59 protein-coding genes and 2 pseudogenes are annotated in these 57,671 nt (G+C 40.8%); 19 read left to right on the top strand and 42 right to left on the bottom strand.

What is annotated here, in order from left to right; all coding sequences use genetic code 11:
* The first annotated feature begins 173 nt into the window (after positions 1-173).
* A complete protein-coding gene (locus V7L95_RS11230) occupies positions 174-1,247 on the top strand; it encodes an aromatic acid exporter family protein (protein ID WP_007496742.1) in 1,074 nt (357 codons plus the stop codon).
* Positions 1,248-1,472: 225 nt separating this feature from the next.
* On the opposite strand, the gene V7L95_RS11225 is transcribed toward V7L95_RS11230, so the two are convergent.
* The 10 genes and pseudogenes from V7L95_RS11225 to fabL all read right to left on the bottom strand — a co-directional run bounded on the left by V7L95_RS11225 (position 1,473) and on the right by fabL (position 11,021).
* Positions 1,473-2,369 carry an ABC transporter permease gene (locus tag V7L95_RS11225; RefSeq protein WP_008341942.1) on the bottom strand — a complete coding sequence of 299 codons (897 nt, stop codon included), beginning with the start codon at positions 2,367-2,369 and terminating at the stop codon, positions 1,473-1,475.
* Between the two features lie 18 nt (positions 2,370-2,387).
* Entirely contained in the window at positions 2,388-3,389 is a 1,002-nt protein-coding gene (locus V7L95_RS11220; RefSeq protein ID WP_017358852.1) for an ABC transporter permease, read from the bottom strand.
* A 61-nt stretch (positions 3,390-3,450) separates the two neighbouring features.
* Positions 3,451-5,037 (bottom strand): ABC transporter substrate-binding protein, encoded by a 1,587-nt coding sequence (locus V7L95_RS11215; protein WP_216943086.1) that lies wholly within the window; start codon positions 5,035-5,037, stop codon positions 3,451-3,453.
* On the bottom strand, positions 5,012-5,989 hold the full coding sequence (locus V7L95_RS11210; RefSeq protein WP_082114293.1) for an ABC transporter ATP-binding protein: 978 nt from the start codon (positions 5,987-5,989) through the stop codon (positions 5,012-5,014). The genes V7L95_RS11215 and V7L95_RS11210 overlap by 26 nt, the downstream gene beginning before the upstream one ends.
* The gene (locus tag V7L95_RS11205) at positions 5,958-6,980 is read right to left on the bottom strand and encodes an ABC transporter ATP-binding protein (RefSeq protein ID WP_046527459.1); all 1,023 of its coding nucleotides are present in this window, start codon (positions 6,978-6,980) and stop codon (positions 5,958-5,960) included. The genes V7L95_RS11210 and V7L95_RS11205 overlap by 32 nt, the downstream gene beginning before the upstream one ends.
* 112 nt (positions 6,981-7,092) lie before the next feature.
* Positions 7,093-8,835, bottom strand: coding sequence for an ABC transporter ATP-binding protein (locus V7L95_RS11200; protein WP_041090773.1), 1,743 nt, complete (start codon positions 8,833-8,835; stop codon positions 7,093-7,095).
* A gap of 95 nt (positions 8,836-8,930) precedes the next feature.
* A complete protein-coding gene (locus tag V7L95_RS11195; RefSeq protein ID WP_008341956.1) occupies positions 8,931-9,461 on the bottom strand; it encodes a DUF402 domain-containing protein in 531 nt (176 codons plus the stop codon).
* A 147-nt stretch (positions 9,462-9,608) separates the two neighbouring features.
* Complete coding sequence (locus V7L95_RS11190) at positions 9,609-9,869, bottom strand: YgaB family protein (protein WP_213406527.1); 261 nt, start codon at positions 9,867-9,869, stop codon at positions 9,609-9,611.
* 174 nt (positions 9,870-10,043) lie between these two features.
* Positions 10,044-10,193: pseudogene (locus V7L95_RS11185) on the bottom strand (gamma-type small acid-soluble spore protein); the annotation flags it as partial.
* 75 nt (positions 10,194-10,268) lie between these two features.
* A complete protein-coding gene (gene fabL / locus V7L95_RS11180; protein WP_007496726.1) occupies positions 10,269-11,021 on the bottom strand; it encodes an enoyl-[acyl-carrier-protein] reductase FabL in 753 nt (250 codons plus the stop codon).
* An 81-nt stretch (positions 11,022-11,102) separates the two neighbouring features.
* Between fabL and V7L95_RS11175 the strand changes: the two genes are divergently transcribed.
* Positions 11,103-11,327 carry a hypothetical protein gene (locus V7L95_RS11175; RefSeq protein ID WP_008341962.1) on the top strand — a complete coding sequence of 75 codons (225 nt, stop codon included), beginning with the start codon at positions 11,103-11,105 and terminating at the stop codon, positions 11,325-11,327.
* Here the strand turns inward: V7L95_RS11175 and mutY are convergent.
* Complete coding sequence (gene mutY, locus V7L95_RS11170) at positions 11,314-12,414, bottom strand: A/G-specific adenine glycosylase (protein WP_017358847.1); 1,101 nt, start codon at positions 12,412-12,414, stop codon at positions 11,314-11,316. The genes V7L95_RS11175 and mutY overlap by 14 nt on opposite strands.
* 191 nt (positions 12,415-12,605) lie before the next feature.
* Here mutY and V7L95_RS11165 point away from each other — a divergent pair, with 191 nt between their 5' ends.
* Entirely contained in the window at positions 12,606-13,586 is a 981-nt protein-coding gene (locus tag V7L95_RS11165) for a metal-dependent hydrolase (protein WP_008341965.1), read from the top strand.
* Between the two features lie 18 nt (positions 13,587-13,604).
* Here the strand turns inward: V7L95_RS11165 and rsoA are convergent, their stop codons facing one another.
* Together rsoA and V7L95_RS11155 are read right to left on the bottom strand one after the other, a co-directional pair.
* Entirely contained in the window at positions 13,605-13,826 is a 222-nt protein-coding gene (rsoA, locus tag V7L95_RS11160; protein WP_175415450.1) for a sigma-O factor regulator RsoA, read from the bottom strand.
* Complete coding sequence (locus V7L95_RS11155; protein ID WP_213406526.1) at positions 13,774-14,376, bottom strand: sigma-70 family RNA polymerase sigma factor; 603 nt, start codon at positions 14,374-14,376, stop codon at positions 13,774-13,776. The genes rsoA and V7L95_RS11155 overlap by 53 nt, the downstream gene beginning before the upstream one ends.
* 166 nt (positions 14,377-14,542) lie before the next feature.
* Between V7L95_RS11155 and V7L95_RS11150 the strand changes: the two genes are divergently transcribed.
* From V7L95_RS11150 to V7L95_RS11140, 3 genes are all read left to right on the top strand, one after another.
* The gene (locus V7L95_RS11150) at positions 14,543-14,707 is read left to right on the top strand and encodes a YvrJ family protein (RefSeq protein WP_073415715.1); all 165 of its coding nucleotides are present in this window, start codon (positions 14,543-14,545) and stop codon (positions 14,705-14,707) included.
* A 94-nt stretch (positions 14,708-14,801) separates the two neighbouring features.
* Positions 14,802-15,965: an oxalate decarboxylase family bicupin gene (locus V7L95_RS11145; protein ID WP_048002115.1), complete on the top strand. Its 1,164-nt coding sequence runs from the start codon at positions 14,802-14,804 to the stop codon at positions 15,963-15,965.
* A 68-nt stretch (positions 15,966-16,033) separates the two neighbouring features.
* Positions 16,034-16,456, top strand: a complete 423-nt coding sequence (locus tag V7L95_RS11140) for a regulatory YrvL family protein (RefSeq protein WP_048002697.1) — start codon at positions 16,034-16,036, stop codon at positions 16,454-16,456.
* Between the two features lie 4 nt (positions 16,457-16,460).
* Here the strand turns inward: V7L95_RS11140 and V7L95_RS11135 are convergent, their stop codons facing one another.
* The gene (locus V7L95_RS11135) at positions 16,461-16,928 is read right to left on the bottom strand and encodes a DinB family protein (protein WP_048002698.1); all 468 of its coding nucleotides are present in this window, start codon (positions 16,926-16,928) and stop codon (positions 16,461-16,463) included.
* A gap of 206 nt (positions 16,929-17,134) precedes the next feature.
* Here V7L95_RS11135 and V7L95_RS11130 point away from each other — a divergent pair, with 206 nt between their 5' ends.
* Positions 17,135-18,268, top strand: coding sequence for an NAD(P)/FAD-dependent oxidoreductase (locus tag V7L95_RS11130; RefSeq protein ID WP_213406525.1), 1,134 nt, complete (start codon positions 17,135-17,137; stop codon positions 18,266-18,268).
* 22 nt (positions 18,269-18,290) lie between these two features.
* On the opposite strand, the gene V7L95_RS11125 is transcribed toward V7L95_RS11130, so the two are convergent.
* The 3 genes from V7L95_RS11125 to V7L95_RS11115 all read right to left on the bottom strand — a co-directional run bounded on the left by V7L95_RS11125 (position 18,291) and on the right by V7L95_RS11115 (position 22,530).
* On the bottom strand, positions 18,291-20,885 hold the full coding sequence (locus V7L95_RS11125) for a YfhO family protein (RefSeq protein ID WP_340966367.1): 2,595 nt from the start codon (positions 20,883-20,885) through the stop codon (positions 18,291-18,293).
* 87 nt (positions 20,886-20,972) lie between these two features.
* Positions 20,973-21,956, bottom strand: a complete 984-nt coding sequence (locus V7L95_RS11120) for a glycosyltransferase family 2 protein (protein WP_113747763.1) — start codon at positions 21,954-21,956, stop codon at positions 20,973-20,975.
* A gap of 301 nt (positions 21,957-22,257) precedes the next feature.
* Positions 22,258-22,530: a YfhJ family protein gene (locus V7L95_RS11115; RefSeq protein WP_017358840.1), complete on the bottom strand. Its 273-nt coding sequence runs from the start codon at positions 22,528-22,530 to the stop codon at positions 22,258-22,260.
* Between the two features lie 116 nt (positions 22,531-22,646).
* On the opposite strand from V7L95_RS11115, the gene V7L95_RS11110 reads away from it, so the two are divergent.
* Both V7L95_RS11110 and V7L95_RS11105 read left to right on the top strand, forming a co-directional pair.
* On the top strand, positions 22,647-22,796 hold the full coding sequence (locus V7L95_RS11110; RefSeq protein WP_003217849.1) for a small, acid-soluble spore protein K: 150 nt from the start codon (positions 22,647-22,649) through the stop codon (positions 22,794-22,796).
* A 25-nt stretch (positions 22,797-22,821) separates the two neighbouring features.
* Positions 22,822-22,995 carry a YpzG family protein gene (locus V7L95_RS11105; RefSeq protein WP_003217811.1) on the top strand — a complete coding sequence of 58 codons (174 nt, stop codon included), beginning with the start codon at positions 22,822-22,824 and terminating at the stop codon, positions 22,993-22,995.
* 63 nt (positions 22,996-23,058) lie between these two features.
* Here V7L95_RS11105 and V7L95_RS11100 read toward each other — a convergent pair whose 3' ends face one another.
* Together V7L95_RS11100 and recX are read right to left on the bottom strand one after the other, a co-directional pair.
* Complete coding sequence (locus V7L95_RS11100; RefSeq protein ID WP_017358839.1) at positions 23,059-23,373, bottom strand: YfhH family protein; 315 nt, start codon at positions 23,371-23,373, stop codon at positions 23,059-23,061.
* 3 nt (positions 23,374-23,376) lie between these two features.
* Entirely contained in the window at positions 23,377-24,168 is a 792-nt protein-coding gene (recX, locus tag V7L95_RS11095; RefSeq protein ID WP_035391276.1) for a recombination regulator RecX, read from the bottom strand.
* A 95-nt stretch (positions 24,169-24,263) separates the two neighbouring features.
* Between recX and V7L95_RS11090 the strand changes: the two genes are divergently transcribed.
* From V7L95_RS11090 to V7L95_RS11080, 3 genes are all read left to right on the top strand, one after another.
* Complete coding sequence (locus tag V7L95_RS11090) at positions 24,264-25,160, top strand: TIGR01777 family oxidoreductase (RefSeq protein ID WP_024720284.1); 897 nt, start codon at positions 24,264-24,266, stop codon at positions 25,158-25,160.
* A gap of 52 nt (positions 25,161-25,212) precedes the next feature.
* The gene (locus V7L95_RS11085) at positions 25,213-25,323 is read left to right on the top strand and encodes a YfhE family protein (protein WP_017358836.1); all 111 of its coding nucleotides are present in this window, start codon (positions 25,213-25,215) and stop codon (positions 25,321-25,323) included.
* A 61-nt stretch (positions 25,324-25,384) separates the two neighbouring features.
* Positions 25,385-25,540: a YfhD family protein gene (locus V7L95_RS11080; RefSeq protein ID WP_008341997.1), complete on the top strand. Its 156-nt coding sequence runs from the start codon at positions 25,385-25,387 to the stop codon at positions 25,538-25,540.
* Between the two features lie 33 nt (positions 25,541-25,573).
* Here the strand turns inward: V7L95_RS11080 and V7L95_RS11075 are convergent, their stop codons facing one another.
* Positions 25,574-26,161, bottom strand: coding sequence for a nitroreductase (locus V7L95_RS11075; protein ID WP_024720283.1), 588 nt, complete (start codon positions 26,159-26,161; stop codon positions 25,574-25,576).
* Between the two features lie 270 nt (positions 26,162-26,431).
* On the opposite strand from V7L95_RS11075, the gene V7L95_RS11070 reads away from it, so the two are divergent.
* Complete coding sequence (locus V7L95_RS11070) at positions 26,432-27,688, top strand: transcriptional regulator (RefSeq protein ID WP_008341668.1); 1,257 nt, start codon at positions 26,432-26,434, stop codon at positions 27,686-27,688.
* 35 nt (positions 27,689-27,723) lie between these two features.
* Here V7L95_RS11070 and V7L95_RS11065 read toward each other — a convergent pair whose 3' ends face one another.
* The 3 genes from V7L95_RS11065 to mprF form a co-directional block, all read right to left on the bottom strand.
* The gene (locus V7L95_RS11065; protein WP_025206964.1) at positions 27,724-28,191 is read right to left on the bottom strand and encodes a DUF393 domain-containing protein; all 468 of its coding nucleotides are present in this window, start codon (positions 28,189-28,191) and stop codon (positions 27,724-27,726) included.
* 339 nt (positions 28,192-28,530) lie between these two features.
* Positions 28,531-29,079, bottom strand: a complete 549-nt coding sequence (locus tag V7L95_RS11060) for a thioredoxin family protein (protein ID WP_008341670.1) — start codon at positions 29,077-29,079, stop codon at positions 28,531-28,533.
* A gap of 93 nt (positions 29,080-29,172) precedes the next feature.
* A complete protein-coding gene (mprF, locus tag V7L95_RS11055; protein WP_282900550.1) occupies positions 29,173-31,743 on the bottom strand; it encodes a bifunctional lysylphosphatidylglycerol flippase/synthetase MprF in 2,571 nt (856 codons plus the stop codon).
* A gap of 168 nt (positions 31,744-31,911) precedes the next feature.
* On the opposite strand from mprF, the gene V7L95_RS11050 reads away from it, so the two are divergent.
* Positions 31,912-32,391, top strand: a complete 480-nt coding sequence (locus V7L95_RS11050; RefSeq protein ID WP_008341672.1) for a MarR family transcriptional regulator — start codon at positions 31,912-31,914, stop codon at positions 32,389-32,391.
* Between the two features lie 38 nt (positions 32,392-32,429).
* Here V7L95_RS11050 and V7L95_RS11045 read toward each other — a convergent pair whose 3' ends face one another.
* The 6 genes from V7L95_RS11045 to V7L95_RS11020 form a co-directional block, all read right to left on the bottom strand.
* Positions 32,430-32,693, bottom strand: a complete 264-nt coding sequence (locus tag V7L95_RS11045; protein WP_060780894.1) for a hypothetical protein — start codon at positions 32,691-32,693, stop codon at positions 32,430-32,432.
* Positions 32,694-32,705: 12 nt separating this feature from the next.
* Positions 32,706-33,233: a YfiT family bacillithiol transferase gene (locus V7L95_RS11040; protein ID WP_079919259.1), complete on the bottom strand. Its 528-nt coding sequence runs from the start codon at positions 33,231-33,233 to the stop codon at positions 32,706-32,708.
* 13 nt (positions 33,234-33,246) lie between these two features.
* Positions 33,247-34,254 (bottom strand): zinc-binding alcohol dehydrogenase family protein, encoded by a 1,008-nt coding sequence (locus V7L95_RS11035; protein WP_079919258.1) that lies wholly within the window; start codon positions 34,252-34,254, stop codon positions 33,247-33,249.
* Positions 34,255-34,343: 89 nt separating this feature from the next.
* A complete protein-coding gene (locus V7L95_RS11030) occupies positions 34,344-34,841 on the bottom strand; it encodes a hypothetical protein (RefSeq protein WP_079919257.1) in 498 nt (165 codons plus the stop codon).
* 99 nt (positions 34,842-34,940) lie between these two features.
* The gene (locus tag V7L95_RS11025) at positions 34,941-35,699 is read right to left on the bottom strand and encodes an anti-sigma factor (RefSeq protein WP_008341680.1); all 759 of its coding nucleotides are present in this window, start codon (positions 35,697-35,699) and stop codon (positions 34,941-34,943) included.
* Positions 35,696-36,262: a sigma-70 family RNA polymerase sigma factor gene (locus V7L95_RS11020; protein ID WP_008341682.1), complete on the bottom strand. Its 567-nt coding sequence runs from the start codon at positions 36,260-36,262 to the stop codon at positions 35,696-35,698. The genes V7L95_RS11025 and V7L95_RS11020 overlap by 4 nt, the downstream gene beginning before the upstream one ends.
* A 354-nt stretch (positions 36,263-36,616) precedes the next feature.
* Here V7L95_RS11020 and V7L95_RS11015 point away from each other — a divergent pair, with 354 nt between their 5' ends.
* Positions 36,617-36,943, top strand: a complete 327-nt coding sequence (locus V7L95_RS11015; protein ID WP_035391293.1) for a YnfA family protein — start codon at positions 36,617-36,619, stop codon at positions 36,941-36,943.
* A gap of 251 nt (positions 36,944-37,194) precedes the next feature.
* Here V7L95_RS11015 and V7L95_RS11010 read toward each other — a convergent pair whose 3' ends face one another.
* From V7L95_RS11010 to V7L95_RS10980, 7 genes are all read right to left on the bottom strand, one after another.
* Positions 37,195-38,910, bottom strand: coding sequence for an ABC transporter ATP-binding protein (locus tag V7L95_RS11010; RefSeq protein WP_340966341.1), 1,716 nt, complete (start codon positions 38,908-38,910; stop codon positions 37,195-37,197).
* A 12-nt stretch (positions 38,911-38,922) separates the two neighbouring features.
* Positions 38,923-39,849 (bottom strand): ABC transporter substrate-binding protein, encoded by a 927-nt coding sequence (locus V7L95_RS11005; RefSeq protein WP_024720274.1) that lies wholly within the window; start codon positions 39,847-39,849, stop codon positions 38,923-38,925.
* 111 nt (positions 39,850-39,960) lie between these two features.
* Complete coding sequence (locus tag V7L95_RS11000; RefSeq protein ID WP_340966338.1) at positions 39,961-41,565, bottom strand: AraC family transcriptional regulator; 1,605 nt, start codon at positions 41,563-41,565, stop codon at positions 39,961-39,963.
* Positions 41,566-41,640: 75 nt separating this feature from the next.
* Entirely contained in the window at positions 41,641-42,681 is a 1,041-nt protein-coding gene (locus V7L95_RS10995) for an NAD(P)/FAD-dependent oxidoreductase (protein ID WP_340966335.1), read from the bottom strand.
* A 152-nt stretch (positions 42,682-42,833) separates the two neighbouring features.
* A complete protein-coding gene (locus V7L95_RS10990; RefSeq protein WP_017358823.1) occupies positions 42,834-43,463 on the bottom strand; it encodes a rhamnogalacturonan acetylesterase in 630 nt (209 codons plus the stop codon).
* A gap of 150 nt (positions 43,464-43,613) precedes the next feature.
* Positions 43,614-44,078 (bottom strand): DUF6884 domain-containing protein, encoded by a 465-nt coding sequence (locus V7L95_RS10985; RefSeq protein ID WP_025206957.1) that lies wholly within the window; start codon positions 44,076-44,078, stop codon positions 43,614-43,616.
* Positions 44,075-44,623 carry a VanZ family protein gene (locus V7L95_RS10980; protein WP_017366856.1) on the bottom strand — a complete coding sequence of 183 codons (549 nt, stop codon included), beginning with the start codon at positions 44,621-44,623 and terminating at the stop codon, positions 44,075-44,077. Before V7L95_RS10980 ends, V7L95_RS10985 begins: the two co-directional genes overlap by 4 nt.
* Before the next feature lie 194 nt (positions 44,624-44,817).
* On the opposite strand from V7L95_RS10980, the gene V7L95_RS10975 reads away from it, so the two are divergent.
* The 3 genes from V7L95_RS10975 to V7L95_RS10965 all read left to right on the top strand — a co-directional run bounded on the left by V7L95_RS10975 (position 44,818) and on the right by V7L95_RS10965 (position 46,115).
* Complete coding sequence (locus V7L95_RS10975; protein WP_076822904.1) at positions 44,818-45,375, top strand: TetR family transcriptional regulator; 558 nt, start codon at positions 44,818-44,820, stop codon at positions 45,373-45,375.
* 80 nt (positions 45,376-45,455) lie between these two features.
* Complete coding sequence (locus V7L95_RS10970; protein ID WP_076822860.1) at positions 45,456-45,800, top strand: SMR family transporter; 345 nt, start codon at positions 45,456-45,458, stop codon at positions 45,798-45,800.
* Positions 45,801-46,115: a multidrug efflux SMR transporter gene (locus V7L95_RS10965; RefSeq protein WP_017358818.1), complete on the top strand. Its 315-nt coding sequence runs from the start codon at positions 45,801-45,803 to the stop codon at positions 46,113-46,115.
* A 40-nt stretch (positions 46,116-46,155) separates the two neighbouring features.
* Here V7L95_RS10965 and V7L95_RS10960 read toward each other — a convergent pair whose 3' ends face one another.
* The 4 genes from V7L95_RS10960 to V7L95_RS10945 all read right to left on the bottom strand — a co-directional run bounded on the left by V7L95_RS10960 (position 46,156) and on the right by V7L95_RS10945 (position 54,379).
* On the bottom strand, positions 46,156-46,968 hold the full coding sequence (locus V7L95_RS10960) for a leucine-rich repeat domain-containing protein (RefSeq protein WP_340966326.1): 813 nt from the start codon (positions 46,966-46,968) through the stop codon (positions 46,156-46,158).
* A 315-nt stretch (positions 46,969-47,283) separates the two neighbouring features.
* Positions 47,284-47,610 (bottom strand): hypothetical protein, encoded by a 327-nt coding sequence (locus V7L95_RS10955; RefSeq protein ID WP_046342973.1) that lies wholly within the window; start codon positions 47,608-47,610, stop codon positions 47,284-47,286.
* Positions 47,603-48,205: a class D sortase gene (locus tag V7L95_RS10950; RefSeq protein ID WP_076822902.1), complete on the bottom strand. Its 603-nt coding sequence runs from the start codon at positions 48,203-48,205 to the stop codon at positions 47,603-47,605. The genes V7L95_RS10955 and V7L95_RS10950 overlap by 8 nt, the downstream gene beginning before the upstream one ends.
* A 21-nt stretch (positions 48,206-48,226) precedes the next feature.
* Positions 48,227-54,379: a SpaA isopeptide-forming pilin-related protein gene (locus tag V7L95_RS10945; RefSeq protein ID WP_340966321.1), complete on the bottom strand. Its 6,153-nt coding sequence runs from the start codon at positions 54,377-54,379 to the stop codon at positions 48,227-48,229.
* A 699-nt stretch (positions 54,380-55,078) separates the two neighbouring features.
* Between V7L95_RS10945 and V7L95_RS10940 the strand changes: the two genes are divergently transcribed.
* A complete protein-coding gene (locus tag V7L95_RS10940) occupies positions 55,079-56,587 on the top strand; it encodes a helix-turn-helix domain-containing protein (protein WP_340966317.1) in 1,509 nt (502 codons plus the stop codon).
* Between the two features lie 52 nt (positions 56,588-56,639).
* Here the strand turns inward: V7L95_RS10940 and V7L95_RS10935 are convergent, their stop codons facing one another.
* Positions 56,640-56,921, bottom strand: a complete 282-nt coding sequence (locus V7L95_RS10935; RefSeq protein ID WP_017366847.1) for a hypothetical protein — start codon at positions 56,919-56,921, stop codon at positions 56,640-56,642.
* A gap of 369 nt (positions 56,922-57,290) precedes the next feature.
* A pseudogene (locus V7L95_RS10930) lies at positions 57,291-57,671 on the bottom strand (hypothetical protein); the annotation flags it as partial.

Here is a 57,671-nt window from a genome sequence, read left to right as displayed (position 1 = left end):
ATCTGTTACATTTTTTCTCAATACCTTCTTTTGATGTTTTCATGAACTTTCAAAAATCACTTGAATATTTCGGAAGACCGCTGTATATTACTTAGTTGTTTCATCAAAATATTTATGATATATGACAAGTGGTCATCTATTATCGAAAAGAAAGGAATGCAGGGACAAAACCAATGAAACTTGGAGCCCGTATTTTAAAAACTGGTATTGCCATTGTACTCGCGCTTTACCTGGCAACATGGCTTGGGTTGCCGACACCCGTCTTCGCGGGAATTGCAGCTGTATTTGCTATCCAGCCATCTATTTATCGATCATTTTTAACGATTGTTGACCAAGTGCAAGCCAATATTATTGGAGCAGCACTTGCCATTACGTTCGGTCTGCTTTTTGGCACAGGACCAGTCATCATCGGCTTAACTGCCGTCATGGTCATTGCGATTAATTTAAAGCTGAAGATTGAACACACGATTCCGATTGCACTCGTAACCGTCATCGCGATTTTAGAAAGTGCAGGGGATCATTTCCTTTCCTTTGCCTTAATTCGAACAGCAACTGTGGTGTTAGGCGTACTTTCTTCATTTTTAGTGAATTTGATTTTCCTGCCGCCAAAGTATGAAACAAAGCTTGTTCATCACATTATGGAAAATACGGAGGAGATTTTAAAATGGATCCGTCTGAGCTCCAGACAGTCTACTGATCATTCCACTTTAAAGGATGACATCGATCAAATAAAAGAACGTATGATCAAATTAGATCACATTTACTTGTTATACAAAGAAGAACGAAGCTATTTAAAGAAAACAACTTATGTCAAATCTAGAAAGCTTGTTTTATTCAGACAGGCAATCATGACGTCTAATCGAGCGCTGTACTTGCTGAAAAAGCTTCATAAGTTAGAAAATGAAATTCATTTGATGCCAGAGCATTTCAGAGAGAGCTTAACAGATGAGATTGATTATTTGCTTTATTGGCATGAACGTACCTTAATGAAATTTGTTGGAAAAATGAAACCGCAGGACGATGAATTTCAAAATGAATGCTCTCTTCGTCTTGAAGCATTAACGAAATCATTTATTCAGCACCAGCAAAATCAAGAAAACGACTTGCTGGATTACAATATGCTGAATGTGATGTCGAGTATTATTGAATACCGTGATGAATTGGAGCATCTAGATACTTTGATTACAAGCTTCCAAACGTATCACCCAAAAGATAGTGAGATTGAGACAGAAGAAAAAGAAGCTTAAATACAAAAGCCCGATTCTAAGAATCGGGCTTACATTTTTAACAAAGGGCTAAAATGATCTTTATTTAGCCCTTTGTCTTCTTTTCAGCGTAGTTGAAAACCCTTGAAACCAAGGAAAGAGGAGTACTGGAGCGGAGCGAATGCCATATTCGTGAGCACCAGCACGCAGGATTGACAAAGAATGAGGGGTTTGTCTACTCGCTGTGACCGATTCTTAGAATCGGTCTTATTTTATTTTCTTCATTTTAGGATCAAGGGTGTCCCTTAATCCATCTCCCATCAAGTTAAAGCCAAGAACCGTCAGCATGATCGCAATCCCCGGGAAAAATAAAGTCCACGGCGCTTGTACGAGATAAGGTCTCGCATCGGCAAGCATTTTCCCCCACTCTGGACTTGGCGCTTGTGCACCTAATCCTAAAAATCCTAAAGCCGCCGCTTCAATAATGGCAGTACCAATCGCAAGCGTCGCTTGAACGATGACCGGCACCATACTATTTGGCAGAATGTGACGAAGAACGATGCGGCGGTGTGACATCCCGACTGCCTTTGCTGCTAAAACATATTCTTCTTGCTTAATGCTCAGCACCTTTGAACGAACCAGCCGCCCAAAAGTCGGGACGTTAATAATCGCTATGGCAATAAGGGCATTTTGTAAGGAAGGGCCTAAGATGGAAACGATCGCAATCGCTAATAGAATGCTAGGAAAAGCGAGTAAAATATCAAATAGTCTTGAGATGACAGCATCCAGCAATCTGCCGCCGTAACCTGCCATCAATCCAAGCAATGTCCCTAAAATAACCGACCCGAGAACGGAGAAGAAACCCACCCATAATGAAATCCGAGCTCCATGCACGACTCTAGAAAATATGTCTCTCCCGAAATCATCCGTACCAAACCAATGTGCAGCCGAAGGGGCACTAAATCGTTCGCCTAGTGACTGCTCGTTGATTCCATAAGGAGCAATGAGCGGTGCAAAGATTGCTAGGATCAGAAATAAAAAGACAATCACAGTGCCAATGACCGCCAGCTTGTGCTGAAAGAACAGTTTCATCGATTCAAGAATCAGTGATTGAGAGCGTTCTTCCTTTTGTTCAGGTGCTTGAAGCTCTTTTTGCGCTTCCATGTCGTCACTCTCCCTTCTCTAGTATTTAATCCTCGGATCAATGACTGCATACAAGATATCCACAATGAAATTGATCAGCACAAATATGAGCGCAACAACAAGAATGCCAGTTTGAATGACAGGATAATCACGATAGCTAATGGCATCGTAAATATACCGCCCAATTCCCGGCCAAGCAAAGATCGTTTCTGTTAAAATGGCTCCGCCTAGCAAGAGACCTGTTTGAAGACCAATAATCGTTAAAATCGGAATGAGCGCATTTTTCAGCCCATGCTGGTAAATGATGAAAAATGAACGTACCCCTTTTGCTTTTGCTGTTCGTATAAAATCTGAATGAAGAACTTCCAGCATACTTGCCCTCGTAATCCTTGCAATAATCGCAGCAGGAATCGTTGCGAGAGCGGTACTTGGTAAAATTAAATGCTTGATGCTGTCAAAAAATTGATCAAATCGTCCTTGCAAAATCGTGTCCAGCGTATGGATATAGGTGATCGACTCTACCGGATTTCTGACGTTTTCTCGTCCTGTAGTCGGCAAAATACCTAATTCAATCGAGAATAGCCACTGTCCCATTAAGCCTAACCAGAAAATCGGCATGGACACCCCAATGAGCGCAATAAACATGGCCACATAATCAAAGAAAGAATGTTTAAACCACGCACTAATGATTCCGGCATTCACACCGACAATAATCGCCAGCAACATAGCGAAGAAAGTCAATTCTAATGTAGCAAATAAGTAAGGCTTCATTTCCTGGGCAATAGCCGCTCCTGTTCGTATGGAAGTCCCTAGATCGCCTTTTAAAAGCCCCAGCATGTAGTGACCATATTGTACGTACCACGGCTGGTCTAAACCAAGCTGAATCGTCAATTGCTCTACTGCTTCTTTCGTTGCCCGCTGTCCTAAGATGACCTGCGCCGGATTTCCAGGGATAAACCGAATAATAGAAAATACAACTAAGGTCATTCCGATCAGTACTGGAATGAGCATTCCTGCTCGCTTCATACAATAAGCAAACAAACAGCTTTCACCGCCTTTTCATTGTTTGGATAAGGGAGATCGAACGATCTCCCTTATTTGCTTATTCGAAATATACGTCAGTCAATGCTTCGGAACCAGTCGGATGCGGCTGGTAGCCTTTTAAATCTTTAGATGCGGCGAGCATTGGAATTGAATGGACTAATGGAATCCAAGGTGCTTCATCATGAATGATTTCTTGAGCTTCTTGATATAATTCATTTCGCTTCTTTTGATCCGTATCGGTCTGAGCTTCAATGAGGATGTCATGCATTTTATCGTTTTGGAAGAATGTATAGTTGTTACCGCCAATACTGTCTTTATCTAATAATGTGTAGATGAAATTATCAGGATCGCCATTGTCCCCTGTCCATCCTAATAAGAACACATCTGCTTCGCCTTTACTTGCTTTATCTAAATAAGTCGCCCAATCATATGTGACGATTTCGGCTTTGACACCAACTTTTTCAAAGTTTGACTGAATGACTTCAGCTACCTTCATCCCGTCTGGCATATATGGGCGCGGCACAGGCATTGCCCAAAGCTTGATGCGAAAACCGTCAGGGAAGCCTGCCTCTTTCAATAGTTCTTTTGCTTTTTCCAGATCATATGGATATGGCTCAATCTCGTCATTGTAGCCTTCTAATGACGGAGGAAGTGGATTTTTTGCTGGTTCAGCAAGCCCTCCATAAAACGACTCGATGATTGATTCTTTATCAACTGCATAATTGAGTGCCTGACGAACCAACTTGTTATCAAGCGGCTTTCTAGTCACTGTCAGCCCGATATAACCTACGTTCATGGATGGTCTTTCAATCAACTGGAGCGCTTTGTCTGTTTTAATGCCATCTAAATCGGACGGATTGACGCCGTCCATTAAGTCGATTTCGCCTGTTTTAAGCGCATTTAAACGAGCAGAGTTTTCAGGAATAGAGCGGAAGATGATTTGTTTCAGTTTTGGTTTATCTTTTTGCCAGTAATCTTCGTTCTTTTCTAAGACAATACGGTCGTTCTGCTTCCATTCTTTAAACTTAAATGGTCCTGTGCCAACTGGGTTTTCTCTAAATGAATCACCGCTTTTTTCAACTGCTGCAGGACTAGCGATACCAAATGGTGACATGGCGATGTTTTTCAGAAATGTTGCTTGCGGGCGTTTGAGTTGAAATTCAATTTCATGCTCTCCTTTGACGATGATGTCTTTAATGACATGCCCTTTATCTTTTTTATAGCCGCCAAACATGCCGTAGTAAGGAAATTTTTCGGCATCTCCATTCATCCAGCGGTCAAAGTTGAATTTCACTGCTTCTGCATTAAAGTCTGTGCCATCGTGAAATTTCACACCTTCTCTTAAGTAGAACGTGTACGATTTTCCGTCCTTTGCAACATCCCATTCTGTTGCGAGGCCCGGATGGATGGTCGTGTCTTTTTCACCGTAATTCAAAAGCTTTTCAAACATATTCTCTGTGACCTTGAAGGTTTCGCCTTCTGTTGTTGTAATCGGATCAAGTGACGTAGAGTCCCCTCCTCTGCCGAATACGAGAGTGTCTTTTGTGGCTTTTTCTTCTGATGTTGATGAAGATGAACAGCCCCCTAGAAATAACGCAAGTGCCAGCACAAAAATGAAACTACTGAATAACCATGTCTTCTTCATTGTGTTCCTCCTTTTGATATAAATAGCACGCGGCTGCATGGCCTGTTTTCTCCTCATACAAAGGCGGAACAGCTTGCAAGCATTGCGCCCACCTTTTTGGACATCTTTTATAGAAAGGACAGCCATCTTCTGACACCAGGGTGGATTCTTCCGCTGACACATCCTGCGTTTCCAGCACGTGATCCATATGTGGAATGGATGTCAGAAGAAGCGATGTATAAGGATGAAGCGGCTTGTGAAATACGTCCTCCGCAGGACCCATTTCTACAATACGGCCAGCGTACATCACTGCAATTCGGTCGCTCATATACTTGACAACGCCTAGATCGTGAGAAATAAACAAGTACGTCAGAGAAAGCGTCTTTTGCAATTCGAGCATTAAATTCAATATTTGCGCTTGAACCGATACATCTAAAGCGGAAACTGGCTCATCGGCAATCACAAGACTTGGATGAGTAATCAGCGCCCTAGCAATTCCAATACGCTGCCTCTGACCGCCGCTAAATTGGTGCGCATAACGGTCTCCATAGGATGGGTCAAACCCAACAATGTGCAGCATCTCTTTTACACGCTTTTGTCTTTCTGCTTTTGTTCCATGTTTATGAACAATGAGCGGTTCTTCTAAAATGTCTTTGATTTTCATTCGTGGATTTAAGGAAGCGTATGGATCTTGGAAAATCATTTGAATGTCTTTTCTGAAGGAACGCATGTCTCGTTCTTTCAGAAGCGTCACTTCTTTTCCTTTCATTTGAATTGAGCCAGAAGTCGGTTCGATTAATCTCATTAAGCTTTTGCCAAGGGTTGATTTCCCGCAGCCAGATTCGCCCACAATGCCGAGCGTCTCTCCTTCTTTCACGTGAAAGGACACTTGATTTAAAGCCAAAGTCGTCTGTTTGTGTTTAGAAAAAAATGCCGATGTGTCATAACGCTTCGTCAGTTGATTCACTTGCAACAGTGGGTGATTCAGTGTCTTCTCCTCCTTCCATTAGAAAACATGCGACGCGGTGATTGTGTGAAATGGATTGTAAAGATGGGTCTTTTTCAAGACATTGCGTCATTTGATATGGACAGCGTGGTGCAAATTGACAGCCGGACCGAATAGCTCCTGGCTTAGGTACATGACCCGCAATCGACATGAGTTTTTCTTTTTTCTCTTTAAATGATGGAACAGAGGCGAAAAGACCTTTCGTGTAGGGATGGAGAGGTTTTTGGAAAATACGGTCAACGGTTCCTTCTTCTACGATTCGACCGGCATACATAATCATGACACGCTGGCATATTTGCCGCACGACGCCTAAATCATGAGTAATAAATAAAATAGCGGTGTCCATCTCTTCATTTAACTTTTTGAGCAAATGAAGAATTTGTGCTTGGATGGTGACATCAAGTGCAGTCGTTGGTTCATCTGCAATCATGAGCTTTGGGTGACACAGCATAGCCATCGCAATCATCACACGCTGACGCATGCCGCCCGATAGTTCATGTGGATATTTTTTGAGTAATGACGCTGCTTGTTTCAGGCCTACCGTTTGAAGCAAATCTACCGCCTTCACTTTTGCTTCTTTTTGGCTGATAGTCTGATGTGTGAAAAGGGCTTCTGTCATTTGCTTGCCGATGGTCATGAGTGGATTGAGAGAAGTCATGGGTTCCTGGAAAATCATTGAGATGTCATTCCCTCTGACCTCTCGCCATTGTTTCTCCGACAGTGACAGCAGGTTTTGACCTTCAAATTGTATGTGACCTGTTGTTTCTGTTTGGTGATTCAGCCCCATTAAAGACATCGATGTGATGCTTTTCCCGCAGCCAGATTCGCCCACAATACCTAAGGTTTCTCCTTTTTGAATAGAGAATGAGATGTCATGGACGATCGGCACTCTCTGTTTTTTTTGCTGAAAGGCAATGGACAGCTGTTTAACATCTAGCAATACTTCTTGTTCTTTCACATCTTCACCACCCCGTCATACTTTTTAAAATTGTATTGAGACAAGCTGGGAAATATGTCATGTTTTTGACAAGCATAAAAAAGCCTATCCGCTAGAATCGGATAGGCTTCTACTAATTTAATGTTTGAATGGTAAATAGATGGCGATAGTGGCTGTCTCGGTTCATTAATTCTTCATGTGTTCCTTTTTCCACAATCTCGCCTTGTTCCATGACCACAATGAGGTCCGCATGTGTAATCGTTGATAAACGGTGCGCAACTATAAAAGTTGTGCGATCTTTTGCCAGCTTTTGCATCGCTTCTTGAATGTAATGTTCACTTTCTAAATCAAGTGCAGACGTCGCTTCGTCTAAAATAAGCAGCGGTGGATTTTTAAGAAATACCCTTGCAATTGAAATTCGTTGTTTTTGACCGCCTGATAGCTTTACGCCACGTTCTCCTACTTTCGTGTCATATCCTTCAGGAAGAGACATGATAAAATCATGCGCATTAGCCGCTTTGGCAGCCGACACAATTTTCTCAAAGGATGCTTCCGGGTCTCCCACAGCGATATTTTCTTTTATGGTGTCACTGAATAAGAATGTATCTTGGAGCACCATTCCGACTTGATTACGCAGGCTTCTTGCCTTGTACTCTTTAATATCAATGCCGTCAATTTCGAGTGATCCGCTTGTAACATCATAAAATCTTGGAATTAAGCTGACGAGTGTCGACTTCCCTCCGCCGCTCATTCCTACAAGCGCAACAGTTTGACCTTTTTCTACTTTCAAGGAGATATTGTGTAAAATCTCTTCCTGTGTATGTTCGTAACGGAACGTCACATCTTTAAATTCTACCTCTCCTTTTAAGTGATTGGCTTCTTTTGCATTGGGCTTGTCTGTTACTTCATACGGTTCATCAATAAACTCAAAAATACGATCCATTGAGGCTACTGACTGAGTTAAAGTCGTCGATGAGTTAATGAGACGACGAATCGGGTTGTACATCCGGTCAATGTAGCCGACAAAGGCAATCATTGTCCCAATTGAAAGCGACCCGTTAATGACGGTATAGCCAGCAAAAGCAATGATGAGCAGCGGCGCAATGTCTGTGATCGTATTGACGACGGCGAATGTTTTGGCATTCCAATTCGTATGATTGATCGCTTTGTTTAAGAAATTTTTATTTTCATCGTGAAAATTCTCTTGTTCGTATTCTTCAATCGCAAAGCTGCGAATGACAGGCATTCCTTGTACTCGCTCATGCAGGTGCCCTTGTACCTCAGCGAGTGCCTGCGACCGCTCTTTTGTCAGTTTGCGAAGCCGTCCGTAAAAATACTTCACTGCTAACGCATACAGCGGAAAAATAATGACAGACACAATGGTGAGTTTAAGATCCAGTGTACACATAATGGCTATCACAATCAGGACGGTCATCAAATCAAGCCAAATGTTCATAAGCCCTGTGATGACAAATTCCTTTGTTTGCTCCACATCGTTGATGACCCTTGAAATAATTTCCCCTGTTCTCGTGTTGGCGTAATAACGAAGGCTTAGCTTTTGAATGTGCGAGAACAGTTTTTCCCGAATATCAAATAATACTTTACTGCCTGTCCACTGCGCATAGTATTGTCTGTAGTACTCAACAGGCGGTCTCATCACTAAAAATAATACAAGCATGATTCCCATAATAATAAAGAGAGTGGATGTTTTTTCTTCAGCCGATCCAGAGCCTTGAATGACATCATCAATGACATACTTTAAAAGCAGAGGCAATGTTAAGGGGATCGAGAACTTAATCATTCCGATCACCATTGTCAATGCAATCTGTTTTTTATACGGTGTTACAAAAGCCATGTAACGTTTTATGACCCCCATGTAAATCTCCTTCCCAATCTATCAGTGCCTCTTATCCGTACGCAGTCAAAAACCTGTTGGCTTTGAAAAGCCAAACAGGTTTTAGCTGCTGTTACTTATTTTGTATAACGCAAAAAACGTTCATACCACATATCCACAAATTCTGGAGCAAACGGTCCCTTCCGCTGGTGAATCCAATGCAGTAATGTATTTAGATGCTCTCGTAAGATACTATCGATTTCTTTTGGATAATTCATCTGCCTCTTATGATCTGCATATTCATCCTCATCCAAAATATTATACGTCATGTCCGGAAAGACTTTGACATCTAAGTCGTAATCAATATACTTAATCGCCTCTTCATCTGTCGCAAAAGGAGAGCTGATGTTGCAGTAATAATACACCCCATCATCTCGAAGCATCCCAATGACATTAAACCATTGTTTTGCATGAAAATAGCAAATAGCCGGTTCTCTTGTCATCCATGTACGGCCATCGGATTCAGTCACCATTGTTCGATCGTTTGCACCAATGATACACAATTCCGTTGCTTTCAGAATGGTGGTTTCATTCCAAATCCTGTGGATCAAGCCATTATGTTTATAGCTTTGAATTTGGATGGTTTCTCCTTCCTTGGGATAGCCCATATTTTCTCCCCTACTTTCTATAACAAACAAACCTAACAGTCCAAAGACCTAATTTCACAACTAAACATGTCTCTATTATATTATACCGTTACATCATTAAAAAATGAAATGAAAAAGCCATTCAACCCAATTGAACGGCACACTCTTTTACATGACGGTTGAGCTCTTCTCCATTTGTTTATACGAATTGATGACTTGTTTAGTCTGTTTTGTAAATAGTGTCTGGACTTTTTGCAGTTCCTCTCGTTTCTGTTTGATTTGATCACGAAGCTTATGCCGCTCTTCCTTTTTTTCACCTTGCAGCAATTGTTTTTCTGTCTCTAAGTACAGATCAAGTTCTCCTTGTACATCGAGCAGCTGATCCATAAGCTGCATTTGTTCTTTGACAAGCTGATCGAAATCAGACATCTAACTCCTCCCTTTCCTTCGATTCCACTTTTTGTATCTATACCATTTCTTGAAAGAAGGAAGAAGTCCTTTGACTGTTTATGTAGAGGTTTTACAGGTTTTGTCGGATGATGGGGAGAGACAAAAAGAAAAGCACTTCATTCGTAGATGAAGTGCTTCCCTTTGTTTCAGTGATTAGCTGTTTTGTTGTTTGTTTTGCTCAGCTTTTTGGTTGTATTTTTTTACGTGCTGTGCGTCAGTCTCGCTAGCAAATTCAGTGCCATATTGACCGCCTTGTGCAGCAGCTTGGTTTTGTTTTTTCACTTGTTGTGCGTTTGTTTTGTTTTGTTGTTTATCCATCATTATCACCTCCACGCACATTAATTTGTGCAGAAGGTGTACATCTTATTCATGATTTTTTTAAACAAGCAAAGAACGTCCGCCATCGACGATAATCGTCTGTCCTCTAATCATATCTGCTTTGCCTGATACAAGGAATTCTACACTGTCGACCATGTCTTTAATTTCCACCATACGGCCAGCTGGTGTATTTTTCTTAGCGTCTTCTAATAGCTCTTCACGATTTGGGAAGTGCTTGAGTGCATCTGTATCAATGGCACCGCCTGATACGGCATTTACGACGATATTTTTTTGTGACAGCTCAACGGATAGGTAGCGTGTCAACGCTTCTAGTGCTGCTTTAGATACACCGACCACCGTGTAGTTTTCAAGGTAGCGGATGGAGCCTAGTGAGCTAATGCTGACGATATGTCCGCCGCCGTTTTTCTCCATTAATTTGGCTGCTTCTTGTCCGCAGAATAACAAGGCCTTCGCATTGATATTCATGGTCCAGTCCCAATGATTTTCTTCAAGATCCATGATTGGACGCTGAACGCCAGATGCCGCATTGTTCACAAATACGTCTAAACGGCCAAACGTTTCGTCAATTTGCTGGAACATGTCTTTGATTTTCTCTGGCTGACCAACGTTGGCTTTGACAACTAATGTTTTAACACCCATCGCTTCAATTTCTTCAGCTGTTTCAAGTGCTGCTTTTTTGCTTCTTGCATAGTTAATGACAATGTCATATCCTTTTTCAGCCAGGCGAAGGGCTACTTCTTTCCCGACACCTCTACTGCTGCCTGTAATTAGTGCACATTTACGCTTGTTCATTATGGTTCATCTCCTGATTTGAATAGTTTTCGTCCATTCGCTTCACACTAATAGGAAAGTTCCTATTAGGAGGTTACATTCATGTATGTCGGACGCGATTTAAGCCAGCTTGGCATGATGTCAAAGGATCAATGGAAAGATACTGAGCTTGCTTTTTTTCATCATGCTTTCCAACAAATTTTACCTTATTTAAACGAAGAAGGGCAATCTAAGTATCGAGAAATCATTTCTGAAATTGAAAACCGCGGGGGTCTGCACCGAAATGAAGCCGATTATACCCATGGTACAACGGTTAAATATGACTAGGCTGTTCAAGTGCCATCTTCCATATTTTTTGATGTGAGACTGGCAAAGCATATGCCTCAAATTCTTCTGTTGTGACTTTTTTCAGCATCGTGTCATCAGATACAGAGGTCACACGTCCAAAGAAAACAGAAATATTCCAGATGAGGTGGGTAAATACATGTTGAATGGTGCCTTCTAAATCACCAAGTTCTGCTTGTACACCCGCTTCCTCTTTTAAGAAATCAATCAGCTGCTCTTTTTCCGTTTTTCTTCCCTTCATTGTTTCCATGTTTGGGAACTCCCATAAATTCGCAAGCAGACCTGTACTTGGACGTTTATGAATATAAAGATGGCCTGCATCGTCAAATAGCACCGCTGCTGCCATTGATTTCGCAGTCGGCTTTTTCTTTTTACTTTTCACCGGCAGCTCATGCTGAACGCCTTCCTCCAGTGCTGAGCAATGCATGTTTACAGGACAAATGAGGCATGCAGGAGAGGTTGGGGTGCAAATAAGTGCACCTAGCTCCATTAGCCCTTGATTGAATTCTGACGGCTTTTCCCGGGAAATGAGCTGATCAACCGCAAATTCGAAAATGTTTCTCGTTTTTGGTTTTGCAATATCATCCCATATGGACAAGATACGGGAAATGACCCTCATCACGTTGCCGTCTACCGCAGGGTATGGCTTGTTATAAGCGATACTCAGCACTGCGCCGCTCGTATACGGACCTACACCTTTCAGCTTTGAAAATTGTTCTTTCGTATCAGGGACAACGCCCTCGTAGGATTCATATACTTCTTTCACAGCAGCCTGTAAATTACGCACTCTTGAGTAGTAGCCCAGACCTTCCCATGCTTTCATGACCTTTTCTTCATCAGCTAAAGCAAGATCTTTCACCGTCGGGAATTGTTCCATAAACCGGTTGAAGTACGGAATGACCGTATCCACTCTCGTTTGCTGGAGCATCACTTCTGATACCCAGACGCGGTATGGATCTTGATTTTCACGCCATGGAAGTGTCCGTTGTTCTTTTTCATACCAATCGATTAAATCATGCTGAAAACCCGCAATATCTTTGCGGTCCAGCTTTTCTTGAATGTCTTTCATCTCTATACTCCTTCTTATCGAACCGAGAGCTAACGTTCTGAAAAGAACCTTATTTGTTGTATACTGTTTGTAGATACGTTAACATGTTACATTAAATCGGGATAAAGCAAAAGTAATTTTGCACATAGTCTTGATGAGAAACGTATACTTTGTATGATTGTTCCTAAGCATGACAACTAGGAGGTAATCAATTGGACACTGGTACTCATGTAGTAATGGGCATTTCTCTTGGGGGACTTGCGCTTTTAGATCCAGCCGTCAGCGCAGATCCACACATGGCTCATGCCGTGATGATCGCGACTATTGCCGGCTCCCAAGCACCAGACATTGATACTGTGCTAAAACTAAAAAATAATGCAGTTTATATAAGAAATCACCGGGGATTTACTCATTCCATTCCGGCTGTACTGTTTTGGTCATTGCTAATTCCGGCTGTGATTTTCCCATTTGTGCCGGGGGCAAATTTACTTCACCTTTGGTTATGGACACTATTAGCCGTCGTGCTTCATGTGTTTGTCGATATATTCAATGCATACGGCACACAGGCCATTCGTCCATTTTCAAAGAAATGGGTAGCGCTTGGGATCATTAACACGTTTGATCCGTTTATCTTTTTTACCCATCTTGTCGCCATTGTCGTTTGGGCGATTGGCGGGCATCCCGGCTATACGTTTATTACGCTGTATGCCGTGATTTTCTGTTATTATATCGTCAGGGTCATCATGCAGCTTCAGATTAAACGTCAGCTGCGTGCACGATTCGATGAAATTGAAGACATTATTATTTCGCCTACAATGAAGTTCAGACAATGGCGCATTGCCGTGAAATGTAAATCCTCTTTCCATGTTGGACGCAGTATGAATGGTGAGATCATCATTTTAGACACCTTTAACCGTGTGCCGGTCCCTGATACAGAGATTATGAAAATTGCCAAGCAAGACGAAAACATTTCAGCCTTTCTCTCCTTCTCCCCTGTCTACCGGTGGGAAGTGGATAAATACAAGGACCATTATGAGGTACGGTTCATTGATTTGCGCTACCGCAGCAAAGGTCACTATCCTTTCGTCGCGATCTGCCATATCGACATGGACCACCAAATCAAAAATTCCTATACCGGCTGGATTTTCAGTGAAGAAAAACTGCAAAAAAAATTAAGACTCGGCTCTGTGTGAGCGAGTCTTTTTTTGTGCTTACATCTTCGTCATATATTCCACAATAAACTCCCAAAAGCCAGGTCCTTCTTGGTAAATTAGCCGGTCTACTTTTTCGATGAGTTTGATATAGAGTTCTTGTTCGAGGTCTTCTCTTTCTTGATATGCCGTGTTTTGTAGTTTCTTTTTGATCATGGGTGTGAAGGTTTCAATGAGTTCTTCTATTTCTCCATTGGTGATTTTGTCTTCTTGCACGGACATCTCCCCCTGTTTCTTCTTTTAGTTTGTTGAGCGCTTTTTTGTGAATGTTTGAGATGTTTTGTCTTGTTTCACCTAGCTGATCGGCTATTTCTTTCATTGTTTGGCCTTCGACATAAATTTGGGTGAGGACCATTTTTTGTTTGTCTGTGAGCTGCCGGTAGGCCTTGTACAATCTTGGGTCTTGGAGGTGCTCCCCTAAGTCTTGTTGGTTAAAGAGCACCGCTTCATACGTATCTGTTTGAACAGGGTCTTTCACTTCTTGTGTATCAGGATGATCGAGTATGAGTGGAAAACGCTGCTGCTTCTTTTTTACTCGTTTGTCAAAGTCGACTGAAAAGATGCGGATCATTGTGGAGATATACTTGATGATGCGGATTTTTTGATAAAACTGTTTGAACTCGGAATCTAGTTTTTTCGCATTTTCTTCGTTTGGCTCTTCCATGACTTGCCTAAGCAGCTGCTGGTTTTTAGGGTTGCTTAAAAATTGCTGAATGAGCGGGTGATCAACGATTTCCTTCCATTTTGCTTTCAATAACAGCCGATAATCCATGTGCATCCTCCCCTTTGTTCTCTCTACTTGCATTAAGTGGACAAAAGTTAAAAAAAGTAAACTTTGTGAAACGGGTCTAATGGTTCATTTTCTCCCCCTTTGATTTCCTATTTCTTCTTTCATACCACTTATAGGGAAGACGAGCATCCGCTGGGAGGTGAGACAAATGGAGACCTTTTTTTCGGAGGAATGGCTGAAGCAGCTCGGTCAGGCTGGTTTCCCTGCCATTTTGACGATTTATTTGCTGACACGTTTTGAACGAAAGTTTGATGAATTAAGCAAACTCATCCAACGATTGGTCGCTGTTCAAAAAAATGATGAATCAGATTGACATCTTCTTGATTCGTTTCACCTTATGAAAACGAGGGCGAAATGAAAGGCCTTTTGTCACCTCACACAATACGATGTTGAAAGGGGATTTTATCATGAGTGAAAAGCAAAATGGGGTACCGCAGCCGATTCGAGGAGAAAAAGGAGCAACAGTCAAAATTCCACGTAATCTCGAGCGAGACAGACAAAACCCAGATATGCTCACGCCACCAGAAACCGATCATGGAACGGTTCCCAACATGAAATATTCTTTTTCTGATACGCACAACCGTTTAGAAAAAGGTGGTTACGCAAGAGAAGTCACGGTGCGTGAACTGCCAATCTCTAAAAGTCTTGCCTCTGTGAACATGCGGCTAAAGCCTGGTGCGATTCGTGAGCTGCACTGGCATAAGGAAGCGGAATGGGCGTACATGATTTATGGGGAAGCCCGGATTACATCGGTTGATGCAGAGGGACGCAATTTTACAGAGGATGTGACCGAGGGTGATTTATGGTACTTCCCTTCAGGCTTGCCGCATTCTATTCAAGCACTTGAACCGGGAGCTGAATTCTTGCTTGTGTTTGATGATGGTTCCTTCTCGGAAAATAGTACGTTCCAAGTGACTGATTGGCTTGCCCATACGCCAGAGGAAGTTGTGCTCCAAAACTTTGGAATGACAAAGGAGCAATTTGAAAAACTGCCAGAGAAAGAGAAGTATATTTTCCAAAAAGGAATTCCTGGTTCCCTTGAATGTGACAAGGTGCAAACAGAGCAAGGAGAAGTTCCGAATTCCTTTAAATATGAGCTGTTAAAACAAGAGCCGATTACGTCAAGCGGTGGACAAGTGTGGATTGCGGATTCTACCAATTTCAAAGCGTCTAAAACGATTGCGTCAGCTCTTGTGAAAGTTGATCCAGGTGCCATCCGTGAGCTGCACTGGCATCCAAATACGGATGAATGGCAATATTTCATTTCTGGAAAAGCTCGAATGACGGTGTTTGCTTCTGATGGACATGCGAGAACCTTCAACTATCAGGCGGGAGATGTTGGCTATGTGCCATTTGCGATGGGGCATTATGTAGAAAATACAGGCGACGAACCGCTTTATTTCTTAGAAATCTTCAAGAGTGATCATTATGCAGATATCTCGCTCAATCAGTGGCTTGCGGTCACACCGAAACAGCTTGTTTTGGATCATTTAGATCAAGGCGAAGAATTCTTGAAATTGCTTGATACTGAAAAACATCCTGTCATCGCTGCCCCTAAAAAAGAGGATTAATTCCAACCTTCCTGCAAAAAGGCTGTCCTTTTTGCAGGTATCTTCATGTAAAGGAGTGTTGTTTACCCATGCAGCAATCTGTTCACGCTTTATGGCAAGGGCTGAAATGGCTCATGGCGGCGTCAGCTGTCTGTTACATATTTTTGTTGTTTTGTGTACTGTTCTTTCATTTGACGGGTGCTTTTTATCAATCGGTTTTATCGTTGATTCTGTTTATGGGCATCTATGTTGTACTTGGGATCTCTTTTGAACATCTGGAACACGTGCTCATGCGGTTTGTTCGTAAGTGTCGGTCTAAAAAACGATCCATCGTTTTCTATGCCGTCTTATTTCACCTTTTGTTTATTTGGGGTGCTGTCTACTTATCAGATGAATTGGTTGACGGCATTTTGCTGACTACTTCTGAAGAAATTCTCTTTGCGCTAAGTCTTTGGTTATTTCATTTTTTGTTTGATTATGCGACGTTTCCATTTGAGAAAGAAGCTTCGTGACGCTCTATCGTCTTTCTGTAGAGAGTACTTTTTTAATCTGCTCCATATGATGGAGATCATGTTTAATCAAACTTTGAAAATAACTTGATAACGTCAGCTCGGTTTGACCGATCAGAAAGGGTGTAGTCCAGCGAGATGCTTCTATTTTCTTCATTTCTTGAAGCAATTTTGTTCTAACAGCAATAAATCGCCCGATCGTCTCGCTTCTCTCTTCCTTTCTTGCTCTTTCGGCTGACTGCCGGTTCATTTCATGCACATCAGGTGCCTGAGGTAACGCTTTATTGTTCCAAAATCCCTTTAGGCGATCGTCTAAAATAAATTCATCCCATGGAACGAAATGTGCGATGATCTCAGCAATGCTCCACTTTCCATCAGCAATGGCGCTACGCCATTCTTCTTCTGTTACTTCCGTTAGTGACTGCACCCATTCAAGGGTGTGTTCATAGTGTTTTATCACGGTGTCTTTGTTCATGTTTTGTTATCCCCTTCATGTTTTTAAAAAAAGTTGATCAGAAATTGGTTAGTTTCATTCTTGCGAAATCATTTATAACATATTATCATATACTTTAATTACCAAATGAAGAGGGGGAATTGTGATACGCTGTCCTATATGAAAAAGCTTATTTTTTTGCACTAAAATAAACCGACCGGTCTGTTTATAAAATAGGAGGGAAAATAATGAAATCTCAAAATGTGATCATTATCGGCAGTGGTGTAGCAGGATTGGCTACTGCTTTATTTTTAAAAAAGGCTGGAATGGAAAGTACGATTTATGAAAGCAGGTCAGATGAAGAATTAGAAACAGGAGCAGGTTTTTTACTGTCTCCGAATGGGGTAAAGATTTTGGATGAAATCGGGTGTAAAAATGAAGTGATAGCAAATGCAACCGTGATAAAGAAGATCCAGCAAATAAACAGTGAAAATGAAGTAGAAGCGATCTTTCACAATTATAGTGAAAAATATTATGATGCTCCTTTACTGAACGTCATGAGAGACCAAATCATCAAATCACTTTTAAAAGAAGTTCACCGTCAAGGAATAGAAGTGAAATACAACAAAAAATTAATCTCAATCAAAAAGCAGCCTCATACCGTTCAGGTTCTTTTTGAAGATGAAACTGAGATAACAGGTGATATTGTAATAGGAGCAGATGGAACTTTTTCGAAAACAAGAGAGGCTATTGCGTTTAATGCTAAATTAGACTATAGCGGTTTTTGGGGACTACAAGGAGTATCGTTTGTGAAGGATTTTGTATTGGATGAGGCAACAAGTTATTTTTACAATGACGGAAACTTTCAATTCATTTTTGGGAAAGCGCATCCAACAAATAAAATGAATATTTTATGGCAAGCTTTCTCTCAGTGTCCTGAGAAGTTACCTACAAAACATTTTGAGAAAGCCAATCAAGAAACCATCCGACAGTTATTATATAAACAAATGGAACATTGGAACATTCCTAAACACCTTTCTGACATCATCGATCATACAAACATGTTCTTTCCAAGAAGTATCTATGAAATAAAGGATTTTCCTGTGTGGTCAAAAGGACGTGTTGTTCTTGTAGGTGATGCGGTACATACGGCGAACCCTTTTGTTGGTCAAGGAGCATCGTATAGTCTAGAAGATGCCATGCTCATAGCAAAGATGCTAAGGGATCATGATTATCGAGATGCGTTCTATTATTATGAAAAGGATCGAAGAAAGAGGACAGAAGAATTGAATGCGCTATTTCAGCACATGAGTATTCAAAACGATATTGATAAAAAAATGAACGAATACACGATTGAATGGGATGAAGAAACTTACGTATGAGATGAAAGATAAAAAACACCACTTATGCTGAAAAGTGGTGTTTCTTGTTTTTTCTCCGTGCATATAAAATCGCAACGATCAAACTGACGAGTGAAATCAATGCGAGAATTCTGATATAAGGCGGATAGTAGGTTAGCACGATCTCGTTTTTGCCTTTTTCTATTGGAAAACCGATAAACGCATAATTGGCTTGTTCAATATCGGTTTGATGGCCGTTCACCGTGAGCTCCCAGCCTTTTTCATATGGAACAGGCAGAATCATATAATCATCGCCGCGCTTGTTCTCATAAGAAATCGTAAAGCGGTTATTTTTAAGTTTCACCTGCTGGCTGCCATCATCCTGTTTTTCTTTTTCATATGCCCGCGCAAGGGTGCGGTAAGGCTCATGATACAGCTTTAATTGACTCAGCTCATACGTCCCTTTTGGCACTCGTATGGAAAGGATTTTTTCCGCAGGGACTCGGATCGTCACGTCATTAACGCCTGTTTTGTAGATAGACGTATTGCTTTTGCGTGATGTGACGTAGTCATCCACAGATAACTGAAACCCTTCGTTACGGTCGGTCCGCTTCACATAAAAGCTCACATACACATCCCCCACGCGAGCGATATCATCTGGAAGGGTGATATTCAGCCCGCCCGTTTTTCCGTATACATCAAGCACGCCATTTTCGTATACCGCTTGTTCAGTATGAATGTTTGTATCCTTTATTCGATCAGCCGATTGGTCGATTTCAGCATTTCCTTTTTTGTTTAAGATCACACCTTGCAACATCGCATGTTCTTTATCAAGTGCTGACGCATGCTCTAGTGACTTTTCTGAATAGACGGTACTCGTTGTTCTTGCAAATGGGAGCGGACGTGTATTTTCATACACTTCATAATGTTCGCTTTCCAATATGGGCTTAAAATAAACCGGCGGTGAGAAAGACATCGATTTGTCTCTCATATAATACTTCCCGTAGGTCAGACTGTATAAATTCGCCCTGTCCCCCATTGTTGCATACCGGCTGACACTTTCCCGTCCCATATCAATTTGCAGGTCATTCCAGTAGAAATGGAGCAGATGCTGATTCAATATACTTGAATACGCACTCATGCCTTGAAAGCCTTCAAATAACGGGGTGTTGTTGCGCACGCCGTTCATCCAATCAATCCGGGCAAGCGGATCTTCTTTTGAGCGGCTTTGAATCTGCTGAATGAGCTTCATTTGCTCATGTCCAGCATACGCCTCACTATTCAGATACGTATCTGATACGCTCTTAATATTGCTTCTTTCAAATAAGTAGCCCTGCTGATACACGCCTGCTGTCAGTAAGCTCACAACGATGAGCACAGCTGAAAAGAGACGAAGGTGCAGACGTTTCCCCGCATGTATCGAGAGGAAGAACAAGCTGATCACAAGTAGTCCTATTCCGGTAAATACAACAACATCCATATTTCCCTTTGCTCGTTCTGAAAGGGCGACTGCGAGAAGGAATACAATCCAAGCGCCTAAAACCGCACGTTTTTTCCACTTCCACTCAATTTGCGAGAAATGCTTGATGGTGATGGCTACGACTGCTCCGACTGTAAAAGCAAGAATGTATTCAAATCTGTACTGCGGTGCAGAAAAACCATTAAACACGCTCGCCATCTTTGGACTGTAGTGAAAAATGATCAGCAGAACACTGATCGATGTGAACATGAAAAACCATCTGTTCCGGTATAGCGGAACGAGAAACAGACAAATCAGAAAGATGACCGGCAATAAATACACCCTGCTTGTAAACAGCAGATGATCATGCAGCTCGAACCAAGGAATTGCCTGTTCATACGGCGGTCTTACATTATTGAGAAAGCCGTAAACAGACGGGATAAAAAAGGCAGCACTGATCCCAAACGATAACAACGTAGAGATCGCAAGGGTCCAGAACACCTTCCAGCCTCGCTCCTCGCTTTGAAGCTTAATCATATATCTGAAGACGAGATAAATGGCTAAAAAGATAAAGTGAATGTAAGCAAAGTAAAAGTTATTGATCAGCATGAGACTGCAAGCCGCAATAAACCATGCTGGCTTGCCTGTTTTGAAAATACGTTCAACCCCAAGCACAAGCAGCGGAAGCCACATCATGCTGTCGGTGAAAAACTCCCAAAACGTTTGATGCCGAAAGTACACAATAGACAGTCCGTAAATACCGGCACCTGTCAGCGCCCCCAGCCTATGCTGCACAATCGAAAGGAGCACACGATATGCGATGAACAGAATGACTGTCAGCTTGATCACACTCAGCCAGATAACTGCATTTGCCCAAAAGTGAATGTCTGTTGACTGTATAAGGTGAAGCGCATTCAACAGCCAGACGACAGCGACTGTGACCATAAAGACCATCGACGTTGTAAAATAATAACCTAATTGCGTATATGTACCGCCGCCTAGACCAAATTGATAGGAATAAAAGAAGTTTCCTTTGACGTATTCATCATACAGCAGCTTTTTAAACGGGAGCATTTGCGAAATGCCATCCCCATCTCCTGTCATATATCGGCCTTGCGTATATTCATATAAGAAAAAGGAGTGTCCTAATAAAGCAAGAATGAGGCACATCCCAATGAGTATCCATCTACGTTTCATCATCTAAATCCTTTCTCCAAAAGATCCACTGTTCTTTGAAACAAAACAACCCAGCAAGCGATTCGTGCTTGCCGGTTATTTGACTCCACGTTATTTAAATAACTGCGTTAACACTCGGTCTTGTTCTTTTGAGCTTGTCTCTTGTTCCATGACATTTGATTCTTGAATTAAGTAATGCGGCCTCTTTTTCGTTTCATAGTAAATTCGGCCAATGTATTCTCCAATCACACCTAGACTCAAGAGCTGGACACCACCGAGGAAAAGCACAGCTGAGATTAAAGTGAAATAACCCGGTACCATGATGCCCGTTCTGACGATTTGAATAAAGGTCGCCACGATGTAAATCAAAGAGAGAAATAAGATCAAAATACCCGTATAAAAACAAATACGCAGCGGGCGGTTGTTAAAGGAAATGACACCATCAATCCCGTAGTTAAATAATTTCTTCAGTGACCATTTTGTATCACCATGCTGTCTTTCCACATTTTCATAATAGATGACCTTTTCTTCAAAGCCAATCCAGCAAAAAAGGCCTTTTGAAAAACGATTTCCCTCTTTCAGCTGAAGCAATGCGTCGATCGCTTTACGGGAAATTAAGCGGAAATCTCCTACACCATCACGCAAGTCCACTTCGACCACCTTGTTCATCACTTTATAATACATCGATGATAGGTAAGAACGAAGCTTGCTGTCCCCTTTACGGTTTCGTTTGGCAATGACTTGATGATAACCTTCTTCGTAGCCTCTAACAAAATCCTGAATCAAATACGTTGGGTGCTGCAGGTCGGCGTCCATAATGATCGCAGCTTCCCCTTTTGCATGCTCAAGACCTGCTAAAATTGCAGCTTCTTTCCCAAAGTTACGAGAAAAGGAAATGTATTTGACTTTTGCACTTTTGTGAGAGAGCTCTCTCATGTATTGAAGCGTATTGTCTTTGCTTCCATCATTCACAAAGATGATTTCAAAGTCATAATGAAAATCGCGAAACTCTTCCTCGAGTGCCTCAAAGATTCGTCTGATGTTTTCACCTTCATTGTAAGAAGGAATTATAACAGAGAGCAGTTCCCGTTCCATATCGCACCTTCTCTTCACTTTTTTCACATAGTCTGTTATGTTCATTATTCCTTTTTTGTCAGAAAACGAAACCCTTTTTTATTATCCATAAATTTCATGTATCCTTAATCGTTACATTATATCAGAGTTTTATTTCCAGTGATTTTCACCAACATGAATTTAATGTAATTTTAAGTTTATCCATTGTAAAAAGCCTGTAATTTTGATCACAGACTGGGTATTGTTTCATAAAATTGTTTAGTTATTTATATATTTTCCTGTTTATTGAAAAAGATGAGTAGAAGTGAAAAGGGCAACCCTTTTAATGCAGTAGCCCTTTGTTGTTTTGTTGCAAATGCTCATTTGCCTTCGATTGTTTATTTTGAAATAAATGCAGCTGAGCACCATAGCTTTCGATCCATTCTTGGACAATCCGTTCAGTCGTTTCCTGTCCTTTATATTTGCGGCCAGCCTTTGCATAGGTTGTTTCAAAATCACTCCAAAGGAGCTCTACCCATGTACGTGCTTCTTCATATGTGAGCATATTGTTTTTTTCCATTAGTTGTTCGGTTAATCGCTCAAAATATTGTTCCATACTGGTTCCTCCTTCATCTAGCAGAAAGTGCCTTTTTAAAAAAATCTCTTTTTTCATATACTACCCTTACGTCTTCAAAAGACGCAAATGATTTGTATTGTTTGGAGGGAATCAGTATGCGTAATAAAGCAAAGGGCTTTCCAAATCAAGTGAATCACAAGTTTGAAGGCGAACCAGGGGCCACAGATGCTTATGCGTCTAAAAGGCCGAACGGTGAGACGAATACACGTCCACAGGAACGTATGAGGGCATCAGGGAAACGCTAATTTTTCCAAAGGGAGTGCTTGAGATATGAGTTCAAATGGGAAATCGTATATGGAAGACTTTGTTCAATTAAGAACAACCGCTTACCCTCAACCATGGGCGAATGCTAAACATTCTGCCTCTCAGGTCAACGGAGAAACGCAGCAAACGCAGCACGACATCGTACTTCAGAACAACGTACGTAAACAACGTTCGAAGTAAAGAAAAGGACTGATCTCTAGAGATCAGTCCTTTTACTTTTTACGTCAGGCAAATGGCTATTAATCAGTCCTTTTGCGTAAGCATTGAAATCGGCAGGGCATCTTCTTTATTTGGCGCTGATACTCTGTAGCCCCAAGCAAAAACACCATTTAAATACTCCACATAAAACAGCTCGTCTGTATCTTTGATGTGATAAGTCGTTTTGGTCTGAATAGCAGCTGGATCTAATAAATAGGCTTTCGCCATGTCAATTTTCCGCTCCAACACGGCATATTCATTCACAATGCCTAGCTGCTCAGCTTTTCTTGCTTTTTCAGAAAGAGCGGCAATCTCCTGCTTTAATTCGTATTCTGTCATTTCACTATAGCGTTTTTCCATCTGTCATTCCCCTTTGTCTAAAACGTGATCAATTGTATCAAGATCAAATCCTTTTCGGTAAAGGAATTGCTTCACTTTCATTTTTTTCTCAAATGATCCGTCATAACCTACCTTGCGTTTTGCCTTCTCAAGCATATAGTGAAGGGCTTCTTCTTCCTTTTCCTCTTCTTGTCCATCATAGGCTTCTTGAAGGGCTTTATCAATGATATCAAATGAAAATCCTTTTCGCTGAAGCTGCAATTTGATACGCTGTTCAATTTCTTTTGCGGACCGGTTTTTCTCTTTCTTAACCAGCTTTAGCACTTGTTTCACTGCTTCCTCTAGCTGCAAATCATTCGGATATTGCGATAGTGCTTGTTCGATGGTGTCATCGTCTATGCCTTTCAGCTTTAATTCTTTTTTTAGCACTGACGGGCCTTTGCTATTCGTTTTTCGGTGGGTGCTTACATACGCTTCTGCAAATTCAAGATCATTTACATACTTATAATGTTTTAATTTGTGTATAATTTCACTAATAGCAGGTGCTGGTATGTCTTTTTTCGTCAAGTAATCGGTGACTTCTTTCACTGATCTCATCCGATACGATAAATAATCGACGGCCTGCTGAAATCCTTTTTTTACTGCATCACCGAATTGAATCTCTATGATATCGGCTTCGTCCAGCTCTTTTCCCTTTTTCAAATCATGCTGGACGAGCACATCTAGATCAACGCTAAAAGCGTACTTTTCATCAAGAAAGATGTTCACGCGTTCTGTATTGTTTTGCTGAGCAGAGATTTTCGTAATATAGGGCATCCTGTGATCACTCCTTTTTTCAAACAGTCAGGATGTTTCTTCTGATTCAAAATCGTGAAAGATATAGGTATGTATATGAGAGGAGAAGATGTCAATTGAATATCGCCATTACCGGAGGAACCGGGTTTATCGGCCAGCATGTCACAAAGGTGCTCGCAGCTGAAGGACATCATCTATATATTCTAACAAGAAATCCAAAGGAATCCGAACAAAATCATTTACATTACGTGCAGTGGCTGACAGATGGTGCTAAACCTGAACATGAATTGCCTGCGATTGATGTATGGATTAACCTTGCTGGAAAATCCATTTTCACACGCTGGACGGACAAAGCAAAAAAAGGCATTCTCTCCAGCCGTATTCAATCCACACAAGAAGTGAGACGCATTATAGAAGCGCAGGAATCGAAACCATCTGTGCTCATTCAAGCAAGTGCTGTCGGTATCTACGGCACTTCCAAGACAGAAGACTTTACGGAGGAGGCCCCTCCAGCCGATACAGACTTTTTAAGTCATACATCTAAACTTTGGGAAGCTGAAGGGCAAAAAATTGAGGCGCTCGGTATTCGCACGGTTTATACACGCTTTGGGGTAGTGCTAGGAGAAAAAGGCACACTTCCTCTTATGACCTTGCCATACAAGCTGTTTGCCGGTGGAACGATTGGCTCTGGCTCGCAATGGGTATCTTGGGTTCACGTGGAGGATGTAGCACATCTCATTGCGTATGCCATTCAACATGAACACATATCAGGTCCACTCAATGTCACATCTCCAAATCCTGTTCAAATGAAGCAGCTGGGGCAAACTATTGCATCTACCCTTCATCGCCCTCACTGGCTGAAGGTGCCGTCCTTTGTTATCAAAACCGCACTTGGCGACATGTCATTGCTTGTATTAGAAGGCCAACGTGCTCTGCCGAAAAAGGCACTGCTTTCTTCTTATGAATTTTTGCACCCTGAGCTAAAAGAAGCGATTTTGCATTCAGAGGAATAAATTTTGTCAAAAACACCCATCCTATTAAAAATGAGATGAGGGGGCGATTTTGATGAAGAAAAAAGAACACCAGCCGACTTCAAAACTGAAGAAAACCCAGGAAGTTCTGTATCAACAGGAATTCAAAAAAGCGGAAAGAGCAGCAGAAAAAAGAAACAAATAAAACGGATATTCCTCTTTTACAAGCACATAACTAAAGTGATCTTGTAAAGGAGGGAAAAGCTTTGAAAAAAGACCAACACAAAAAATCCAACCACCAGCTTGCGGCACAAGAGACGGATGGCGAATATGTTGAATTTTCCAAAGAACTTGCAGATCCGAATGACGTAAAAGCGATGGCACGTATGAAAGCAGCCGATCAGCGTGCCAAAAAACAATAAGTAAAAAAACAGACCTTATCAAAAGGTCTGTTTTTATTTGATTTCAGTTAGCAGGCTTGATGCCTTCTGACGTGACTTTTCCTCAGGTACCTCTTCTGGATAACCGATGTGAAGAATTGCGGCAAAGCGTTCGTTTTCCTTTAATCCCATATCCTGTTGAAACCCTTTGTCGTATAAAATACGGCCGCTCTTCCATACCATACCGATTCCTTGATCCCAAGCCAGCAGCTGGAAGTTTTGAATGAGCGCACTCACAGCGGCAAAATCATCATTTCTCACAACTGGATTTTCGTCTTCTTTTAGAACAACAAGTAAAAGTGCTGGTACTTTAGAAAAATAATCTCTGTACTGATTGATCTTTTCTTCTTTTGCGTCTGGATTGTTGCGTTTAAAGAAAGCAATAAACCGCTCAACAAATACCTCTTTTGCTTCATCCGTCACTGCATATAAAAAACGCCAAGGTTCCGTGATTTTATGATTGGGTGCATAGACTGCATCCTCTAATAATGGCTGAAGCTGTTCAATGCTCACCGGCGTTTCTTTGAATTTTCGAATCGATCGTCTATATCTGACAGCGTCTCGAACCGTTAACGCTTCTGTTTGTTGTTTTGTTTCTGGCATATATGTCATCCTTTCAATCAACCTTAATTGAAATTGATTCTCATTCACATTATAAACATGATCATGTGCTGTTTGCAAATAAGACCTCACCTCTCTGCTAAAAAGTTGTTTGCCTTTTTCAAGTAATGTTACAATCATATTACGTTTTAAACAAATTTTGAGAAAAAAGCCAAGATGATGAAATGATTTCAGGTATTTCCACTTTGTCTCATGCGGCTATTTTTTCAAAAAGCTTTCAACCCATGATTGGAAGGGAGGCTTCTGGATGGAATGAAAATCAATATTGGGCAAATCATCAAACTCTATCGTTATAAACAAAATATGACCCAATCGGAGTTGGCAGAAGGAATTTGTTCTGTCTCTCATTTAAGTAAAATTGAAAATGGCTCAAAAGAGGCCAATCAAGATACGATCAATCTTTTGCTTGAACGGCTTGGAATTAGTCAAGAAACGCTGTCGCAAAAGGCGCGTCATCTGTTGTCATTACTCGATGAGTTTCAGATGAACATGTATTTCTATGCGCTCGATCAAGCAGAGCAAAATGCAGAAATGATCATTCATCACGAGGAACAGTTCTTTTCGCTAGATTTAGGGATTCAGTATCATTTGTCCTTATTTCAATTTTATTTATTAACAGAAAAACAGCAGCTTGCCTTAAAAACGCACCGCGTGCTTAAGAAGTTTGAAAAAACCTTTATTGACACAGAAAAAGAAACGTTTGAATATCTAGATGGCATCCACCAGATTAAAATCGGTCAGCTCGAAGAAGGATTGAAAAGACTTGAAAGCTGCTTTTCTTACGCTTCTGTTGAACAGAGCGACCTGTATTATCACTATGCAAAAGCACTTGGAGCCATGGGGCATCTCGGTGATGCGCTTGAGGCCACACATCAAGCAATGGATTTGTATAGACAAAAAAATAATTTCAAGCGGGTCATTCATTGTACACTCATTCATGGGGTCATCTCACTGGAATTAAAGGCCTTTCAAACAGCTAAAAGATATTTAAAAGAAGTGATTTTACACACATCGCTTCACCCTGATGCTTATATTAAGATGACAGCTTATTTTTATTACGGGGTTCTCTTAAAACGCCAAGGCGATTTCTCATCCGCTGTGCCTTATTTACTAGATTCACTCAATTATTTTAATCAAGAACAGATAGAAGATCGTTACTGTGAAACGCTTTATGAAATCGCGACATTGTATGCGGAATATGATCGCAAAAAGGCGCTTCCATACATACACGAGCTGCTCAAACAGCCTCGTATTCAACCAAACTGTTTATATATGATTAAAATCTATAAATTGATGATTGAAGAGAATCCTCATGATTTGAAAACTTATTTAGTAGAAGCAGCGATTCCTTACTTTGAACACAATCAGCTCCACAACGAGTACTTGTTTGCTCTTAGAACCTTGCTTTCCTATGCGGCTTCTGAGCTTGATAAGCGTGCATATATGTCTTACACAACGAAGCTGCTTGATCACTTAGCATCATATATCCCGTATTATAAAAAAGCATGACCTTCTGCCGATCGAAGGTCATGCTTTTTCTATGATTAGATGGTCTTTTGTTGATCTGTATCGGGACGGGTGACTTGTTCGACAGAATGAATGTACCGTTTTCTCGCAAAATAATCGTAAGCATGCTGCCCAAAGCCAAGCCAAATGCTGAGTACAATGAATGGGACCGTTCCCCATAATGCAGGGATATGACAAGCCATTCTCAGCCACGTATAAATCCCTGAGTTTTTTTGATTTTTCGCTAAGTAAATAGACACGATTCGTTTCTCTGCCTTCTCTTCACTAATTTTATTCAGTCTCAGCAGCTGTGAGTTTCTAAATGATTCAAAGTGAATTCGGTTTTTCCAATCGAGTGATTTCAACAGGTCAATTGCTTTTGCACATGAAGGACTTTGTCCGTCATAAAACACAAGCAGTCTGAGTGATTTGATGGAACGCTGTTCTCTTTTCTTTGATTCAGCGAGCTTCTTTTTTTCTTGATCGAGATAGATGATTTTTTTCATAAATTGATCGCCAGCCCTTTTCCTTCATTTATTTTTTTTTAGTTCGTTCAAAGGAGATTACAACTAGATTACTATAGTTGCTGGGCCTCTTGTATTGGGAAAAAGCCATCCGACGTGCGTTATATGAGCCTTTAGATAAGGGCAAAATAGCTGATTTCATGGCATATATGAGGTTTTTCAACTAAAAGTGGTTGGGAAAATCGTGATGCTTTGCGGTTTTCTGCGGTATTTGATAGAATTCTGCGGTTTTTCTACATCTTTATGCGGTGTTTTGTAGGTGAAACGCAAAAACAAGATAAAAAAAGACTACTTCCCATTGCGGCGAAGTAGTCTTTTGGTTTATATTTTTGCCAAAACTTCTACTATTTCTTTCTCAATATCTTTCCATAAGTAACGATCTGTCGTATAGTGATGTGCGGCTTCTTTCGCAAACACTTTAAATGCTTCCTCAAAATCGGGTGCATCTTTATCCGGCTTTTTCTCGTCGACAAAGCGCTGAGCTTCTGCTGAGCGAGGTCCCCATTTCCCCACTTCTTTCCCGTCCTGATCAATGATGACGATAATCGGAATCGATCTTGCGGTCCCGTTCGTTAAATACTGATCCATCAGGTCTAGGTGCTCGTCCCGAATGAAATAGCGCGCATCAATCAGTGCTTCATTTGCAATACGCATGAAAATAGGTACATTGACCATCGCATCACCGCACCAATCTGCCGTGATCACAAGCGCTCTGAGCTTTTTCTTTTGAAGTTTTTGAAGCAGCTCTTTTTCCTTTTGATGAATTGCGTACTGGTTGTACACCGTGAGTAAGTTTTCACGGTTTTTCTCCATGTTGTGTACATATGTACGTTCAGCTAATCCCTTTGTAAACCATTCATTTAGTGTCATGTGAACATCCCCCTTACCCTTCAACTTTACCACTTTTGCTATTCTTTTGTCTAAAAAAACCTTCACCTAGTGAAAGGTAAAGGTTCTTTGGACTTATGGACGCCGTTTTCGATTTGGGTCCATTCCTATCAGCTTAGTGACGAGCACCATTGTGACAGGCAGTGATGTATTCTTTTTATACGCTAAATATTTTCCGCGCCATTCTGGTTTATATTTCTGTTTAAACGACCGTAAGCCGCTGAAACTATACATATATCTGACGTTATTGAAGATGACACTCGCCAAACGTTCTGTCAGAAAGGACTGGTGGAACGTGCCTACATTCGATAATGGCGCCATTCCCATGTTAAAGGATGTGTAGCCTTTTTCTTTCGCCCATTGAAAAAGGTGGATAAAGAGTGCATCCATCATCCCGTTCGGTGCATCATGCATATGACGCATGAGGTCGATGGATATCTCTCCTTTTTGATACATCGGCATTAAGGACACAAAAGATATGATCTGTCCTTGTTCATCCTTTAAAATCGCAATCGGTGCTTTTTGAATGTAGTCTTCATGGAAATAGCCTAATGAAAATCCTTTTTCTTTTTTCTTGCCCAGCCAGCTGTCAGAGATTTGTTTTAAGGTTGAGATCAATTCCTCTGAAAAGGGCGGCTCCAGCATTTCAAACGTATAGCCTTCTCGTTCAAATTTATTTGCGACAGCCCGTAAGTTTGATTTTTTCTTTCCTGACAAAGAGAACGTTTCTAAATCGACCATGGCTTCTTCCCCAAGCTTAAAGAAGTGAAAACCTAGGTCATGATAAAGCGCCATTCCTTCACGCTCTACTTGGTAAAAAGCGACACGATAGCCTGCTTTTTCTGTCTGCTCCAAAAATTCTTCCAGTACAAGCGGATAAGAGGCTTTACGCCCAGAAGGATCTCCAAGCACAATAACGCAGCGGCCAATCCGGCCAAACTGAAGCATCGCCTCTCCATCACTTGAGAAAAACAGCTTTTTGTCTCCCAAAAAACCTAGATGACTAAGAGCATTTCCTCCCTTTTCTTCGAGAAAAGTTTTTAATTTTTCTTCATCTGCTTCTTCGCCGATTGGAACTGCTTTTTTATTAAAAATCAATTTGCTAATGAAAAAGAAAAGAGGGACGCCAATTAAAGCAATCATACTGGTCATCGTGATATGCCGTTCATTATGAACCAAATAGTCCTTGCTTAGGAAATGGCCAATTTTCATCCAAATGAAGTTCCCAATGACATTATAGTTAAACAACACGAGTAAATATCCGGCGGCGGCGGCCACAAACTGATTCAAAGAATAAGGGGCCTGCTGCTTCACAAATTGATTTCGAAGCGAGAAAAATACCACCATGATGACCGGCAATATAAAGATCAAACTCAGGTTAAACCCTTTTAGTAAAGTAAACACAAAGCCGCCTGCTAGGGCAATCATTGTCAATAGATAAGACCGTTTTGTTCTTTTATACACTTCAATGGACAAAATCATTAAAATGATCCCGAACATTAAAGAAAGACCATTAAATCCTGATAACAAAAAGCGTGGAATGGTTGTAATCACACCTAAACGATCAACAGGAAGCACAACGGAAGCCATAATGAGCAAACCGCTTCCAAACGTTAAAATGGACAAAGATCCGTACAATAAACGGATGAGCAGCGCTCGGTGCAACACAATTAAGACGTTTGTTGTTTCAATAGCAGGCGCCATTCTCGGATTGCCCTCAAGACGCCTGAGTGTTGTTCCAGTTAAATCGTATGCCGCTAGACAAAGTCCAAGAATAAACGGGAAAATGGAGTAAACGAAGCGGTACAAAACAAGCGCTGTCAGCACCATCTCTTTATCAAACCCAATGTATTGCATACTGAGTAAAAAGATCAGATCAAACGAACCAAATCCGCCCGGAACCATACTGATTAAACCGCCGATTGACGCAATCGCAAAGACGCCTAATACAATACGGACATCAACGTTCATCCCCATAGAGACAACAGCCATGTACATGACAAGACCAGCTGCCAGCCACTCTAAAAACGATGCACCAATATAAGCATAGATCGGGTGCTTCAGTCCGTTTTCACCGCTCTCAATCGAGCTTTTTCGAATGGACGCCATGATGATGTAAATGGGCACAATACAAGCAAAAATAATGACAAATGCCCATAACCACGGCTCCTGACTAATAATACTTTCAACTGGCAGGACCCTAACTAAAATCAAATCACTGAAAATAGATAAGCCTAGCAGAACAGAGGATGTTAAAAGGGCTATGCCTTTCAGCAGTTTTTTCGTATCGGTTATGTATTCCTTGTATAGAAGCGTTCTAAGCCCTGCTCCTGATAAACCACCGAATCCAAGTACACTATTAAAGGAGTTGGCGATCCAAGAAATTCGGATCGTTTTCCAGCCGCTGATGGGCATATCAAGGCTTTTTCTTAAAATAAAATCATATAAGGACATGGATAAAACAGCGACAAGTCCAAGAAAGACAAGAATAAACAAGTCCATTCGATTCAAGCTGTCAATAATATAAAACGTCTTTTTAATGGAAAGGCCGCTCAGCTCCTGCTTGGCGACAAAAATTAAGACAAGGATGATCACGATCGGAAAGAGCATTTTTAAGATCGTCATACCCGTTTTTTTGTTCCACATGTTTTTCCCAACTTTCTAAGTTGCTTCATTAATTTCAACTGACCATTATTATACAACAAATACCACTTAATTCATGCAGTTTAACATTCAAAAGCTTCATGATACTTTCAATTAGAAGTAAAAATCAGTAATATAAAGAAAAGAGCCGCTTAAAGGAAGTGAACAAGCGTGGAATATAATATTCATGACACCACCGTACTAAAAGAGGAAATCCTATCTCCTGAGGAAAAAAAGACATGGGTGCTGTATATGAAAGTGCTCACTGCTGCAGGACTTGGAGATGTTTCTGAATGGATGAAGCTGGATATGAGTATGCCTCAAATGAAGGTGCTCATGCTGCTCAATAACCATGGCTCTCTTAAGGTGTCCGAAATTGCTGAAAAAATGGGGGCTTCTTTGTCCAATATGACAGGGCTGCTTGATCGGTTAGAACAATCGAACTTTGTGGAACGAAAGCATTCTGAGCGTGACCGTCGAATCATTGTCGTAGAATTGACAGAGGAAGCGAAAAATATTTTCAGAAGTATTTATCAAAAAGGGCATGAAAAAATTAAAAATTCCCTGCAACGGCTCAATGACGAGGAAAAAGAAAAAGTTAATGAAGGTCTAGCTATTTTAGAAAAAGCACTTCGTCCCGAACGTGGCTAAAAAAGGAAAAAAGACGGTCACTTGAGGTCCGTCTTTTTTCATTCTTCTTTTCCTTGTCTATCTGGGTTCAAAAGATACTGACGAATGACTTCCCTGTCATCCCACAAGAGATAACCTAAACCGATAATGAGAAAAATGATGCTGATCCACGTACCGCCTGGGAGTATATCTTCCAGTTCCTCGATCGTTCTTTCTGCGCCTACATTTCCACCATAACGAATCTCAAACAAAACGAATTTTGCTATATAAAACAATGCCGCCATGCAGATAAACATAGCGCCGACAATTCTTCTACTAGACATGTGTTGACTCCTTTACTTCCACTGATTTCTTTTGATTAATTCCGTGATATGGGCGAGATGATGCTGTGAATGCCAGACGTACATTCCTGTTGCATCATATAAGGACACCGTTTGTTGATCGGCCGGATGGTAATATGCAGCGTTGAAATCTTCCTCTGTCATCTCGCGAAGTAATGTGACCCACCGGCGATGCAGACTGCTGATTAACGGCAGTGATAGGCTGATAGGCGCCTTGCTGTCAGGAAGTGAAGCAAATGCCTCCTGATCATATGGACGTATGTGCGGTGTTTCTTCTGTCAGCGCAAGTTTAAATCGCAAGTAGGCGTTCAGATGGCTGTCCGCTACGTGGTGAATGAGCTGACGAACGGTCCATCCTCCTGGCCGATATTGGGTATCCAGCTGATCATCTGTCAATGGGACAACTGCCTCTTCATACTTTTGAGGAATGAGTGCCAGCTCATCAATCCATGCCTCCAGCTGCTTTTTCGTTTGTTGGTCCACCGGTTCATATAAGCCAATCGGATATTGTAATGATGTCATCTACTGCCCCTCCTTAAAATCCTTCTAGAACAAATTTACCTATCATCTTCCCTTGCTCAAGTGTTTGATGTGCCTGCTTCAAATTGGCGGCATTGATGGGGCTGAGCACCTTTGTTAATGTATGTTTTAACTTCTTCTCTTCAAATAATGTACTCGCTTCTTTTAAAAGCTCATGCTGCTTCATCATATCCGAGGTTTTGTACATCGGCCGTGTGAACATGAATTCCCATACAAATGCAGCACTTTTATTTTTGAGTAATTGAACGTCTAAATGGTGCTGATTTTCAACAATGGTACAGATCGTCCCTTGAGGTTTAATCGCTTCTGCCATCCCTTTGAAATGGCCATCTGTATCATTTAAGCATAAAATGTAATCCACTTCGCCAATCCCTTTTTCCTGAAGCTGCGCTAAGAGCGGCTGGTGATGGTCAATGATATGATCAGCCCCTAATGAGAGACACCATTCATTTGTTTCAGGTCTTGATGCAGTGGCGATCACAGTCGCCTTTGCTAATTTGGCGAGTTGAATGGCGATAGAGCCCACTCCGCCTGCTCCACCGATGATCAGCAAGGTCGAGCCTTCTGCATTCCGCTTCATATGCATTCGGTCGAATAGCGCTTCATATGCCGTAATTGTTGTAAGAGGCATGGCAGCTGCTTCGGCAAAAGAGAGATTTGCAGGCTTTTTCGCCACAATTCTCTCATCCACAAGCTGGTATTCACTATTTGAGCCTTGTCGCGTGATATCTCCTGCGTAATAGACGTGGTCACCCGGCTGAAACAACGTACACGCTTCACCTACTTCTACCACCGTACCGCTTGCATCGTAGCCAAGAATTTTCAGTTCTTCTTCTTTCTGATTCTTCGGTGACCTCACCTTTGTATCCACTGGATTCACCGACACAGCCTCTACTTTCACCAAAATATCCCTGCCAGCTGCTTTGGGCTTTGCCACCTCCTGATCGATCAAGCTTTGTTCATGCTCAATTGGCAAATACTCAAATAATCCAACTGCTTTCACTCGCTCGCACTCCCTTTCTCCATGCTTCTTTTCCACATTTTATCATACATTTCTGATGCTGATGGATCAGTCAGCAAGCGATTGCACATTTAGGAGTTCTTCAAAGCCCTTCGTTCCCTCACGATGTAAGAAGGTCGAGCCTTTTGTAAAGAGAGGACATAGGTGAACCAGCCGCTCGATTTAAAAAAGTACTGAACATAATAAAACTGAATGTGCTGCAAGAAAACGACGATGAACAGAAAAATTGTGAATGATAACGTCACAATGTCTCCCTGCATCGATCCACTGATCAATAACATCACAAAACCGAGCATCATGAGCTGTTCGAGCCTCTGCACGATCTGGACAACGAGATGTCCCCGTTTGGTTAGGTCACCTGATTGGCCCTTTCGAATGTTTCTCGATTTATAAAACCATACGATACTTGTCACTAGATGATGAATGATAAAAAGAGCGATCATGACCATCAATAAAGGAGTTGATTCAAAAAGGTCTTTTATAATGAATGGGATCACCAAAAAATAAAATGCGGTAAATACGTGTCTAGCTGATAAGAGAAATAGTTGTTTTTCTATGTATCGCTGCATGTGTCTCACCTCTATATGTAGTACGTCTCATTTGTCATAAGGTTCCTTCTGCCTATCAAAAAAGGATGCCCTGAAAAAGGCATCCTTCATGAATCAAGCTTAAAATGCAGCACTCAGTACGACAGGACCTTGCGGAAGCTTGTTATCCTTTTTTGGTTCAAGGGTGACAGCCACCGTATCCCATGATTCGTTTGCTTCTTTTTCAGATAACGCATAGGTGACGGTGCCCTCCCCTTTGCTATCTGTTTTAAAGGCACCGGCCGGAACAGGCTGATCTCCTTTAATGAGCCATACTTGATAAACAGCTGATGAATCAAGCTGATCTTTTAATCCGTCGGCACTCACGACAAGCTCTTTTTTGCCGTGATGCTCAATCACTGAAAAAGCACCCGTTGTTTTTGCTGATTCGGCAGATGCCAGTGATTTTGTCGCAACAACTTTGATAGATTCTTCTGCTTGATCTGTTCCATTTGTTAAGAAATACACGTTCCCAGCTGCAGAAATGAGAAGCAGTGCGGCAACGAGAGGCAAAAGCCATTGATTTTTTTTCTTCATTGGCGGTTTCATCTCATTTGCATCACGCACTATTTTGAGATCTTGAGGCGGGTTCGATGTTGCAGCGATTGTTGTCTCTCGTATCTCTTCTTCAAATACCCTGGATAAAATGCGGTCTTTCATCCCTGCGGGAGGCGTTTCGTCCTCTGCTAGAAACGGAATATCAGACATGAGCGATGTCAGTTCTTCAAGCTCTTCTTTGCAATCCGAGCAATGTTTGATGTGCTCTTCAAACTGCGCCTTTTCTTCTCCTTGTAAATGCCCGTTAAAGTAATCAATGACTTGATGTTTACACTGAGTCATGCCTCTTCCTCCTTTCCTCCGCGAGACAGTTTCGTTCGTAAATGCTTCAATGACAATCGAACTCTTCCCTTCACCGTTCCAATAGGAATGCCAAGTTTTTCCGCAATGCTCTTTTGTGTCATTCCTTTAAAATAGACATCTTCGATGATGGTTTGCTGTTCTTTCGACAATGTTGATACTGCTTCACGTATGATTTGTTTTTCTTCGTTCCATTCTACTTCTTTTGACACATCTTCTTGATGATCTGCCAAGTATTCAATATGCTCATCTTCAAGAGCTGTTTCATTTCGGTGTTTCCTTAATAGATCAATTGCCGTGTTTCGTGACATCATAAATAACCATGAGGAAAATTTCCCTTTATCTGTATTGTATTCTCCTATGCCGCGCCAGAGCTTGATAAAGACTTCTTGAAGCACTTCCTCCGCTAGCTCACGGTTTCCAGTCATTTTATAAATAAACGAATATAACACACGTTCATAGCGATCATACAATATTTCAAGCGAGGGCTTGTGTCGATCATGTTTGATCTTGTGATACAGCTCAAAATCCTTCAGTGTGTCCATGGTCATCTCCTTCCTTTTTCATGAGAAAGAGCATTATGCATTCATCATGAAATCTTCACGTATGGCTCATCACTCAAATTGCTGAGATAAGCCTCCTTTGTACTTTACTCTTTTTTCAAGGAGAAAAAAAGAGCGCTGAAAAAGGAAATGTGTTCCTCATGAGAATGTACTTACTAAACGGATGGATTGACCATTTGGATCACCCACCTCAAGGAAAGTCAAGAATGCATGTGTTTCATTCACTGTTCAGTTGATTTTAGCAAACTCTCGTCAGGCTCTCAATTTACATCAGGTAGAACGCATCCTTTCATCATGTCATAATAGAACGAAACAGGAGAACTGGAGTGTCCGAAAATGATTGTAACGATTGTTCTTTTTTTATTAGCTGGTCTGGCTGAAATAGGCGGCGGTTATCTTGTCTGGCTGTGGCTGCGTGAAGCAAAACCCGTCAGCTACGGAATCGCAGGTAGCCTCATCTTGGTCGCTTACGGCGTCATCCCTACATTCCAGCAGTTCCCGACCTTTGGGCGGGTTTATGCGGCCTATGGCGGTGTTTTTGTCGTTCTCGCTGTGTTTTGGGGCTGGTGGGTCGATCGCAAAACCCCTGATTTCTATGACTGGTTGGGTGCTTTGATCTGTTTAGCTGGTGTCAGTGTGATGTTATTTGCCCCCCGCAGTTAATGGTCGGATGATGATTACACGCTAAAAAGCCGGCAATATGCCGGCTTCAGATTGTTGAAAAAGGGCTAAAATGAACTTTATTTTAGCCCTTTGTCTTCTTTTCAGCGTGATAGAAAACCTTTGCAGCCCTAGGAAGGACGAGCATCGGCGCGGAGCGAATTTGACATTCGTGAGCACCGAAGCGCAGGACTGACACCGAATGCGAGGGTTTGTCTACACGCTGAGCCGGCAATATGCCGGCTTTTCCTCTTTTACATTCTAAATTGTGTTTCATACAAACGCCGGTACATCCCGTCCATTTCCAGCAGGTCTTCATGCCTGCCTTGCTCTTTTATGCCCTCTTTTGTCAAAACCACAATCCGGTCAGCATGCTGGATGGTTGCTAGGCGATGCGCAATAATAAACGTGGTTCGTCCTTCAGATAGTTCTTCAAGTGAGCCCTGAATAAAGGATTCTGTCTCCGTATCCAGAGAAGATGTGGCTTCATCTAAAATAAAAATTGGCGGATTTTTAAGGAAAATACGTGCAATGGAGATACGCTGTTTTTGTCCGCCAGATAACATCATTCCGCGTTCACCGATGATCGTATCAAGCCCATTTGGCAAGCTATTTACAAGATCCTTCAGTTGGGCTTTCTCCACTGCCTGCCACACTTCTTCATCAGATGCATCGAGTTTTCCGTATAAAATGTTTTCTCGGATGGTCCCATGGAATAAATAAATATCTTGCTGGACGACACCAATTTGTCTCCGCAGCGAAGACAGTGTCATCTTTCTTGTCTCTATGCTATCAATTGTAATGGTACCCTCCTGCCATTCGTAAAAGCGTGGCAGCAAACTGCAAAGCGTCGATTTCCCAGCACCAGAGGGACCTACGACCGCAATGGTCTCTCCTTGTTTCACCTCAAGATTGATGTCATGAAGAACCGGTTTGTCTGATTCATATTGAAAAGACACGTGCTCAAAAACGATATCCCCTTTTAACTGATCAACTTCAATGGCATCATTCGCATCCTTTTCATCAGGTGATTGATCGATGAGTGATGCAAATCGTTTAAAGCCTGCTGCACCTTTTGGATACATTTCAATGACTGCATTGATTTGTTGAATGGGTCCTAAGAAGATGCCTGTTAATAGCACAAATGATACAAATTCTCCATACGTCATATTTTTTTGCAGCACAAACCATGCGCCGCATACAAGGCCAAACACTGTCACACTCTTAATAAGAAAATGACTGACAGCGGTATGCACAGCCATCATTTGATATGTGGTTAGCTTTGTCTTTCTAAATTGCTCGTTATGTTCAATAAATCGGTCCATTTCATGTGATTCATTTCCGAATGCTTTCACAACACGTATGCCACTAATATTGTTTTCCACACGTGAATGGAATTGACCAATACTCGAGAACATTTTATCAAAAGCAGCAGACATTTTTTTCGTAAAGTAGACGGATAATCCGATCAAGAATGGAACGACAATAAATGTGAGAACTGCCAGCTGCCAATTAATCGACAGCATCAAGCCAAAGGCACCCGTGAGTGTCATGATTGCGATAAATAAATCCTCCGGGCCATGATGCGCGATTTCTCCAATATCCATTAAATCATTTGTCATACGGGACACGAGTTTTCCCGTTTTCTTTTTGTCAAAGAAGCGAAAGGACATTCTTTGTACATGAGAAAATAGCTGATTCCTCATATCCGTTTCTATATTAATGCCTAATTTGTGCCCAAAATAGGTGACGACATAATGCATCGTAGAACTGATCACGTATAAAACGAGGAGCAGAATGCCCCAAAACCAAATGGCATTCCAATCACCGTTTGGCAGTAAATCGTCCATCACTTTACTGATGGCAAGGGGAAAGGATAATTCGAGTAAGGCTGCCAGTACTGCACAGGAAAAATCTAATATAAACAGCCCCATATATGGTTTGTAGTATGAGAAGAAACGCTTTAACAATTGACAGACCTCCTACCGATCAGACATTTCTGTCAATATGTCAGCAAACTCTTCCGCTTGATTGGCTACTGCAATCGGATCGTAAGGCCAGAAGAACTCTGTATCCATTTGATAGGTCTGCTCTTTTTTGACAGATTCTAGACTCTTCCAAATAGAATTGTTTTTATCAAATGTTCCGCCGTTGCTTTCATCGATGAAAATGTAGTCTCCTGCATATTCAGGAAGGGTTTCATACGAAATGACTTCATACCCTGTCTTACTTTTTAAAATCGTATCTCTGACCTGTTTTGGCGGGTTTACCTGTAATTGCTGATATAATGCCTGCCCGCCTCGATAAATTCCGTTACCATATACATAGACATCATTTTTAAAAGCACCCATGATCGAGACCGTTTCATTCTCTTTTAAAGCTGACTTCACTTTTTTCCTAGCAGCCTCAATTCGTTGATCGAAGGCGGTGAGGAATGCTTTTCCTTCCTCTTCTTTATTTAAAATTTTTGCCAGCGTCGTTAATTCTTCATGTGCATCTTTGAAAGAACCGTAAGGATACACGATGGTAGGGGCTATTTTTTTGTACACATCATAGACTTTTTCATCCTGTACCGCTGTGATAATCAGATCAGGCTTTAAGCTAAGTGCTTTTTCAGCTGAACGCTCGTCACTGATGTCCTCTATTCCTTTTATCTTGTCCTTTAAGTGTACGTTCTTTAAATCCTGCGTGGTCGATCCCACAGGCTGAACGTCAAGTGCAATCACACTCCCTAAATATCCATCTACAAGAATTCGTTTAGGTTCAGCTGGAATCTCTATCTTTCCTTTCACTGTTTCAACCGTTTTCGTTTCTTGCTTTGATTCTGCTGTTTTGGCTTGTTCTTTATTGCCACAAGCCGTCAATATCATTAGAAGAATGACAGCACATATCCAATACGTCTTTTTCATCTCCATATTCCTCCTTCATTTTCGCCACTACAAATGAGAATAGTTATCAATTACTAGTCTCATGTATTCTATCAACCTCATCTGTCGTGGTCTATGGAGGATTCTCGCAACTTACATATGGACAATTGTTGGATAGGCTGGCTGTGTCAATTGAGAGACAAACCGGTCCATCAAAAGAAGTGCACGCTCTCCTTCATCAAATCGAAACTCCTCCAGTTTTACTGGATAAAAGGTACCATTTTTCACAGCCGATAATTGACGAAGAACATCACTTTCTTCCATTCGCTTGTCCATTTGCCTATACCACCCATATTGGTCAGAGACAATAAAAAACATATGATCCGCCTCGTATTCTCCAAGTCTCTCTAAAGGAATGACTGTATGTTGATTAGGAAGAAGAACTTCTTCTAAAATGGCTTTTGGAGGTTTTAAGCCAAGCGTTTCGTAAAGATAGAAGGCCCCTCTTGCCTCATAGGACCACATATACACTTTGTCATGTCCTCTCATTTCATAGATTGCAACGGTCTCGCCTTTTTCTCTAAAGGAAGACAGGCTGTTTCTTGCCTGTTGACTAAGCTGTTCAAATCGTTTCACCCATTCGTTTGCCTCGTTTTCTCTTCCTAAAAGGCGTCCTATAGACAGTACTTCTTGTACAGCATGATGACCGGCGTATGGCAGAACAAGAACAGGTGCGATTTGCTCCAATCGCTTGATCAATGCAGGTTTTGAATAATAATAGTTAGGGACGATGATGACATCTAATTGAAGTGATTTAAAGACGTCATCAGGCGTATGTTCATTTATGACGAGCGAACTAGCTAGATGTTCTTTGAGTATATCTGAATGGAGATCGGTTTCTTCGTCAATACAAACAGGCTCAATGCCTATTGCAACCAATGACCCGACAAATTGAAAAGCAGCAATCCGCTCTGGTCTTCGGTTCATTCGAAACTGACTGGGCGTTCTTCCTGTTTTTTGACGGAACTTCCTGCTGAAATATAAACTGTCTGCATACCCGACTTGCCGTGCTATGATTTGAATTTGATCGTCTGTTTGCAGAAGACGTTTTTTGGCTTCGTCTATTCGAATTTGTGCAATGTATTCTGTCACACTCATCCCCATACTTTGTTTGAAAAAGGTAGAAAAGTAACTCTCATGAAACCCCATCTTATGAGCTAAGTCTTTTCTTGTTAGTTTTTGATCATAATGCTCAGCCATATACTGCAAGATCATGTTAATCGAATAATGCACTTTTTCGTTGTATGGCTTGGATTGTTTGCGGAAAATGAACATGATTTCTTCCAGCCATTTCGCCTGTTCTTGTATGATTTGGCTCGCCTGTATTTGTTTGATGTAAGAAAAAAGGACGGCAGAGCCTTTCACCACTTCCCCGTTATCAGGGAGATGATCGTGATTCACCTTATAGACCAATTCATTTTGTGCATCATGTGCCAGAGTGAATTGGTCAAATGTGACAGTATAGATCACTACTTGCTCGCTGGATAAAGATTCAACCATGACATCTATTCCTGAGCGGATCAACACACTGTCTTTGGCATTTAGCTCATATCGAATTCCTTCCATGTCAAGTCTCACCGCACCGTCCGTAGTCAAGAACATCAGTGAAGATGTTTGCCATGAGTCCGTTTGTTTCACAGAAAGAGATCGTTTACTGCTTTCTTTCATGCGAAGAATTGTATGAGTATAGGCGGTCATTTTCTCTTTCTCCTTCCATATAAAAAAGTGCTAAAATAAACCATTTTAGCACTTCAATGTCTGACTGAATGGTGATTATCGCGCTCCAGCCGTTTGTAATTCTTTGTTTTTCTCTTTAAAGCGTTCATTATGTGAAGACACGTACGCTACTTTTTCTGCTTCTGGTTCGATGTATAGCTTTGCGCTATTGAGTGCATTGACTCCATCAACAAACGTACCGGCAATTAAACGCACTTTACTTTTATGTGTGCATAAGTCGCCAACTGCATAGACGCCAGGTAAATTGGTTTCCATCTTTTCATTGACCTCGATGAGTCCCCACTCACCTTGCTTGAGTCCCCATTCTGATAGAACGCTTAAATCACCTTTCATGCCATGGTTGACGATGACAGCATCGGTTTCGATTCGTTCGATGTCGCCTGTTTCTAAGTGCTGAATGGTGACGGCTTCAATTTTGTCACCTTGACCATGAAGCTCTGTGAGTTCATGCGGTGTGAGAATGCGAGCACTAGATGCTTTCATGTTGGCGACGTTTTTTTCATGTCCACCAAACATATCACGACGATGCACAACGGTCACACTTTCAGCAATTGGAACGAGGGCATTGGCCCAATCAACAGCTGAATCTCCGCCTCCAGAGATGACCACCCGCTTTCCTGCAAACGTCTTTAGCTCCTGCACAGTGTAATAAAGGTTTGTTACTTCATAACGGTCTGCATGCTCGATTTCAAGTTTTCGCTGAACTGGAATTCCGTGACCCATCGCTAAGATGAGGGTCTTTGTCAAATGACGATCGCCATTTTCAGCCGTCAGCAGGATATGACCAATCTCATCCCGCTCGAATTGCGTGATTTTTTGATTCAACGCAATCTCTGGTTCAAATGTTTTCGCCTGCGTTTCTAGCTGCTGGATCAGCTGTTCACCTCTTGTTGGTGGCAAACCACCCACATCCCATATGACTTTTTCAGGATATAAGAGGATTTTTCCGCCAAGGCTTTCGTTATACTCCAGTACCTTCGTCTTTAAATCCCGCATCCCACTATAAAAGGCGGTGTACATTCCTGCTGGACCGCCACCAATAATGGTGACGTCAAACAATTCAAGCTGATCTGTCATTTGAGTCCCTCCGTTTTTCATTGAATGATCTATTTATCATTGATATTGATTCTCATTATCATATGTATCTATTGTAGTCTACTCTGGTGAAGGGAATCAATAGCTTTCTGCAAAAAAAGAACAGGACGAGCGCTTTCTCGTCCTGTCAGCCATCACACAATCGTTAATCCAAGGTCCTTTAATTCCAGCGAAACAAGTCTTGCAATCGCATCTGCCCCTTCTTTTGTAAAGTGCGTGCGATCCTCTATACCTGTTGACAGCATAAAGTAAGAAGTCGTTTTCTCTATGCCGGAAATTTGATAAAACTGGAGACTAACTGTATTTAAATCAACGAGAAGAACTTCTTCTTCATCGGCTAGTTCTTTCATCGCGGCACAGTAGTCAGGGAAATCATTGATATATTCTCCGTCTTTTTCATGAAAGCGGCCGACTGGCGTTAATAAAAGCGGTGTAGCTCCTTTCGCTCTTGCTCCGTGAATATATTGAGACAAATAGCTTTTATACGTTGTGAAAGGATCTGTATGCCGTTCCGGCTTCTCCGTTGAAGCATCATTGTGCCCCATTTGTGTAAACAGCCAGTCCCCAGGCTGAATGTCAGCCAATATTTTATCAAGCCGTCCTTCTTCAATGAATGTTTTTGAGCTTCTTCCACCGATTGCGCGGTTGTCGACGCTCACACCCTGCGCTGTGTAGCGATGTAAAAACTCTCCCCACCCTCCTTGAACAGGACGATCTGGGTAAGATGAAACGGTTGAATCACCAGCTAAATAGATGGTTGTCATGTTCATACGCCTCCTTTTTCATCTAGCCACTCTAATAAGCGATGCGGACATCCAAGTGGCTGCTGAAAAGATATGAAACAATCAGCATCGCTACTTCATTCATTCTCTTTTTAATGATCAAAAACCTGCTTACCTGTAGATGTGAATACGTTAAATATGCGGCGGAAGTTCTACTTTTGTCTCAACGGCTTGCTTTAACGCCTGAAGCATATAGCCAATTCCTTTATATGGAGCCAGCGGATAAATCGCTGTCTGATGAGGAAGTAATAACGGATCGATCACCTTTCGATATTTCTTTCCACCTAGTATCACTAATTCATCATATGCAGTGAGATGTTTTTCATGAAATTGCTGACTTAGTGCTTCTCTTGTTATCTGATCAGTATGCGGTGTACCAAAAGCCACATCATAATTTTCATGAATAATATCATCTGCCTTTAAGAATCCATGCTTCGCTGAAATAATTAGGTAGTCTGAAAAGAACGTTCGGGCATAGCTTTTCGTACGCTGATGCAGCGGACTTAAATAAACGAGGTTCGCCGGCTGGCTCCCTGCCTCTGGATGGACGTCCCATATTTTCTTGGCGCCACATGGAATGATACAAACTCGCTTCACTTGATTTTCTCCTTCCTTCGTTGATACATCCGATACAACATACAACCTAGCGCTGTGCCAAGTGTATTTAAGAGAATATCATCTATATCGCTGCTTCTTGTAATCATACCAGATTGTGAGAATATCCATTGAAGCACTTCAATTATTGTTGACAAGAAAAAGCCAGCAAGAATCGCCTTTTGCCAGCGCAAGGTTCGGAATACTTGATAAAGAAAAAAACCAAGTGGCACAAATAACAAAATGTTCCCTGCCAAATTTAAAAAAACAAGATTGGGATAGCCATGATGATACGCATGGAGATTTTGATAAATGGACTGCAAAGGCATGAGGTTGACACTCACCTGATCCCTTGGTGCGGAAAAACGATTAGGAAAGACCGTCAAATATAATAAAACATTTGTATACATAAACAGACAGGCAAGAACGATTTCAGTTCGTAAATAGATAAATCGTTTTTGTTTTTTCGCCTGTCTGTATCTCATATGTAAATAGAGCGGGACGAGCAAGAGGAAATAAGTCATGGAAAACATCGCACTGAATGTCATACGGAGAGCTGCCCCTTTCTCACATAATGCTTGACCATATTTACAGCTTATTCAGGCCTGCCCGCATCTATTCATCACTTATTCTCCTATTCAATGACGAGAAACCCATATTGACAAATCGTCATTTTTCCGCTAAACTGACTGACATTCAGTCATTTAAGGTCGGTGATGATGTGTCGAAACGAGATAAGATTATGCTTGCTGCCATTGACGCGTTTAAAGAAAAAGGAATCGAAAAGACGACCATTTCGGATATTGTGAAAGCAGCAGGAGTAGCGCAAGGAACGTTTTATTTATATTTTCCTTCAAAGCTGTCTGTCATGCCTGCCATCGCTGAACATCTAATCGCACAGATGGTCCCTGCCATTGAAAAGGAACTCACTCAGCATGCGGATGTACTTGATCAAGCAGATGCGCTAGTTGAATTTATTTTCTCTTTTACAAGACAATACCGTGATGTCCTTGCCCTAACGTATTCAGGTTTAGCTGCCACCGAGCATTTAAAGGAATGGGAAGATATTTATGAACCGATTTACAAATGGGTCGCTTCCTTTTTAGAAAAGGCAAAGCAGGACAAAAGAGTACGTGCGAACTTGAACTGTCAATATGCTGCGAAATTCATTATCGGTTTACTTGAATCATCAGCTGAGCAAATGTACTTATTTACAGAAACAGATACAGAAGAGGTTCTGATTCAAAAACGAGAGGTCAAGCAATTCCTTCTTTACGCACTCGGTATAGAGACACCTTAACTTAGTACAGCACTTGCTGTACGCTCTTTTTCGGCTTCAAAATGACGAATCGTCAGTTTTAAGTTTTAGGAGGAAATACGATGAAAAAAAGCTGGATGTATGTTGCACTCACATGTTTATTTGAATTACTTTGGGTGTTTGGTTTAAATAGAGCTGATGCTGTGTGGGAGTGGGCGATCATAATCTGCCTGATCCCGGTTGATTTTTATTTTTTAATGAAAGCCTGCGAGAAGCTGCCGACAGGGACTGTGTACGCCGTGTTTGCCGGAGTTGGAACGATTGGTACGTCTTTGATGGATTATGTGCTGTTCGGCGGTTCGTTTTCATTAGAAAAGCTTTTATTTATGGGTATTTTAATTCTCGGAATTATTGGACTGAAAGTGTCTGATGGAGATGCACATGAGCAGAAAGGAGAAGCGGTATAAATGGGCTGGTTTTTTGTACTGTTGGCCTCTGCCTGTGAAATTGGCGGAACCATTGGTCTCAATATGTTTAGTAAGAAAAAGCAACTCACGACAGGCATTATATTTGTCGGCGGATTTGCCTTATCCTTTTTGTTTTTGTACGCCTCGTTCTCTTCCGTTCAAGTCTCCGTTGCCTATACGGTTTGGATTGGACTTGGAACAGCGGGTTCTGTCTTGTTTAATATGATTCTATTTAAAGAGCCGAAAAATATGATTCGTATCCTCAGCTTGCTGCTGATTGTGATTGGCGTCGTTGGGCTGAAGTTGTTTGCGTAATAGAAAAAGCAATAGAAAATCTATTCCATTGCTTTTTAAGTTAATTTATATACTTTTCTTGGTACGCTTTAAATTGTTCTTCGTATTTTTGTAACTTTTTCACATCGACTTTTGAATTTAATTTCGGTTTCCGCTTTCCAATCACCATTACATCTTTATCTACAATAGGACTTGATAAAAAGATATATGGTGCAAAACGATCACACTTCGTATTTGGAAGGGTGACGGATAATCTAGCGTATTCTTCTGTCGGGAATTGGTTTGAAATATCAAGTTCCTTGAGTCCCTCTAATGCCGATATTGGCTCTAAAGACTCGTCCTTCACTTTTATATTTGATAAGCACAGATATTTTAAATTCTTGAGGTATCTTAAAGGTTGAAGCGTATTTAAATTTAATGTATTCCAAATCCCACCTGACAATTGTAACCATTCTAAACCAGTGTTTTTTTGCAAAGGGGCTATGTCATTCAACTTTGAAAAATCTGTTAAGGATAAAGATTTTAAAAAAGTGTTTTTTGATAGATCCCATAAACTTTGTGCCTTTGTATTCCATTCAAGTGACAATACCTCAACATCTTGAAGAGAACTGATGATTGATAAATCTTCTACTCTCAGTTCACGCATATAGAGCATTTTGGGATTAACTAAGCTCAAGATCGTATTGAATTCCTTTTGGCCCACTTTGTAAATCCACAATTTCGTCAGGTTAGAAAAAGAGTTCAACCTTTCAATATTTTTTGTTTTTCCTGTGATTAACAACTCGGTGGCATTTTCATCTACATCGGCTAAATCATGAACAACTTCTGGTTGGGCATCATGACGAAAAATATAATCAGGGTCTTCTTTGAGCATTCTTTTACCTCCACACCTACGAATGGTGGATATCTAAATGAATTTTATCAGAAGTTTAGAGTCAAAACATTATTCTTTCCGATTTATAAAATCTTTATCATCTAAAATATGGAGCAACAACATATCAACGACTTCGCTTTCACTATCCTCCATATATTCTGCACAGGTCTTGACGATAGCTCGTACTCTTTCATATAAACAAATAAAAGAACTCCAATTCATATACGAATTAGAGTCCTCATTATATGACTAATACAATTTTCCCACCTTAAAACCGAACCGGTTCATTAAAGATCTTGCTTTTTTATTTCTCGTTTAATGTGGATTATGCTGCTCAAGCAAGAAATCCATTGCGTAAATCGATTCGCCTTTTTCATCCAATAAAAAGTATACAATCAAAGGCTCTCCAAAGGACCCTGTCTGCTGCGTGAACAAAACACATGTGAATTTTTCAATACCTATCGGGATCTTTCTTCTTAATAAAGGATGAAGAATAGGCGAAATCCGAATTGTATCTATATCCACATCCCAACGTTCGTTTTTTAAAGTGGGATAATGCTCTACTAACAGTTGGTGTAACATGTCGGTCGTGAGCGTTGCTTTTCCATCAAACTCATCATCTATTATGTTGGTGTTATACATCCGACGGCTGCTTATCCTTTGAAGCATTGATTCGTATTCCTTTTAAGACAAATCGTTTCTGGCCATCAAGAGTACAAGTGATCAATGTCAGTTCATTTTTCCCGCGATCCTTTAGTACATCAACATCCGTCGGTTCTATCGTAGCTGAGCTGACAATTTTGTATTCGTATGTTTCTGCTTGATGATGTAAGACGACTTTTTCTCCTTTAGGCACCTCTGGCAGCTGCCGGAAAAGCCGATCGCCTCTATACCCTCTATGGCCTGCAATCGTGAAATTTCCTTCCCCTGGCATTTGATGAGATTTGATTTGAGTCAGTGCAATACTTAAATTTTCTTTTGATGTAACAGGTAGCACTTTTTCGTTTAAATCAATTGACGGGATCTCAAGCTCCATCGTATCTCGCAGGTCTTCTTCTGACACAGTTAAATGTGGAATAGAAGAAAGGGCATCACTGTCATTTTCTTCAATCATTTTCAATGCCTGTTCCATGGCTGCTGTCTCTTGAGACGTTCGCCACTCATATAGAAAAGGAACGGAGATGAGCATTAGTCCCGCGACCACCAAAAAGCTGCCTAATAAGGTTCTTTTTTTCATCAATACACTCGTTCCTTCCTTTTACTGAATGGTTCTTCTTCTGACTACAAGAAGAACAGTTCCAGACACTACTAGTAAAATCCCTGCATACATCAAATAACGTAGCCATTCTTCCCCAGTCTTTGGCAATTCACCGTTTGAATCATGAGGCGGATGTTGATCCCCTTGATCTGAGGCTGGGGGATTCGTGTGGTCCCCTTCATTCTTCATTGGAGCATTTTTTACAATCAATGTCTTGATCTCCACTTCGCCCATTTGAATTGTAAAAGCGAGTGGTTTTTTTAACGCTACATAACCATTTGGAGCTTTCGTCTCTGTGAGTGTATATTCACCAGGTTTAAGCCCTTTGACAATGGCTTCTCCGTCTTTTCCTGTTGTCACAGATTTGATGATTTTCCCAGCTTTTGTACGAATGTCGAAGGCTGCACCTTTTAAGGTTCTATCAGTCTGCTGGTCTACCTTTATGATACGCAGACTTCCTAAAATCAAGTGATTCTTCGCAGTTAATTGAAGAGGCTTCTGCTGATTTTTCTCAATCGTAAACCGGATCGGCTGATCATCTAATTCATAGCCGTGAGGCGCTTTCGTTTCAACGAATTGATATTCTCCCGGTTTTAGATCGTTGATGTGCAGCTTTCCTTTTTGATCCGTTACAAGTGATTTCTTCAACGTTTTCCCTTCTTTACTCTGAAGAGCAAACTCTGCGTTTTCCAGCGTGTGTCCTTCAGCATCCACTTTGGTCAGTTCCACTGCTCCATGCGTCAGTTTGTTGATCATTTCGACTTTTGCTGGTTTGTCTTGACCTAAACGAATCGTAAATGAGACAGGTGTCTGATCCAATTCATAGCCAGCAATGCTTGCTGTTTCGACAAATTGGTAGGTTCCTGGCTTCAGTTGATCGACTGTCAGTTGACCGTTTTTGTCTGTCTTCAAGTCTTTCTTCACACGCTGATCGTGCGCATCAATCAGGTCAAAGGTCACGCCAGCGAGCAATTGACCATCCTCCCCTTTTTTCTGAAGCTTTACCGCACTTGTCGTCCGAATATTTTCTTTTGTCACTTTCACCAGTTGATTTGGATTGAAATCAATCTTGAAGTCTACTGGTTCTGCATCAAGTTGATGTCCAAAAGGAGCCTTCGTTTCAACCAATTGGTAAGCGCCTGGTTTCAAATCGTTGACAGTGATGATGCCTTTTTCGTTGGTTGTCAAACCTGACAGCAATTCTTTACCATTGTCATTGAAAAGTGTAAATTCTGCGCCTTTCAATCTTTCTTTTTCTTCCCCTATTTTTGTGAGTTCTACAGAACCTTTCTTGAGCTGATTGATTGCCTCCACTTGAATCAAGTCTTTTTGACCTAATTCAACTTCAAAAACAAGTGGTTTCGCACTCAATTCATAGCCTTCAAGACTCTTTCTTTCAACAAATTGATATTCCCCAGGTTTTAAACCTGTGAAGGTAATCTTTCCATCCTGATTGGTTGTAATTCCTTCTCCTCCTGCCACAATCTTTCCTTTGGCATCAGATAGATCAAAGACAACCCCTTCTAATGATTTCCCATCTTCACCTTTTTTGTGTAACAGCACTCCGCCAGTTGTGCGGCTATTTTCTTTTGTCACACTGACCAGCTTCTCAGGGTTAAATGGAATAGCAAAAGTGACAGGTGTTTCGTCAAGCTCATGACCGAATGGCGCCTTCGTTTCAACAAACTGATAGGTTCCAGGTTTCAGATCGTTGACGATGATCTTCCCGTTCTCATCTGTGACAAGACCTGTTTTTATCTCTTTTCCATTTGCATCTACTAGCTTGAATTCTGCTCCTTCAAGCACATCATTCTTTTCACCGAGTTTCGTGAGCTGGACAGCTCCAGTTTTGAGATCATTGATCACTTTGATTTCTGCCGGTTTTTTTTGTGCGATTTCAATGGTAAACGGATAAGGTTTATTTTTCTTTTGGTAACCATCAATACTCTCTGTCTCCACAAGCTGATATTTGCCCGGTTTGAGGTTGTCGACCAACAGCTTCCCATCTTCATCTGTTGTCAAATCTTTACGCACGACTTTGTCATTTTGATCCAAGACTTCAAATCGAACACCTTGAAGCTTCTTGCCATCTTCCCCTTCTTTCATCACTTCTAATGCACTTGTTTCATAGAGGTTCTTTTGTGAAATGATGACTGGTTCTTTTGGATCGAGTGGTACTTCAAATGTGATGGGTGTTTCATCTAATACATAACCGTCTGGTGCGTTTGTTTCGATGAGCTGATACGTACCCGGTCTTAGTTCATTGATCGTGATCTTGCCATCTTTTCCTGTGACAAGCGCACCATTTAGCTCATGCCCATCTTGATCTAAGAGCTTGAACTGTGCACCTTCTAGTCTCTCTCCGCCTTCACCTATTTTGCTCAATTCTGCAGAGCCTTTGATGATGTCATTTACTGCGGTGACAACCGTTGTTTCTGTTTGATTTTCTTTAATGGTGAACGGCCATTTTTGCTGATTTAATTGATAGCCTTTCGGTGCGTTTGTTTCAACAAAATAATAGGAACCTGGCTCAAGATGTTTGAATAGGATTTCTCCTTTTTCATCCGTTTTCAAATGGGTTTGGACGGTATCTCCGGATTCATTTCTCAGTTCAAATTCTGCATTTTCTAATGCCGTACCCGTTTCTTTGTCTTTTTTCGTGAGCTTCACATGCTGGCGGATTTCTTGGTTTTGCACCGTCATGCTATTTCCTGTTTTCGTTTGATCTCCTGATTCGTAAGGCTGATCAATCGTGACATTGATCGGTTCCTTCGTTTTCAAATAACCATCAGGTGCTTTCTCTTCTGTCACGATATAGTCACCATACAGAAGACGATCAAATCGAAGAGCTCCTTCTTCATCTGTTGTCTTTGTTCCAATGACGATACCGCTCGCAGCATCTGTCAGAGAAAAGGTTGCTCCTTTTAGCGCTTTTCCACTACTCGCATCTACCTTATGAATGGTTAAAGCGCCAATCGCTCCTGTGCCATCTCCCATGCCAGCGGTACGTTTGACCACAATTGAGGCTTCGGATTCCTTTTTGATTTCTTTTACATTTTCACCTCTAAACGTTACTTCGTTTTGAAGTGTACTTCCCACCTTATCTAAAATGAGAGATTGGTATTCTAAAATATAGGGTCTCGTGATTTCTTCTTTAAATTTGATTTGAAAAGAATCTGGATCGAATTCAAGGTCTAGTTCATAATCCTTCCCTTTTTCCAGCTCTTCCTTTTTGGTCACTTGCCCCTTTTCATCTATTGTTGTCGAATACAGATGAAATGAGTTTTCTATTATGGCTTGGTTACTGCTCGGATGGTCTATAATCGTCGCATCTTGGACTGTTGATTGACCAAAGTTGATATTCAGTTTCCAATCAATGACTTTCCCTTGTTGATTTCCTGATTTGCTCGTGTATTTCCCTCCATTTGGAATGGACACCACAGCATTCACGTCTGATTCTTTCGTCTTTCCATCATAAAGGGTCGCTTTATTTTCGTAGGTTTTCTGTACTAAATCCATTCCTTCAACACTTGTTTGATACGTGATTTTGTATGGGGAATCAATGGCATGTTTGAAAATGACTTCGAAGCCTGATTCTCCCTTTTCATTTTCAAGGAATTTGATGTCATAATGTTCTTTCGCTAATACTTCTTTTTCTTCCGCACCATTTTCCCCGCCTTGTAAATCAAGCGAGTAGACGATAATTGAATCTTTAAGCAAACGCTGATTTCCTTGAATGAAATCCTCGATTTTCGCCTCTTCTAGATGTTTCAAATTATAGTTCACACCGATATTCCATGTGATCTCTTTTTTCTTTGCATCATATGTTCCATTCTTGAACCCATTTGACTGCGTGTATGTGTCAGGCGTAAAGACAGATTGGTTTTCCTTCGTCAAATCCTTGCCATCTTCATTTACCCATTCAAGTTTTACATGGTTACGCAGGTTCTTTTGATCTTTATCTGCTCTTTTTTCATAATCAAAAGACGTTGTATATGTGATGGTATGTTCTGTCTTGATTTCTTTCATAAATTGAATATCAAATCCATTTGCATGTTCAACGATTTGATAATCTGTGCCTTCTTCAAGCACTGTATTACCTGTCGTCACTTTTAAACTATCTTTTTGCAGCGTCAATCCTTCGTTGGTAAACGTATCTTTTAATATTACGTTGTTCATGGTTTGTTGATCTTTGTTGAAGATGATACGCCATGGAATGGTCTTGTTCTTGTAATTCGGTGTTCCGTGGTCTTTCGTTAGGATTTGCTGATCAATTCTTTGCTTCCCTTGTTCGCTCTCTTTGCCAGCTGTTACAGTATTGATAATGTCTTCAGCTTCGAAAATTCGCTCGGTTGCTTTTGTTTGATATGTGATCAGGTAAGCCGATTGGATATCTTGATTGAATTGCAAGGTAAACCCGTTTTGTTCATCCTTTTTTTGAGGTTGAACCACATAATCTTCAAACGCTTTTGTTCCTGATTCTTTGCCATTCTCATCAATTGTGACTTCTTTGACTTGAATTGAATCAGATATTAGCGCCTGTGTACCGTTAAAGAAGTCTTCTATTAAAGCATCCTTTTGAGCCAACTTTTTTTCGTTATAGTTATACCGAATTTCCCAAGTAATCGTTTGAGTGACTGGATCGTAGTGGGCGGCTTTTTTATTTAAAGGACTGCCTCTTGTCACATTCACTGTTCCTTCTGCTGAACTAATCTCTTTATCAGCAGAGACAAGGGACGCTTTATTACGAAACGCAGACTGATCTTGATTCGTAATGTCCGTTTCATACATTAAACGGTAAGCGAGATGCACGTCATCTTTAAATTCGATCGTGAAATCTTGACCATCTGCTGTTTGGCCGATGGTGTAGTGGTTTTCGTCAAGCAGCTGTCCAAGCGATGTTTCACCATTTAGCTTTGTATCTACACGATAAAGCTTGATTGAATCTTTTTTTAACGCTTGACCTTCTTGAATCGGATCTAACAGTTTCGCTTGTTTCACATCATCTAAGTCCATATTAAAATCGACTGTCCATTGAATGGTTTCAGCATTGTAAGATCGATTGGGTTCTCCCTTTTTAGAGACATTCGGACCATTTGGAATGTATTGAATCGGAATCGATATCGTATCTTTGCCTTCAATCGGGGTAATCACCACTTCTTTTTCTTCAGTGATCACTGTTTTTTTATCTAATTGTGTCCATACTTGAAGTGTTCCTTGGATATTTGAATATTGTTTAATAAAATCTGTGAACTCGATGGAGGCATTTCCGCTTTCATCTACAGAAAAATAACCAATGATCGATTGATTAAATTTCATCTCGAGACGATCGATTTTTTCGTAAATCACTAATTCCTCTGGAACCTTGAAATGGAATTCATCCCCGCCATTATAGTTATGACCATTTGGGATGGCCCACTTATAGTTAATGGAAATCAGTGAGTTGATATCAGGCCTTTCTACTGAATTTCCTTCTTGATCTTCAAATATCAATTGCGCATCAGTGAGAAGATTTTCTTGGATTGTCATTTGTTTCGACACACTTTGCAGTCCTACACGTTTAGAGACATTCACTTTGTTTTTTAGTAACTCATCTTCATCGTTTTGTGTCGTTTGCGCTGCTTCTTGATTGTTAGCAGCTTTGTCTTTCTCCGATGAGGTTGAATCATCTTTTAAAAGATTTTCTTCACGCTCGTTTTGCTTTGTTTTCTCTTTTTTCTCAGCTATACTGGTGACGTCAATATCTATAGATCCTTCTAAATTCGGATCAAGCTCAATATCCTCATTGAATGTGACCGTCACTTCATTTTGTTTCGAAACGGTATACTCACCAACAGGTATGTCATTGACAGTAATTCGTTCTTTCTGCTCCTTCTCTACCTGAATGACTGAAGGAAGAGAGAGAATATACGGATATTGCTTTTTGAGATCAATTCCTTTGATAGACCAATGCACAATGGCCTTTCTTACTTGCTGATCTTCTATGTTTGATAACTTGTTGCCTTCGCTATCAGCAAACTCAATATTTCCATAAATATTCTCTTGAATGTCTTTAGCTTGTGCCCCTGCTAAAGGCAAGATTCCTAATATACTAGACTGTATGACTAACACGGTCATCAGTGCCAGCGACAATATTCTTTTCAATACATCCACCCTTTTCTACAATTATTTTTCAACAACGATTAAAAAAGCATTTGTATACTGTCTGATCAATCACTCCGCTTCTGATCAAATTTTTCTAAAAATTGCACCTTAAGACCCTATGAATAAAATGAGTTGATCAATCATGAGTTTGAAAGGTCATCATGAGTAGTAGATATAGTAGCTGGATAGGGGTCTATAGCAATGGGGAATAGTGAGAGGGAACATGAAAAGAATAAATGTAAATTTTTCTATTTATACTGGAATGAACAACAAACGATTAGTACATGCATATATAAGCATGTATTCACATATAGAACGTTCATATAAAACAAGCATGACTCATATGGTATGTATGGTGAGATAGTTCAGCATCATATAGATCGCATTCCTTCTACTCCCTTCCATATGGTAATCAAAAAGCCGATGCTTTTTATTCTTACATTTACCGTTTGAGCAGCAAAAAAATAAACAAAATGATCCATTTTTATAGGATTCATGGCATACTTATCATCTTTTAAAAGAAAGATATGGAGAATTAGGGTATAACATTTGTTTTCGTCTAATTTTTTTCTCTTTTATCATGAAAAGTGAAGACAAAACGATTTAGCCTAAACATTAAAATCATTTTATGCCTATTTAGAAATTAAAATGTTCTTTAAGTGAACTTCATAATATAAAGGCAAGCCAAGGGAAGGAGTTAGTTGTTTAATGGAGCTCATTGATAATAAATCAAAGAGATGGATAAAAATTCTAAAACTGCTTGTATCAAAAGATAAGTGGTGGAGCCTTCAAGAGATATCGAATGAACAAATCGGTTCGGTTCGTGCCATTCAAAACGATTTAGAACAAATGAAGTCGTTCCAAACAGAGAACGGTGAGCCGTTAATCCGCATAAAGCCAAGACAAGGCATATCCATTTGTTATACACAGACGATACGAGTCGACTACTATATCAAAGAAATTCTAAAAGATACGATTGAAATTCGATTGATTGACGGCGTTTTCTTTGAACAAAACAGGTCTTTCTATGAATGGATGGACACGCTGAATATCAGTAGATCCACATTGTATAACACCATACATAAAATCAATTCGCTTCTTACCTCGTATGACATTGAGTTACGACCAGATAGTATGCAGTTCCATGGAAATGAGAAGGAGATTCGTCAATTTTTTGTGGAATTTTTGTTTGAAGTCTATGGAAACAGGCTTTGGCCATTCGATGATATTCAAAAGCAAGAAGCAGTTGATTTTTTACAAAAGCTATTTCAGGTGCTCGAAGTCAATCTACCTGATGTGGCTTTAGATAAATTTTGCCTATGGCTCGCCGTTTCCATACACCGATTGAGGAAAAATTTTACCATACGACGCAATTATAGGTACTCAATGGATAAGGAAAAACAAACATCTACAGCTAAAGGTATCTATAAACAAATCAAAAACTTGGAAGAACACGTTTGCCAAATGACAAAGGACACTTTTGGTGTTACATTGGATCGTCACGAATTTGTCTTTTTATTATTGATTGAACCAGCTATTGGCCATTATAAATCAATTGAAACGGTCGAAGAAAAATTGGCGTTCTTTCAATCGCATACACCACAGCTCTTTGAAGCCATTCATTCCTTTATCAATCAATTGGAGTTGATTTTTCATCAAGAGGTGGCTAATCGCAAGGCGATGACACTGATTCTTCTACAATATTATGTGTATTCTAGGGAAATTACCGTAAGAGATGGATTCCTTTTCAAAAAGAAATCGAGTTATTTATCAGAGGTAAAAAAACAGCTTCCTTACTTCTATTCGAGGATTACTCATATCATCCAAGAGTTAAAAACAGACGATATACTCGCTTCTTTTGTGAAAAATGAACGAGAATTGATTCGTATCATTACTTCTAACTGGAGAGGGCTTGTTCATTTGGAAATGGATCGGAGAAACATGTTGAACATTTTTGTCATTTCAACATTAGGTTATAATCATAGTTTGTTTATTGCGGATTTAATTAAATTAAGATTGCCTCCTCTCATTCATATTTTCACAAGTCCAGAAAATACATTAAATGAACTGACAATGGATCGACTTGGGATTGATATGATTGTGACCGATACTGAGCTTCCTCATCAATTAGGACGGTCTACGCTGCTGATCAGCTCTTTTCCAACAAAGAAAGAATTGGACAACTTGCAATCTAGATTGGTTGATATGACAAACTAAGTTTCACCAAAAAAGCTGCTGAGACATGCTCAAGCAGCTTTTTGGTTCTGTATTAATGAAGCACGATTTGTTCATTCATCAAATCAATGGCGTAAAGCGATTGCCCATATTCATCTAATAAAAGGTATACTTTGAGCGGGGCAGTGGTTTGATCTGTTTGCTGCGTGAATAGGACACAAGTGAATTTTTCAATCCCATCTGGCAGCTTGCTTTTCAGAAAAGGATGAAGAATAGGAGAGATTCGAAGGGTATCAACATCTTTCAGCCAAAGCTCATCTTGTAACGCAGGATAATGGTCAACCAAAAACTGACGAAACACTTCCAATGTACTCAAGGTAGATATCCTCACTTTCTTCTAACTTGGCTTCAAACTCACCTAAAAACAAACGGAACCAACTCATCATATGATCTCGGTACACGTATTTTCGCATACGGCTTGAGACATGATCACTCACTTTTTAGACTTGATACTGTAGATCAACTGTACTGTCACGAATGTTTAATATGTATAACGTTTCCTATGTCTTCTCATTGACTCCACCACGAATCCAAACAATGGACCTATGATCATATTCTTACCTGTTTTCTTTCGTGATGAAACGACAACTTCCTGCTACAATATTCCATTTTTCTGCAAAAAAGAGGGAGTTGGGACAAAAAAAGAACAGCACTGACTGTTCTTTCAATAGCGTAAAGTGCCAATTCAAATATCCTGTAAAGGAATGACTTCCCCGCTCACTGCATCCACTCCATCATGACAATCTAGTTTTCCACATAAGACATACTGCTTTTCTGTAAAATCATATACATAGATGGGGGTCAGCTCTAATCGATCTTTTAATTTTTCGAAGGCTTCTTGTTTTGTCATGGTGATTTTACCAGGGGGTTGGAGTTCATCCAACATGCCACACTCCTTAAACATTTCTTTTCTATCTATGTAATTAACGGCTTCAAATGTAAGGGCATCAATGAATATCAAGATTTTATCTGTAAGCAAGCTTCTCTCTTGTCTATTTGCTTTTACTGTTGCATGAATGTAATGATCACGATGAAGAGAAATGCAAACCCATTTTCCGGTGTCGTT

Origin of the sequence: Bacillus sp. PPSBB_11 (genome assembly GCF_038023285.1) — a bacterium.
GTDB lineage: Bacteria > Bacillota > Bacilli > Bacillales > Bacillaceae > Bacillus > Bacillus altitudinis.
Note: the sequence above shows the minus strand (reverse complement) of the source record. Positions and strands in the feature narration are given on the sequence as shown.

Coding starts and splice junctions, on each gene's coding strand:
- V7L95_RS11230 (WP_007496742.1), top strand. CDS start 174: ATGAAACTTGGAGCCCGTATTTTAAAAACTGGTATTGCCATTGTACTC.
- V7L95_RS11225 (WP_008341942.1), bottom strand. CDS start 2,369: ATGGAAGCGCAAAAAGAGCTTCAAGCACCTGAACAAAAGGAAGAACGC.
- V7L95_RS11215 (WP_216943086.1), bottom strand. CDS start 5,037: ATGAAGAAGACATGGTTATTCAGTAGTTTCATTTTTGTGCTGGCACTT.
- V7L95_RS11200 (WP_041090773.1), bottom strand. CDS start 8,835: ATGGGGGTCATAAAACGTTACATGGCTTTTGTAACACCGTATAAAAAA.
- V7L95_RS11195 (WP_008341956.1), bottom strand. CDS start 9,461: ATGGGCTATCCCAAGGAAGGAGAAACCATCCAAATTCAAAGCTATAAA.
- V7L95_RS11190 (WP_213406527.1), bottom strand. CDS start 9,869: ATGTCTGATTTCGATCAGCTTGTCAAAGAACAAATGCAGCTTATGGAT.
- fabL (WP_007496726.1), bottom strand. CDS start 11,021: ATGAACAAGCGTAAATGTGCACTAATTACAGGCAGCAGTAGAGGTGTC.
- V7L95_RS11175 (WP_008341962.1), top strand. CDS start 11,103: ATGTATGTCGGACGCGATTTAAGCCAGCTTGGCATGATGTCAAAGGAT.
- mutY (WP_017358847.1), bottom strand. CDS start 12,414: ATGAAAGACATTCAAGAAAAGCTGGACCGCAAAGATATTGCGGGTTTT.
- rsoA (WP_175415450.1), bottom strand. CDS start 13,826: ATGTCCGTGCAAGAAGACAAAATCACCAATGGAGAAATAGAAGAACTC.
- V7L95_RS11155 (WP_213406526.1), bottom strand. CDS start 14,376: ATGGATTATCGGCTGTTATTGAAAGCAAAATGGAAGGAAATCGTTGAT.
- V7L95_RS11150 (WP_073415715.1), top strand. CDS start 14,543: ATGGAGACCTTTTTTTCGGAGGAATGGCTGAAGCAGCTCGGTCAGGCT.
- V7L95_RS11145 (WP_048002115.1), top strand. CDS start 14,802: ATGAGTGAAAAGCAAAATGGGGTACCGCAGCCGATTCGAGGAGAAAAA.
- V7L95_RS11140 (WP_048002697.1), top strand. CDS start 16,034: ATGCAGCAATCTGTTCACGCTTTATGGCAAGGGCTGAAATGGCTCATG.
- V7L95_RS11135 (WP_048002698.1), bottom strand. CDS start 16,928: ATGAACAAAGACACCGTGATAAAACACTATGAACACACCCTTGAATGG.
- V7L95_RS11130 (WP_213406525.1), top strand. CDS start 17,135: ATGAAATCTCAAAATGTGATCATTATCGGCAGTGGTGTAGCAGGATTG.
- V7L95_RS11125 (WP_340966367.1), bottom strand. CDS start 20,885: ATGATGAAACGTAGATGGATACTCATTGGGATGTGCCTCATTCTTGCT.
- V7L95_RS11120 (WP_113747763.1), bottom strand. CDS start 21,956: ATGGAACGGGAACTGCTCTCTGTTATAATTCCTTCTTACAATGAAGGT.
- V7L95_RS11115 (WP_017358840.1), bottom strand. CDS start 22,530: ATGGAACAATATTTTGAGCGATTAACCGAACAACTAATGGAAAAAAAC.
- V7L95_RS11110 (WP_003217849.1), top strand. CDS start 22,647: ATGCGTAATAAAGCAAAGGGCTTTCCAAATCAAGTGAATCACAAGTTT.
- V7L95_RS11105 (WP_003217811.1), top strand. CDS start 22,822: ATGAGTTCAAATGGGAAATCGTATATGGAAGACTTTGTTCAATTAAGA.
- V7L95_RS11100 (WP_017358839.1), bottom strand. CDS start 23,373: ATGGAAAAACGCTATAGTGAAATGACAGAATACGAATTAAAGCAGGAG.
- recX (WP_035391276.1), bottom strand. CDS start 24,168: ATGCCCTATATTACGAAAATCTCTGCTCAGCAAAACAATACAGAACGC.
- V7L95_RS11085 (WP_017358836.1), top strand. CDS start 25,213: ATGAAGAAAAAAGAACACCAGCCGACTTCAAAACTGAAGAAAACCCAG.
- V7L95_RS11075 (WP_024720283.1), bottom strand. CDS start 26,161: ATGCCAGAAACAAAACAACAAACAGAAGCGTTAACGGTTCGAGACGCT.
- V7L95_RS11070 (WP_008341668.1), top strand. CDS start 26,432: ATGAAAATCAATATTGGGCAAATCATCAAACTCTATCGTTATAAACAA.
- V7L95_RS11065 (WP_025206964.1), bottom strand. CDS start 28,191: ATGAAAAAAATCATCTATCTCGATCAAGAAAAAAAGAAGCTCGCTGAA.
- V7L95_RS11060 (WP_008341670.1), bottom strand. CDS start 29,079: ATGACACTAAATGAATGGTTTACAAAGGGATTAGCTGAACGTACATAT.
- mprF (WP_282900550.1), bottom strand. CDS start 31,743: ATGTGGAACAAAAAAACGGGTATGACGATCTTAAAAATGCTCTTTCCG.
- V7L95_RS11045 (WP_060780894.1), bottom strand. CDS start 32,693: ATGTCTAGTAGAAGAATTGTCGGCGCTATGTTTATCTGCATGGCGGCA.
- V7L95_RS11040 (WP_079919259.1), bottom strand. CDS start 33,233: ATGACATCATTACAATATCCGATTGGCTTATATGAACCGGTGGACCAA.
- V7L95_RS11030 (WP_079919257.1), bottom strand. CDS start 34,841: ATGCAGCGATACATAGAAAAACAACTATTTCTCTTATCAGCTAGACAC.
- V7L95_RS11025 (WP_008341680.1), bottom strand. CDS start 35,699: ATGACTCAGTGTAAACATCAAGTCATTGATTACTTTAACGGGCATTTA.
- V7L95_RS11020 (WP_008341682.1), bottom strand. CDS start 36,262: ATGGACACACTGAAGGATTTTGAGCTGTATCACAAGATCAAACATGAT.
- V7L95_RS11015 (WP_035391293.1), top strand. CDS start 36,617: ATGATTGTAACGATTGTTCTTTTTTTATTAGCTGGTCTGGCTGAAATA.
- V7L95_RS11005 (WP_024720274.1), bottom strand. CDS start 39,849: ATGAAAAAGACGTATTGGATATGTGCTGTCATTCTTCTAATGATATTG.
- V7L95_RS11000 (WP_340966338.1), bottom strand. CDS start 41,565: ATGACCGCCTATACTCATACAATTCTTCGCATGAAAGAAAGCAGTAAA.
- V7L95_RS10995 (WP_340966335.1), bottom strand. CDS start 42,681: ATGACAGATCAGCTTGAATTGTTTGACGTCACCATTATTGGTGGCGGT.
- V7L95_RS10990 (WP_017358823.1), bottom strand. CDS start 43,463: ATGACAACCATCTATTTAGCTGGTGATTCAACCGTTTCATCTTACCCA.
- V7L95_RS10980 (WP_017366856.1), bottom strand. CDS start 44,623: ATGACATTCAGTGCGATGTTTTCCATGACTTATTTCCTCTTGCTCGTC.
- V7L95_RS10975 (WP_076822904.1), top strand. CDS start 44,818: ATGCTTGCTGCCATTGACGCGTTTAAAGAAAAAGGAATCGAAAAGACG.
- V7L95_RS10970 (WP_076822860.1), top strand. CDS start 45,456: ATGAAAAAAAGCTGGATGTATGTTGCACTCACATGTTTATTTGAATTA.
- V7L95_RS10965 (WP_017358818.1), top strand. CDS start 45,801: ATGGGCTGGTTTTTTGTACTGTTGGCCTCTGCCTGTGAAATTGGCGGA.
- V7L95_RS10960 (WP_340966326.1), bottom strand. CDS start 46,968: ATGCTCAAAGAAGACCCTGATTATATTTTTCGTCATGATGCCCAACCA.
- V7L95_RS10955 (WP_046342973.1), bottom strand. CDS start 47,610: ATGTATAACACCAACATAATAGATGATGAGTTTGATGGAAAAGCAACG.
- V7L95_RS10950 (WP_076822902.1), bottom strand. CDS start 48,205: ATGAAAAAAAGAACCTTATTAGGCAGCTTTTTGGTGGTCGCGGGACTA.
- V7L95_RS10940 (WP_340966317.1), top strand. CDS start 55,079: ATGGAGCTCATTGATAATAAATCAAAGAGATGGATAAAAATTCTAAAA.